Below are 56,169 nucleotides of genomic sequence, written 5' to 3' on the forward strand. Positions count from 1 at the left end.
TGGACCCGCTGGCCGGAAGCTACCCGCGGCTGCTGCGCGACGGCGTCGAGGCCGGCACCACCAAGCAGGCCGAGATCAACGGGCTCTTCGACCTCCGCCCGCTGAATGGCGTGGCCGGCGAAGGCCCTGCCGGCCAGGGCAGCAGCAAGATTTCAGCAGCCGGCCTCGGCCAGGACTGATCCAACCCACCAACTTAAGGACGGCACCATGCCAGTCGTACTGGAACACCTGGGCAAGCGCTTCGGCGACGGCGCCCCGGTACTGGACGACGTCAACGCCACCATCGGGAAGGGCGAGTTCGTTGCCCTCCTCGGTGCCTCTGGCTGCGGCAAATCCACCCTGCTGAACATCATCGCGGGACTGGAGCCGCCGTCGTCGGGCGCCCTGGAGGTGCCCAGCGACGGTGCCGCCTTCATGTTCCAGGACGCCGCGCTGTTCCCGTGGCTGACCGCCCGGGAAAACATCGAGCTGGCCCTGAAACTCCGCGGCGTGGGCAAGGCGGAGCGCAAGGCCAAGGCCCAGGAACTCCTTGAGCTGGTGCACTTGGGTTCGGCCGGGGACAAGCGCCCGCACGAGCTCTCCGGCGGCATGCGCCAGCGCGTGTCACTGGCGCGCTCGCTCGCCCAGGACCGGCAGCTGCTCCTGATGGACGAGCCCTTCGCCGCCCTCGACGCCATCACCCGCGACCTGCTGCACGATGAACTGGAGCGGATCTGGAAGGAAACCGGGCGGACCATCGTCTTCGTGACCCACAACGTCCGCGAGGCCGTCCGGCTGGGCCAGCGCGTGCTGCTGCTGTCCTCGCGGCCGGGCCGGGTGGTCCAGGAGTGGGACGTCACCGAGGAACACCGAACCGACGCCGGGCTCGCCGGCCAGCTGACCGGGGTCATCACTGCCCGGCTCCGGGAGGAGATCCGCCGCCATGCCAAGTAACCCAACGCCCCTGGCCGAAGCTTCCGCCGAACCGGCCGAGCCCCGCCACATCCACGCCGCGCTGACCCGGTCCTCCACCGGGCGCGAGGACCTGCGCGAACTCGAGTCCGGGCTGGACTCCCTGCAGTCCGACGCCGACCGGAAACGCCGGGTGGACTGGAGCCGCATCCTGCTGCCCATCGCCGCCCTGGTGGTGCTGGTGCTGATCTGGCAGTTTTACGTCTCGCTTGGGTTCAAGCGCCGCGATCAGGTCCCAGGCCCGATGGACGTGCTGGGCCAGATGGGAGTCCTCTGGAGCGAGGGCAAAGTGCAGGAATCCGTATGGACGTCACTGCAGCGAGGGCTGGTGGGCTTCGTCATTTCGGTCGCCATCGCCACGCCCGTGGGCCTCCTGCTCGCACAGGTCGCGCCGCTGCGCCGGGCCTTTGGTCCGCTGATTTCCGGCCTCCAGGTCCTCCCGTCGGTTGCCTGGGTCCCGGCAGCCATCATCTGGTTCGGCCTCACCGATGCCACTGTGTACTTCGTGGTGTTCATGGGCGCCATCCCGTCCATCATCAACGGCCTGATTTCCGGCGTGGACCAGATCCCGCCGCAGTACCGGCGTGTTGGCACGGTTCTGGGCGCCTCCCGGCTGGAGATGGCGCTGCAGATCATCCTCCCCGCCGCACTGCCCGGCTACCTGGGCGGCCTGAAGCAGGGCTGGGCCTTCTCCTGGCGGTCTCTCATGGCGGCGGAAATCATCGCCGTGGGCGGCACCATCGGCTTCGGCCTGGGTTCGTTGCTGGACCAGGGAAGGCAGCTGTCCGACATGGCCGTGGTGATGTCGGCGATCCTGCTGATCCTCGCCGTCGGCATCCTGATCGAACTTCTGGTCTTCGGGCCCATCGAGAAGCGGCTCCTCCGCAGCCGCGGGCTCCTGGCCGGCAGCACCCGCTAAGCACCCCCGCCTTCCGCACCCCGCAAAGCCCGACGGCGACCTCCCGCCGTCGGGCTTTGCCGCGTCCGCCGACCCAAATGCGTAACTTCTGACCGCCCGGGGCTGCTCCCGCCGCGCGGTATCGCGGGCACCATCCTGCATCAGGCCCAAAAGTTACGCATTTGCGGCCGGACCCGGGAGGTGCCGACCCAAAGGACCTGGATGGCAGACTGGCCCCATGACCGCCAATTTTGCGTGCCACACCGAGAGTTCCCTTCCACCGGAGAGGCTGTTCGACCTGGCCCGCAGCGTCGACGCCCACGTGGAATCCCAGAAAGGCTCGGGGGAGCGGGCGGTGGCCGGCGTGACGTCCGGGCTGATCGGTGAGGGCCAGGAAGTCTCCTGGCGGGCACGGCATTTCGGGCTTTCGCTCACGATGACCAGCCGCGTCACCCAGATGGACTACCCGCGGAGCTTCACGGACGAGCAAATCCGCGGCCCGTTCCGGTCCTTCCGCCACGTCCATGAATTCGAGGCCACCCCCGGCGGCTGCATCATGACAGACCGGGTGGAGTTCACGGCGCCGTTCGGGCTCCTTGGCCGTGCAGCCGAAAAGCTGGTCCTGCGGCCCTACCTGCACCGGCTCATCCGGGACCGCGGCCGGTTCCTCGCCGGCATCAGCAACTGAACCGGGCACATTGGCACGGACGCGCCGGGGACAACGGCGCAGACGGCCCTGAGCCCCGCCAATGTGCCCCATGAAGGCGCACGACGACGGCCTGGCAGCTTTGTGACGAAGCGTTACCTTGCGTGAACTGGTGTTGCTCGGCCTTTGTGGGCGATTGTGACGCGGCCCTACCGTTGATTCATGGCAATTCAGGATATCTACCCCACCGCGCTGCGCCTCCTCGGCCGCCCGGTGCTGGTGGTGGGCGGGGGCCCCGTTGCTGCCCGCCGCGCCAAGGGGTTGCTCGACGCCGGTGCAGTGGTCACCGTCGTGGCTCCCGTTGCCTCCGCCGCGCTCCAGGACATGGCCGACGCCGGCCTCCTCACCTGGGAGCAACGCACCTACCTTCCGTCCGACGTCGACGGCGCCTGGTTCGTCCAGACCGCCACCGGCGATACCGCCGTGGACGCCCAGGTCTCGAACGACGCCGAGGCGCAGCGCATCTGGTGCGTCAACGCCTCCGACCATGAAGCCTCCGCCGCCTGGACCCCGGCAGTCGCCGAGGTGGACGACGTCAAGATCGCCGTGAACGCCGGGGGAGACCCTCGCCGTGCCATGGCAGTGCGCGACGCCGTTGCTACCGCCCTCGAAACGGGCGACCTTCCGTTGCGCCGCCGCCGGGCCCACCGCGGTTCCGTTGCGCTGGTGGGTGGCGGCCCCGGCGATACCGGGCTCATCACCGTCCGCGGCCGCCGGCTCCTGGGCCAGGCCGACGTCGTGGTGGCCGACCGCCTGGGCCCCCGCGAACTCCTGAACGAACTTGCACCCGATGTCCGCGTGATCGAGGTTGGCAAGACGCCCGGCCACCACCCCGTGCCGCAGGCGGAGATCAACCGGATCCTCGTCGAGGAAGCCCTCAAAGGCCACCGGGTGGTCCGGCTCAAGGGCGGCGACCCGTACGTCCTGGGCCGCGGCGGGGAAGAGGCCGAACACTGCCGGCAGCACGGCGTCGAGGTTGAAGTGGTTTCCGGCGTCACGTCGGCGATCTCCGTTCCCGCCGCAGCCGGAATCCCGGTGACGCACCGCGGACTGGCGAAGGGCTTCAGCGTGGTGACCGGCCACGAGGAACTCTCTGAAATCCCCGCCCGCCCCGACCACACCATCGTCCTGCTGATGGGTGTGGGCCAGCTGCGCGAATCCGCGTCCGCCCTCGGCAAAGCCGGACTGCCTGACGGGACGCCAGTTGGTATCGTGGAAAACGGCTATTTGCCGGACCAGCGCGTGACGATCGGCACCCTTGGTTCCATTGCGGACCAGGCGGAAGCCGCCGGCGTCGCAAATCCCGCAGTCATTGTCATCGGCGACGTGGTGCGCGTGAGCCCCTTCGCGCCGTCGCACTTCAAATCCGCTGACTACAGCACCACCACCCCGAACAGCCCCCGCAAGCCCCGAGTCCTCACAACCTAGTAGCCCCCACCCAACTAAGTAGCGCCAAGTGTCGTTTTGAACCCTCATAACGACACTTAGCGCTACCTAGTTGGGACGGACCGAAGAAAAGGAACACAGCCGTGTCATCAAGCACCACCGTAGGTTCTGCCGAACGTCCGCTGCGCGTCGCCGTCGTGGGCTCCGGCCCGGCCGGCGTCTACGCCGCGGACATCCTCACCAAGAGCGAGGCCGTCAAGAGCGGCGAGCTGACCGTGAGCATCGACCTCTTTGACCGCTACCCGGCACCCTACGGCCTGATCCGCTACGGCGTTGCCCCGGACCACCCCCGCATCAAGGGCATCGTCAACGCCCTGCACAAGGTCCTGGACCGCGGCGACATCCGCTTCTTCGGCAACGTGGACTACGGCACCGACCTCACCATCGAGGACCTCCGCACCCACTACGACGCCGTCATCTTCGCTACCGGCGCCATCAAGGACGCGGACCTGAACATCCCCGGCATCGAGCTCGAAGGCTCCTTCGGCGGCGCAGACTTCGTCTCCTGGTACGACGGCCACCCGGACGTCCCCCGCGAATGGCCGCTCGAGGCCAAGGAGATCGCCGTGATCGGCAACGGCAACGTGGCCCTGGACGTGGCCCGCGTCCTCTCCAAGCACGCAGACGACCTGCTGGTCTCCGAAATCCCGGACAACGTCTACGCCGGCCTGAAGGCTTCCCCGGTCACGGACGTGCACGTCTTCGGCCGCCGCGGCCCCGCCCAGGTGAAGTTCACCCCGCTGGAGCTGCGCGAGCTGTCCCACTCCAAGGACGTGGACATCATCCTGTACCCGGAGGACTTCGAGTTCGACGAGGAATCGGACCGCCAGATCCAGACGAACAACCAGACCAAGACCATGGTGGGCACGCTCACCAACTGGATCGCCGAGCAGCCCGAGGACCTCTCCGAGCTCAAGGCTTCCCGCCGCCTGCACCTGCACTTCCTGCACAGCCCGGTGGAGATCTACGACGACGCCGAGACGCCGGGCAAGGTGGCCGGCATGCGGTTTGAGCGCACCGAGCTGGACGGCACGGGCAACGCCCGCGGCACCGGCGAGTTCGTGGAGTACCCGGTCCAGGCCGTGTACCGCGCCATCGGCTACTTCGGCTCCGCCCTGCCGGAGATCGAGTTCGACCACACCAAGGGCGTCATCCCGAACGACGGCGGCCGCGTCCTGGACGCCTCGGGCACCCACGTGCCGGGCATCTACGCCACCGGCTGGATCAAGCGCGGACCGGTGGGCCTGATCGGCCACACCAAGGGCGACGCCCTCGAGACCGTCACCTACCTGCTGGAGGACCGCGAAAACCTCCCGGTGGCCAGTGTTCCCGCAGAGGACGCCGTCGTGGAACTCCTTGACGCCCGGGGCGTGAAGTTCACCAGCTGGGAAGGCTGGCTGGCGCTGGACGCGCACGAGCTCGCCCTTGGCGCAGCCGCCACGGAGGCCGGCGGCTCCCACGGTGTCGAGGTCAAGCGTGAGCGCATCAAGGTGGTGCCGCGCGAGGACATGGTGGACATCTCCCGCGACGGCGTGGCCGCGCAGGTCTAGTTCGCAGGAACAACGCGGGGTCACTTTCCGCCCAATAATCCGAAATTATTGGGCGGAAAGTGACCCCGCGTTGCTTTAACCCGAGCGTGCTATCTCCCTGCCCCGCCTGCTGCCATGAGTTCGAGCCGCTTGAGGGTCTCGCGGTTGCGCACTGAGATTGCGGGGTCACGCAGTACCTTGGGCACCCGCTTGCCGGGTCCGCGGATGGCGTCCTCGGCGATGGTCACCAGGCACTGATCGCCCCGGTCCTCAAGGGTGATGGCCACCTTCGCTTCGCCCATGGGCCAGCCGCGGGCCACCAGTTCCAGGGATTTACCGGGTTCGACGCCGGTCACCTGCGTGCTGTCGTTGATCACCAGCGGCCACGCGCCCACGGAGTGGTGCAGGCGTGAGCCGGCCTGCGGCCACGTGTCATCCACGGCCCTGATCCGGGAAGCGCCCACCACCCAGCCGGAGTACAGCCAGCCGTCGGCGATGACTTTCCAGATATCGGCGGCGGGGGAGTTGAACAGCTGGGACACGGTGGACATGGTGTTCCTTCCTGTGGTGGTGGAGCGGGCAGGATTTCCCGCCGCAGCGGGAGCCGCAGCGGGGGAGCGTACGACGACGGCAGGAGCCGGCTGCTGTGCCGCCAGGTAGGAGCGCTCCCGGAGGCGGCGCGCCCAGGCATACGTTTGTGTTCCGGGCGGCTGGTTGGCGAGCGGGTCGAAGCGCAGGGGAGTGTCCCGCGGCTCGGGGGCGGCGCGCAGGCGCAGCTCGCCGCACTCATGCCACTGCCCGGCTGGCCTGGCCCAGTACAGTCCAAGAATCCATTCCCCGGAAGCCAGCGACGCGTCCGGAAGCTGCTCCGTCCGCAGGCCCAGCAGCACCGGACCTTTCCGGCCGCGGTACGGCATGAGGGTGGTCAGGGTGGCGCTTGCGACGTCGAGTTTGGGCTGGAGCAGGAACCGGCCGGGCAGCCGCCAGCCGGTGGACGCGAAGAGGACGTCGGCCGGGCCGGGGCCGGCAAAGCCGGCAGCAGGGCCGCCGGGAGCATGACCGCCGGGCGGGGTGACCCGAAGCGCAAGCCCCAGGATGTCCGGAAGGTTCTGCGGCAGGCCCGCCGAACGGGAAAACCTCGCCTCGACGGTGTCCGTGCCGGGTTGGTCCAGCCAGTCCAGCCCGCTCGGCTCACCGGGGCTGCCGGTCCTAGCCAGGTCACCGGCCAGCGCCACCCCGTCCGGATGGATGGGCCGGTCAGGCCGGGCCAGCTTGACGAGGCGGAACATGCCCGCGAAGGCGCCGCCCGCCGTCGCACTTAAGGCCCCGCCCGCCGTCGTACCTATGGGTCCGGCGCGGCCGGCCGCTGGTTGGTCACTCACAAGGTGGTCCGTCATGCTTCCTTCCTACCCCGAAAAGGCGGAACTACATGCGTCCGAACCGCGACCGGACAAGGGCGAAAATCCCATAGGCGATGAATCCGGCACCGATGGCCACCAGGAGGTACGGCCCGAAGGGATGGTCCTGGAGGGCCTTGAGGCTGCCGTCCAGCCCGGTGGATTCGTCCGGGCTGTGCTTGGCGGCGGCGATGACGAAGAGCAGTCCGGTGAGGACCAGGGCTACGCCTTTGGCGATGTGGCCGCCGACGCCCAGGACGTCGATCAGCCTGCCGCGCCGCCTGCCGTCGAAGTAGTACAGCTCCTCCTTGAACCCCCGGCGGACCCCCTTGGCCATGAAGTAGATTCCAATCCCAATGATCGTCAGGCCGAGGGCCACCAGCGTCCACAGCCCTGGCGGCGTAGCCATCAGCGAGGCGCTGAAATCCCGGGTGCTGTCACTGGAATCCCCACGCAGCCCGACGGCGAAACCGGCGAAGCTGAACCCCACGCTGCTGTAGGCGATGGCCAGGAAACCGGAGGAAATGAGCTTGGACACGCGCTCCTTGCGGGGGAGCCGGCGTGCCCGCAGGGTGGCCTCGCTTGCCTGCCACAGCCCCAGGCCGAGGCAAGCCAGTACGCAGGCCCACATCACGGCCGGGCCCCAGGCGTTGGCGGCGAGCTGCTCGATCGCCCCGGTGGGTTCGGCCTCGCCGGGCTGGCCGAACGCCACGGCGATGGCAATGGCGCCGATGATCACGTGCAGCAGGGCCATGACGGCGAATCCGGTGCGCGCCAGGACGTCCAGGGCCTTGTGGTTGGAGGCCTCCTCGACAGCGTCCGCGGCCTGGCGGATGGTGGATTCCCCGTCAGACATGGCTCAGCCGTTCATTGGTCCTTCGGCCCGCAGCTTCTCGGCGCCGGGCCCCTCGACGTGCACGGTGCAGCGGACCACGAGCCTTCCGGGGGCGTTGTCCAGTTCCACCAGGGAGTCGTCCGCACTCAGGACCGTGAACACCTGGGAGTCCGGCACCACGGCCACCCCCTTGGCTTTGGCCGTCTCCCGGGCGTTGCCCAGTGCCTCGTTCTGCAGGCCTTCTATGTATGCGTTCTCGTCTTCACGGGCCGGGTCCCCAAAAGCCCAGCCAAACAAAGTCCCTGTGTTTCCCATGGCGACGATGTTACGCGTTCTGCTCTGGGAAGACGGGCTTTCGTAACATTAGTAAGTGTGCTTACCATGGGCGGGCCAAGACCCTGACGGGACACGGCAAGCGAAGACCGCACGAGCGGCATCCCGCAACCACTTCGACGTTAGGAATGCACAACATGGCAGGAAATCTCATTGCCCGGTCAGTTCACGATTTGACGGCAGCGGCGTGGTTCGGCGGATCCCTCATGGGGGCCATCGGCCTCAACGGTGCAGCGGCGGCAGCCAAGGATCCGTCCGAACGCACCCGGCTCTCCAGTGCCGGCTGGATGAAGTGGGCGCCGTTCCAGACGGCGGCCTTCGCCTCCCACCTCGTGGCGGACCTGGCCATCGCCTGGGAGAACAAGGGACGCATTGCCAAGCAGGAGGGCGTGGCCCGGGACACCGTGATCAAGACGGCGGTGACGGTGGTAGGCGCGGCGGTAACGCTGTACTCCGGCATCCTTGGCAAGAAGGTGGAGAAGCTTGCGGACCAGGGCGCCGCGGGTGCCACGGAGCCCCGGCCGGAGGCATCCGACGAACTGAAGGCGGCCCAGCAGCAGCTGAAGGTGCTGCAGTGGGTCATCCCGGCGTTCGCCGGCCTGGTGGTTGTCCTGGGTGCGAAGCACGGCGAGATGCAGCGTCCCAAGAACGTCCTCGCGGGCCTGCGCTCCTAGCCATACGGGTGCCTGCCCCGGGGTAAGGCGGCAACGCACGACGACGGTCCGGCACCTGGGTGCCGGACCGTCGTCGTGCACGGGCCGGGAAGGTGTCCTTGCCGGCCGGCCTAGATCGGTTTGGTGCCCGCCGGCGGCAGGTTCGGGTTCATGTCCTCGAGGTTCGGGTCCTCGGCAGTCCATACCTGGATGATGGCCCAGGCAACGGCGGCCAGCGGCACGGACAGCACCGCACCCACGATGCCGGCGAGGATGGTTCCGGCCGTCAACGCCATCAGGATCACCAGGGCGTGGAGCTGCAGGGACTTGCCCATGACGATGGGCTGCAGCAGGTCGCCCTCGAGCTGGTTGACGGCGATGACCACGGCCACCACGATCAGGGCGACCACCGGCCCGTTCGCCACCAGCGCCACCAGGGCTGCAAGAATCCCGGCCACGGTGGCGCCAACCAGGGGGATGAAGGCGGTGATGAAGACGACGATGGCCAGCGGGATGGCCAGGGGCACCTGCATGATCAGCAGCGCGGCGCCGATGGCCACCGTGTCCACCAGGGCGACGATCGCGGTGCCGCGGACGTAGCCGCCGAGCACCTCAAGGGTGCGGCGGCCGACGCGGCGCAGCTTGGCTTCACGGGCTCCGGTGAACGGGCGGAGGAAGAAGTTCCAGATCTTGGCGCCGTCCTTCAGGAAGAAAAAGAGGATGACGATCATCAGGCCGGCCCCGGCGATGAACTCGGTGACCACGGACAACCCGGTGATCGCGCCGGAGCGGACCTGGCTGCTGGTGGCAAAGTCGATGATGCCCTGCCGGGCTTGGTCCAGCTGTTCCTGCTCGATGGGGACGGGCCCGGTCAGCAGGAACTTCTCCAGCTCATCCAGTCCGGAGGAGGCCTGCTGGGCGAGCTCGCTCCACTGGTTGCTCACCGAGAAGTAGATGACGGTGGACACGCCGCCCAGCACCAGCAAAAGGCCGATGAACGCGATCCCTGTTGCCAGTCCCCCGGGCAGCCCCCGGCGCCGGAGCATGTTCACGAACGGGCCGATGGCCGCGGCCAGGATCAGCGCTATCAGGATTGGAATGACCAAGAGCTTGATCTGCATCAGCGCGTAGACGGATACAACCGCCACGATGAGGATCAGCAGGACCTGGGCGGCGCGGATGCCCACCCTCCCCAGGCCGTCACCCCAGAGCTCGGAGGGGGACCTGGGTTCCTTGGGCTTCCGGGCAGCCGCCGGGCGGTGGCCTTCGCCGCCCGGCTCCCCGTGCGCGGCGGCAGCGGCAGCCGCAACAGCCGGTGATTGTGCCGTGGCCTCCTGCGGGGGTTCGTGGCTCACGTCGTGCTCGGTGAGGCGTGATGATCGCGCCATGGGAACTCCTCATCGTCGGCGGGTGCCTGCCGCGCCGGGATGCAGGACAGGCTTACTACCTTCTCAGGTAGTAAGCCTACTGACGGACTGGGCAAGGGTGAAACCCCGCAGGACTATCCGGCGAGCCATTCGGCGCAGGAGTTCAGGTTCCGGCTCACGGTGGCCACGGCGGCCTCCGCGTCACGGAGTTCAATGGCATCAACCAGCAGGCCGTGCCCCTCATGCGGGCGCCCGTCGAAACCCGGCCGGCCCTGCTGCTTCAGGAGGTCCTGGTGGAAGGCGGCGCCAAAGCTGGCATACAGCTCGTGCAGCAGGGGGTTGCCGGAGGCCTGGGCTACCCGTTCATGGAAACCCCAGTCAGCGCGCGCCCAGGCCTCGTAGTCGCCGGCGCCCCAGGCCTGGTCCCGGGCGGCGAGCAGGGCACGCAGCGCCGTGACGTCGTCGGCCGTGGCATTTCTCGCCGCCAGCCGGGCCGCCTGGGTGTCCAGGCCCAGCCTGACTTCCAGGATGTGCTCCTCGGTGTGGTCCTGGTACAGCCGGCGGGCCGCGCCGGAAATTTCACTGGTGGCCCGGACGTAGGTGCCGTCACCGCGCCGGACCTCCAGCATTCCGCTGTGGGCAAGGGCCTTGACGGCCTCGCGGAGGGTGCCGCGGGAGACGCCGAGGCGGGCTATCAGCTCGGTTTCGGACGGGATGCGCCGGTGCAGGGGCCATTCGCCGGAGTGGACCATGCTGCGCAGCTTGGCGGTGACCTCGTCCGCGAGCGGCGGGCGGGAGGATGGGCTTAGGGCCATGGCGTGCTACTTCCTTCCAACGGCGTTGGTCATGGCCCTGCCGGTGATCAGGTGGGCCACCACGATCTGGGCCAGCGCCAGGCCAAGCAGGAGCAGGAGGGGCAGGGTCCAGCCGCCGGTGGCGCTGTGCAGCAGTCCCATCCCGAACGGTCCGGCCGTGGCCAGGAGGTAGCCCGTGGACTGGGCAAGCGTGGACAGCGCGGTGGTTTCGGCGGTGCTCGCCCCGCTGCGGCTGATCATCACCATCACCAGCGGGAAGATGCCCAGGCCGAAGCCCAGCAGGGCGGCAGGGACGGCGGCCAGGCCCACCGGGAGCACCAGCAGCAGCACCAGGCCCGCCACCATGGTGACGCTGACCAGGTAGAACGCAGGCCGCAGCATCCGGGGCCGGGAGCCGATCGCGATCAGCACCATGCCTGCCGGCACGGAGACCAGCTGCATCAGCCCGAACATCAGTCCGCTGTCCGAGGCGCTCATGCCCATGGTGGTCAGCATGTAGGGGAACCAGCTCAGCAGGGCATAGGCGAGCAGGGCCTGCAGCGTGAAGATCACTGTAAGGAGCAGCCCTTTGCGGGTCCGCAGCAGCGGCCACGGCGAGACGCGGACCGCCGGCCTCCGGGGACTGTTGCGGTGGGCGTGCAGTGCCACGGGCAGGAAGCCAAGGAGGGCCGCGACGGCGGTGATGCCAATGGCACCGACGGCCGCCGACGGCGAACCGAGGGCGTGGGCCAGCGGAACCACGGCGACGGCGGTCACGGTGGCACCCGTGGTCATGGTCACCGTGTAGACGGCGGTCATGAGCGACGTGCGGTGCGCGAAGTGTTCCCGGATGAAGGAGGGCATGGCCACGTTGCAGACGGCCAGGCCGGACATGCCAAGGACGCTGCCGGCCACCAGCATGCCGGTGGCCGGAATGCCGCGCAGGAGGAGCCCGCCGGCCAGCATGGCCAGGGCCACCAGGATCGCCTTTTCCACGCCAAGGCGCCCGGTCAGCCAGGAGGTGCCGGCGCCCGCCAGCGCAAAGCACAGCGTGGGGATGGACGGGATGACGGCGGCCACCAGCGCCCCATACCCGAGGACTGCCTGGAGGTCATGCAGCAGGGCGGACGCTCCGGTGATGCCCGCGCGCAGGTTCAGTCCGATCAGCACCAGCGCAATCACGCCGAAAACGACGGCGGACCGGGGCTTGGTGCCCGTCCCGGACAAAGCGGCGGCCGGGACGGCCGGGGTTGCCGGGGCGGCAGCAGCGGGCGCGTTGGCGGCGGGAGGATACGACTCAGGCATCTCTCGAGTCTAAAGGTTAGACGTTTGACGTCTGCAGTTTTGTGGCGGACCTCTCTCCCGGCCGTTCATCTTCGGGCAATAGAATCCGGATACGGCACCGGGCCAGCCAGGTCCGGACCCGCCGCAACGACGCGGAAGGACGGCCTGTTTTGGTGAGCCAACAAACGGAGATTGAGAAGAAGTACGACGTCGACGAGGACGCCACAGTGCCTCCGCTGGAGGGGCTCCCAGGAGTCACCAGGGCGGGTCTTCCCCATACTGCTGTGCTTCAGGCCGTCTACTTCGACACGAAGCGCCATACACTGGCGTCCCACCGGATCACCCTCCGCCGCCGCACCGGCGGAACCGACGCCGGCTGGCACCTGAAGCTGCCGCCGCTGGATGACGCTGCTTCCGCGACGGAACCGCTGCAGCGGCGGGAACTGCACGCCCCGCTGGGGCAGCCCGATGTGGTGCCTGACAGCCTCTTGGCCTACCTCCAGGCATACCTCCGGGGGGCTGAAGTGGCTCCGGTGGTGCGGCTGGAAACCAGCCGCACCACCCACGCCCTGTACGGCGAGGACGGCGTTCACTTGGCGGACCTCGCCGATGACCGGGTGACGGCCGAGCTCCTGCACCGCGGACAAAAAGGCGGAGCCGGGGGCGGCGGGGAGAAGCAGCATTGGCGTGAGTGGGAACTGGAACTCGTCCATGGCGATCCCGGGTTCTTCGGCCCCGCCGAGGAGCTGCTGGCCAAGGCCGGAGCCCGTCCCGCCGGGCACGCCTCGAAGCTTGCCCGTGCGCTGGGCGGCGCCGCCGGCTCCCTCCCGGACGCCGGCCCGTCCCGGAACGGAAGTACCCCTGCCCTGGCTGCCGGCAGGAAGGCCCCCGCAGCCGCCGTCGTCACTGCCTACCTCAGTGGACAGATCGGGGAGATCCTGGCCCAGGACCCGGGAGTCCGGCTGGAGGAGCCCGAGTCGGTGCACGACATGCGGTCCGCGCTCCGCCGGGTCCGCTCCGTGCTTTCTGCCTACTCAAAACTTTATGCAGCCGCTCCGGTGCGCCGGCTGCGCGACGAACTGAAATGGCTGGGCCAGCTGCTCGGCGCGCCACGGGATGCCGAGGTCCTGCTGGCCAGGCTCCGCGGGCACCTCGACGACCTTCCGCCGGGGGAGGGCGTGGACGACGTCAGGGCCAAGGTGGAGCACAAAGTGGGCGGCGCCTATGACGACGGTTACCGGCAGCTCCAGGAGGCGCTGCGCTCGGAACGCTACTTCCGGCTCCTGGATGACCTGGAGGCGTTCCGGGACAAACCGCCGGTCCGTCCGGACCCGGTGGCGCCGGGGCGCCGCGTGGCTGCGAAAGCCGTGGCCAAGGCTGCCAGGCGGCTGCGGCGCTCGCACAAGGCCGCGGTGCGGTCGAAGCGCGGAACGGCCCACGAAACCGCCCTCCACCAGGTGCGCAAGGATGCCAAGAAGCTGCGGCACGTGGCGGAATCTGCCGCCCAGGTCTACGGCAAACGTGGGGACAAGGTGGCCAAGGCCGCGCACCGGCAGCAAAAGATCCTGGGCAATTTCCACGACGCCGTGATCGCCCGGGACCTGCTGGCCACGGTGGGCTCACGCCAGGAACCGACGCCGGCTGCGGCAGCCTATGCAGCATTGGAGACGCGGGAGGACGGGCTGATCAGCAGCTCCGAGGCCCAGTACCGGAAAGCCCGCAGGAAGTCCCGGAAACTGCTGCGCCGCGGGCTGGGGTAGCGGCATGTCAGGGCAACGCGGGGTCGGATAACGCCCGATAAATCGCTGATATCGGGCAGGAAGTGACCCCGCGTTGGCGTTATTTCCCCTGCCGCGCGGACAGCCGGGCCACGGCCAGCGCCAGCCAGAGCTGCACGCGGTCCGCAGTGACGGCGGGGTCGTAACCGGTCAGCTCGGTAATCTGCGCCAGCCGGTACCGGACGGTGTTCCGGTGCAGGGTGAGCTCCTCGGCGACGGCGGCCACCGAGCCGTTGTTGTTGAGGTAGCTCTCCAGCGTGGCCATCAGTTCCGAGCCGTGGGCGGCGTCAAAGGTCCGCAGCGGGTCCAGGGACTCGTTGGCCATGTCCGCCAGCGGTACGTCCTCGCTGGCCAGGAGCAGCGATGTCAGGCTGAGGCGCTCCGGCTCATTGACGGGCAGGCCGTGGCTTGCCGCGTCACGGGCCTCAAAGTAGCTCCACCGCAGGCCGTTCGGCTTGGTGTACGCGCCGCCGATCCCGATCGTGGCGTGGATGCCGGCTTCTGCCAGGTGGTCGCTCAGCTTCCGGGCAAGGGCAGGTGCGCCGCCGCCGTCGTCGTTAATGACCAGCACCAGGTCCTTGCCCACGACGGCGGCCACCGCCTTTTCCAGTTCGCGCGGCACCGAGGTACTCACCAGTGCCTTGTTGTGGGCGGCCGAAACGGCCAGCAGCACCACGTTCTTCCGGGTGCTGTTGACGCCCACGCCGGCCAGGCGCCGCTGGGCCTCGCTGGTCTCCAGCGCCCCGTGGATCACGTCTTCCAGGACCTGGCCGCAGAGGGCACGCTGGGCCTGGCGCTGCTTGACCATGTTGTTCAGCTCCACGCTGATCAGGCTTTGGGCGTACCCGATGATGCCCGAGTCCTCGAAGGGCTGCCGGACCCAGAGGGTGCAGGCATCCCGCCGGCCGGTGGGGACGGGATAGGAGGACCAGGAGTCCGCGGACGGGGAATCGCTGCTGCTGTTGTAGAGCTGGGCCGTGAACTGGGTGAGGGCCACGTCGGTGCGCAGCATGTTGCCCAGGTGCTTGAGGAGCTCGGCGAGCCCGCCACCGGTGAGCAGTGCCCGGGCCAGAATCTGGTGCCCGGCGATCAGCCGCTCGAGTTTGGCGTAGTGGTCCGCGGACTGGGCGTCGGCCACCAGCTTGCCGATGGCAATGAACGGCGTCTCGTAGGGAACCTCCACCACCGGCAGGCCCCACCGGTTCGCCTCCGCCAGCAGGGCAGGAGGGACCGTCTCGTGCGAGAGCCCCACGCCGAAGCCAATGCCCACGGCACCGGCCCGCTGCACCTGCCGGACAAAGCGCCGCTGCTCCGGCGCGGACCGCAGGCGCAGGCCGGTGGTGAGGATCAGTTCCCCGCCGTTGAGGAACCGGTGCGGATCCTCCAGTTCCGTGACTGCCACCCAGTTGATGTCCTGGTGCCAGGTGGTCTCGGCGACCCCGGCCTTGGACAGCTTCAGGGAGTTAACACCCAGCAGGGCGGCAAGGGAAATGGCCATGGATCAAGGATAAACGGGCGCTGGGCAACCGCACTAAACAGCTCCCGGAAGGGTGTGCAGGTGGCTATTCACTGCACAGGGGCGCTGGCATAGGCTCAAGGCAGTTCCATCCATCCGCCCCGAACTCCGCCCGGGCGCGGGTGGCTCCTACGAAAGAGGTTGCACACCGTGGTCCAAACCTTGCAGAACTTCATCAACGGGAAGTTCGTCACCCCTGCCGGCACCACCCTGCTGGACATCGTGAACCCGGCCAACGGGGAGGTCGTGGCGCACTCGCCCGTCTCGGTGCAGGCCGATGTGGACGCCGCCATGACCGCAGCCAAGGACGCCTTCAGGACCTGGAAGCACGTCACCCCGGGGCAGCGCCAGCTGATGCTCCTCAAGCTCGCCGACGCCGTCGAGGCCAACAGTGACGAACTCGTGGAGGCCCAGCACCGCAACACGGGCCAGGTCCGCTCCCTGATCGCCTCCGAGGAAGTGGCGGCCGGCGCCGACCAGCTCCGTTTCTTTGCCGGCGCAGCCCGCATCCTTGAAGGCAAGTCCGCCGGCGAATACTTCGAGGGGCACACCTCCTACGTCCGCCGCGAACCCATCGGCGTCGTGGCACAGGTTGCACCCTGGAACTATCCCTTCCTGATGGCCATCTGGAAGATCGGCCCGGCGCTCGCCGCCGGCAACACCGTGGTCCTCAAGCCCTCGGACACCACCCCGGAATCCACGCTGGTCCTGGCCCGCCTCGCAGGGGACATCCTGCCCGCCGGCGTCCTGAACGTGGTGCTGGGCACGGGCGAGACCGGTGCCCTGATGGTGGACCACAAGGTTCCCGGCCTGGTGTCCATCACCGGCTCCGTCCGTGCCGGCATCGCTGTGGCGTCCGGTGCGGCCAAGGGCCTCAAGCGTGCCCACCTGGAGCTTGGCGGCAAGGCGCCGGCCATCGTCTTCAAGGACGCCGATATCAAGAAGAGTGCCGCGGCCATCGCCGAGTTCGCGTTCTTCAACGCCGGCCAGGACTGCACCGCGATCACGCGCGTGCTGGTGGAAGACTCGGTGCACGACGACGTCGTCGCCGCTATGGTGGAGCACACCAAAACCCTCCGCACCGGCTCGCAGAACGATGAGGACAACTACTTCGGCCCGCTGAACAACGTCAACCACTTCAACGCCGTCAGCTCGGTGGTGGAGAACCTGCCTGCCAACTGCCGGATCGAAATTGGCGGCCACCGGGCGGGGGAGAAGGGCTACTTCTTCGAACCCACCATCGTCACCGGCGCCAGGCAAAGCGATGACATCGTCCAGAAGGAAACCTTTGGGCCCGTCATCACCGTGCAGAAGTTCAGCACCGAGGAAGAAGCTGTGGAACTGGCGAATGACGTGGACTATGCCCTCGCCTCCAGCGTGTGGACCACCGACCACGGCACGGCCATGCGCCTGAGCCGCGACCTGGACTTCGGCGCCGTCTGGATCAACACCCACATCCTCCTCACCGCCGAAATGCCCCACGGCGGCTTCAAGCAGTCCGGCTACGGCAAGGACCTCTCCATGTACGGCGTTGAGGACTACACGCGCATCAAGCACGTCATGAGTGCACTCGACGCATAACCCCGCCGCCAAACCTCCGCATCAAACCCCAGGCTTTCCAGAAAGGCTCCCCATGACCACCACCGCATCAGACATCACCTTCCGCCTGGAGCAGAAGCGCCGGGTCCAGGCCGACTTCCCCGGGCCCAAGTCGGTGGCACTGGCCGAGCGCCGCAAGGCAGTAGTTGCCGCCGGCGTCGCCTCCGCCGTTCCCGTCTACGTTGCAGACGCCGACGGCGGGATCATCCACGACGTCGACGGCAACTCCTTCATCGACCTCGGCTCAGGCATCGCGGTGACCAGCGTGGGCGCGTCCGATCCCGCCGTCGTCGGTGCCGTCAAGGAAGCCGTGGAGCACTTCACGCACACCTGCTTCATGGTCACCCCGTACGAGGGGTACGTGGCACTGGCCGAGCAGCTCAACCGCCTCACGCCCGGCGACCACGAGAAGCGCACGGTCCTCTTCAATTCAGGCGCTGAGGCGGTGGAGAACGCCGTCAAGGTGGCCCGCCTCGCCACCGGACGCGACGCCGTCGTGGCCTTCGACCACGCCTACCACGGCCGCACCAACCTGACCATGGCGCTCACCGCGAAGGCCATGCCGTACAAGACCAACTTCGGCCCCTTCGCGCCCGAGGTGTACCGCATGCCCATGAGCTACCCGTACCGCGAGGAAAACCCGGAGATCACCGGTGCCGAGGCCGCCAAGCGCGCCATCACCATGATCGAGAAGCAGATCGGCGGGGACCAGGTTGCCGCGATCATCATCGAACCCATCCAAGGCGAAGGCGGGTTCATTGTCCCCGCCGAGGGCTTCCTCCCCGCGCTGGCCGCCTGGGCCAAGGACAAGGGCATCGTGTTCATCGCCGACGAGGTCCAGTCCGGCTTCTGCCGCACCGGTGAATGGTTCGCCGTCAACCACGAGGGTGTTGTCCCGGACATCCTGACCCTGGCCAAGGGGATCGCCGGCGGCATGCCGCTCTCCGCCATCACCGGCCGGGCAGACCTGCTCGACGCCGTGCACCCCGGGGGCCTGGGCGGCACCTACGGCGGCAACCCGGTGGCATGCGCAGCCGCGCTGGCATCCATCGGCTCCATGGAGGAGTACGACCTGAACGGCCGGGCCCGCCACATTGAAGCCCTGGCCACTACCCGCCTCCGCGCGCTGCAGGCCGAGCTTGCCGGTGCCGGAACAGCCGTTATCGGCGATGTCCGCGGGCGCGGCGCCATGCTCGCCGTCGAACTGGTCCAGGCTGGCTCCAAGGAACCGAACCCGGAACTGACCAAGGCCGTGGCGGCCGCGTGCCTGAAGGAAGGTGTCATCATCCTCACCTGCGGCACCTACGGAAACGTGATCCGCCTGCTGCCGCCGCTGGTCATCACCGACGAACTGCTGACCGACGGCCTGGACGTCCTGGCCGCCGCCATCAAAGCCAACGCGTAGCAGTCCACAGAGTTAGCGTCCCCTCGCAACGGCGCGAACACAACCCGAGGCCCCGGAACTACTGTTCCGGGGCCTCGGGGGATTAAGGCGCCGCTACCTCTGGGCTTTGTCCGGTTCTCCGATGACCACCTGCGCGGGACTGTGCAGCACGTAGCCGTTGAGCCAGGAAAACAGGGCGCGGACTTTCTGCTGGAATCCGGACAGCAGGGCAAGGTGCACCAGGAGCCAGGACAGAAAAGCCAGCGGACCCTGGAGCTGGACGCGCCGGCGCCCCAGTTCAGCCACCGCCGCGCCCCGTCCGATCATCGCCATGTATCCCTTGTCCACGTAGCGGAAAGGCTGCCGGGTTCCGCCGTTGAGGTCGGCAAGGATGTTGCGCGCGGCCCACTTCCCGGCCTGCTGGGCCACCGAACCGAGCTGCGGCAGTTTCGCTCCGGTCGAATCGGTGATGTTGGCGGCGTCGCCGATGACATACACGCCTTCCGCACCAGGGGCCGTCAGGTCCGCCTGGACGTCGATCCGGCCGCCCTTTCCCTGCGGCAGCCCCGAGCCGGCGATGAGGTCACCGCCCTTCAGCCCGCCGGCCCAGACAACGATCCCGCCCGGGATGACCGTCCCGTCAGCCAGCGTCACGCCGTCGGCCCTGACTTCGGTGACGCCCACCCCCATATGCATCTGGACACCTATCTTCGCCAGGCGTTGCCGGGTGTATTCCTGGGACCTGGAAGAAAACATGGCGAGCACGCTCGGCACCATGTCCACCAGGTGCACGCGGCACCGGGCCGCCAGTTCCGGGGAGAAGAACTTTGCCACAACGAACTTGATGTTTTCCGCCAGGGCGCCGGCAGTCTCCACCCCTGTGGGACCGCCGCCCACCACCACCATGTCCACTTCGGTTCCAGGCTCGCGGTCGGCCCGGTCCAGCAGCCGGGTCACGCTGGTTCCAAGCCTGGTGGCGTCGGTCACGGAGTACAGCGGGAAGGCATGCTCCTCCGCCCCGGGCGTATTGAAGAAGTTGGGCACGGCGCCCACGGCGATCACCAAAACCTGGGCGCGGAACGTGTCACCCTCGTCGGTGGTGACGGTGCGGTTTCCAACATCAACCGAGGCAACTTCCGCGGTCAGGACCCGCACGTTGCGAATCCGCCGGAACATGGACCGGATGGGGCGGGCAATGGCGGACACGCCGATCTGCGAGGTGGCCACCTGGTACAGCAGCGGCTGGAACTGGTGGTAGTTGTTCGAATCGATAAGCAGGACGCGGACGCCCTTGCGGCCAAGTTCCCTGGCTGCAGCGGTGCCGGCGAATCCGGCCCCGATCACGATGACCTGATATGAGTCCTCCATCCGAGCAACCTACTCCACCGGGGTTCCCGGCAACAGGGGGCTAGGGGGATTTGAGGGCCGCCCGGTTCCGTCTCCGGGCCACGGACGCCTTGCGGGCCGTGCGCAGCATGTCCACGGTCAGGACCAGCAGCGCCACCCACACCACGCCGAAGCCGATCCAGCGGTCCAGGGTCATCGCTTCCCTGAACACCACCAGCGCCAGGATGAACTGCAGGACTGGCGCGAAGTACTGCAGCAGCCCGATGGTTGTCAGGGGAAGGCGGCGGGCCGAGGCTCCAAAGAACAGCAGCGGTACCGCCGTGATCACGCCGGAGGCCAGCAGGAGCCAGAAATGGCCCGGTCCCTGTGTGGTGAGCGTGGCTGTTCCGGCGGCTGCCAGGTAGACCATCGTGGCCGCCGCGAACGGGGCCAGCACCATGCTCTCCACGCTGAGGCTGGTGACGGCGTCCACCCTGGACCCCACCCGCTTCTTGACGAAACCGTAGAGGCCGAAGCTGAAGGCCAGGGTCAGTGCGATCCACGGCAGCTTGCCGTAGGAGTAGGTGAGGACGCCCACCGCCACAAAACCGATGCCGACGGCGGTCCACTGCAGCGGACGCAGCCTCTCCTTCAGGACGAACACGCCCAGCAGGACAGACACCAGCGGGTTGATGAAGTAGCCAAGGGAGGCCTCAACGGCCTGCCCGGTGGTCACCCCGTAGGTGTACGTCAGCCAGTTGACGGCGATCAGGAGGGCGGCCAGGGCCAGCGAACCAAACACGGCCCGGTCCCGCAGGGCCTGCGCCAGCGCGGACCAGGAACGGGTGGCCATGATGAGGAGGGCGCAGAACAGCAGGGACCACACCACCCGGTTGGCCACGATTTCGACGGCGCCCGCCGGCATGAGGACAAAGAAGTACAGCGGCAGCAGCCCCCACAGCCCGTAAGCCCCGATGCCAAAGAGGATTCCCGCCGTCGTCTCCTTATCTACGGCCCTGGGACCGGCGGCTTTGGGGCCGGCTGCCCGGGAAGGACGGGGCGCAGCGGCGGGAGCCGGGGCACTGGCGGGGGAGGATCCATCGGGAGTGGGCACGGAACCCATAACACCACCCCGGGGGCAGGTATTCCAGCAGGCAGGGCACGCAACCGGCAAATAATCAGTAGGCTTGCTTTTATGATCTTCGCCAAGCGGCCGGACACGGCCCCATGAGGCTCCGGCGCAGCAACGCTTCGGGCCGAGGCTACCGCCGTGTTGCTGCCGGTAAAGGCTTCAGCTACCGGGACCTGGACGGCTCCACCTTGCCGCCCGGTCCGGTTCGGGACCGGCTGGAAAGCATCGGCATTCCGCCGGCGTGGACAGATGTATGGATTGCCCCGTTCGAGAACGGGCACATCCAGGCAACCGGTGTGGATGCGGTGGGCCGGCGCCAGTACATCTACCACCCGGAATGGCGGGAACGGAAGGACCGGGTGAAATTCGACCGTTCCCTGCAACTGGCGGAGTCGCTGCCGTCGGCCCGCCGCAGGGTCACCATGGACCTGCGCAGTGAGGGCTTTTCGCGTGACCGGGTCCTCGCCGGGGCCTTCCGGATGCTGGACAGCGGATCGCTGCGGGTGGGGTCTGAGCGGTACACGAACGAGAACGGCAGCCACGGGCTCGCCACCCTGCTCTGCGCCCACGTGACGGTGCGCAAGGACCGTATCCTGCTGAAGTTTCCCGCCAAGAGCGGCAAGGACTGGGAGTCGGAATTCCGCGACGCAGACCTCGCCGTCCTGCTGCGGCTGCTCAAGCGGCGCGGCCCCAATGCCCGGCTCCTGGCGTACAAGGAGGGACGGCAGTGGAAGCCGGTCACCAGTGCCGACATCAACGCCTACGTGAAGGAGCGGACCGGATCCGACTTCACGGCCAAGGACTTCCGGACCCTGCGGGGCTCGGTTGCGGCTGCGGGCAGCCTGGCCCGCACAGGCGCCCGGCGGACGGCGGCCAAACGCAAGAGGGCCATCGCCCGGGCCATGATGGAAGCGTCGGAGGTGCTGGGGAACACGCCGTCGATCGCCCGCAAGAGCTACGTCGATCCCCGCATAGTGGATCACTACCACGAGGGCGAAACCATCGATCCCAAACGGCCCGACTCCGCCGAAGCCGAGCTCAGGGCCCTGCTGTACCGCGAAGGTGACGTGGTTCCGCTGGCGAAGAGCGGCTGAGGCCTAGAATAAGGGACTGTGCGCTACCTGTCCGGCGCATTCTCGTCAAGACAGCCAGTTCAGAAGGGCTTCCGGTGTCCAACCACAGCGAATCCGCCTCCTCCCGTCCCCTCCGCGTCGCCATTGTGGGCGCGGGGCCGGCCGGTGTCTACGCTGCGGACATCCTCACGAAGTCCAGCGGGGTCAAGGACGGCGATTTCGCGGTCAGCATCGACCTGTTCGAGGCCTACCCGGCGCCGTACGGCCTGATCCGGTACGGCGTGGCGCCGGACCATCCCCGGATCAAGGGCATTGTCAATGCGCTGCACAAGGTCCTGGACCGCGGCGACATCCGGTTCCTGGGAAACGTAACGTACGGCCGGGACCTCACCCTGCACGACTTCCGGGCCTTCTATGATGCGGTGATCTTTTCCACCGGCGCGGTCAAGGACGCTGACCTGGACATCCCCGGCATCGAGCTGCAGGGCTCCTTCGGCGGCGCTGACTTTGTGTCCTGGTACGACGGCCACCCGGACGTCCCCCGCGAGTGGCCCCTGGAGGCGAAGGAAATCGCGGTGATCGGGAACGGCAACGTGGCACTGGATGTGGCCCGCATGCTGGTCAAGCATCCTGAGGAGCTGTTGAGCACCGAGATTCCGGACAACGTTTACCAGGGGCTGAAGGCTTCGCCGGTCACGGACGTGCACGTCTTCGGCCGCCGGGGCCCGGCCCAGGTGAAGTTCACGCCGCTGGAACTGCGGGAACTGAGCCACATGAACGACGTGGACATTGTGCTCTACCCCGAGGACTTCGAGTTCGACGAAGCCTCCGATGACGCCATCCGCAGCAACAACCAGATCAAGACCATGGTGAACACGCTCACCAACTGGCTGGTGGAGGAGCACACCGAGTCCGAGAATCCGTCCTCCAGGCGGCTCCACCTGCACTTCCTGCACAGCCCCGTAGAGGTGCTCGACGACGGCACGGGCAAGGTGGGCGGGATCAAGTTCGAGCGCATGCAGCTCGACGGGACCGGGAATGCCAAGGGCACGGGGGAGTACATCGAGTACCCGGTCCAGGCCGTTTACCGGGCCATCGGCTACCACGGCTCCGCCCTGGACGAACTCGAGTACGACGCCAAGCGGGGCGTCATCCCCAACGAAGGCGGCCGGGTCCTGGACGCTGAAGGCAACCCCGTCCCCGGCATCTACGCCACCGGCTGGATCAAGCGCGGGCCGGTAGGCCTGATCGGCCACACCAAGGGCGACGCCCTGGAAACCATCGGTTTCCTCCTTGAGGACCGGCTGACCCTGCCCCCGGCCAAGAACCCTGACCCCCAGGCGATTATCGACCTGCTGGAAGAGCGCGGCATCGAATACACCACATGGGAGGGCTGGAACAGGCTCGACGCCCACGAAGCAGGCCTCGGTGCTGCCTGGACCGGGCCCGAAGGCCTGGACCACGTGGTCCGCGAACGCATCAAGGTGGTGCCGCGCGAGGAGATGATCCGCATCTCCCGCGGCTAACGGTTCCCGCCCCCCAACCTTGCGGCTGACGCGTCCCTGTTTGCGTAACTTTTGCAGGCAGCTGGTCCCCGCAACCGCGCCGTTCCGGGGACTCCCGCCTGCCACAGGGGCCAAAAGCAACGCATTTGCGGCCGCCGTTCAGCCGGCTGAGGGTTACAATTGCCGGGCTGGCAGAACGAATGCCGCGCACCATCATGGGAGTTCGATGACGAACCTGATCCAGCCGGCCGAGCCGCACCAGCGAGCCGCCCTCGCCGGGCATGAGTTCCTGGACGGTGCCGCTGCCGGCACCCCGGAAATACCAGGCCTGCGCAAGCTCATCAAAGAGTCCTGGCAGCGTTCGGCCAGTTTCAAGGCAAACCCGGACAGCCCGGCAGCCCCGCTCGCCATGGACCGGGACGTGCTGGAGGACTACCGCAGCCAGCACCCCCTGGCCGCCATCATGCCTGTCATTAACAAGCTCCTGGTCCAGCCCAGCCACGACAGCGGCCTGCTGGTGGCAGTGGGTGACGAGGTGGGCCGGCTCCTGTGGGTGGACGGGGACCCCGTATTGCAGCGCCGCGCCGAGGGCATGATGTTCGTCCCGGGTGCCGACTGGTCCGAGGCAACGGTGGGAACAAGTGCCCCCGGAACCGCCCTGGCCCTGGGCCGGGGAATCCAGATCGCCGGGGCCGAGCACTACCAGCGCACCGTCCACCCCTGGAGCTGCACCGCTGTTCCTTTCCACGATCCGGATTCCGGCGCCGTCCTGGGCGTGGTGGACATCACCGGTACGGCCACGGCGGTGGCACCCCACACGTTGTCGCTCGTCGAGGCGACCGTGGCCGCCGCGCAGGCGCAGCTGCGGGTTGAACGGCTGCAGCTGGCGGCGTCGCTGGCCAGCAGGCCTGCACGACGGCGGAGCCAGGGCAGCGCTTCCCGGTCACCGGTGCCGGGGGCGAAGGAGGGCAGCCTGTACCGCAACAGCCTCCAGCTGCTGGGCCGCGACCAGGCCCTGCTCAGCATCGAGGGCAAAACCGTGGTGCTGTCCGCCCGGCACAGCGAAATCCTCGCCCTGCTGGGCTCGCACCCGGACGGACTGAGCGCCGAGGAACTCAGCGTCCTCCTGTACCCGGGCGACGGGTCCACCATGACGCTGCGCGCCGAAATGGTCCGGCTGCGCAAGGTCCTGCAGCAGCTCAATCCGGCCGCCGTTCCCGGCTCGCGGCCGTACCGGCTGCCCCTGGACCTGGTGCCGGACAGCGGCCAGGTCCTTAACTGCCTGCAGCGCGGCGCCCACCGGATCGCGCTGGAGATCTACCGCGGGGCCGTGCTGCCCAAGTCCGAGGCCCCCGGCATCATCGACCTCCGGGACAGGGTCTCGTCCCTGATGCGGGAAGCCGTCCTCACGGACGGCAGCGCCGAAACGCTGCTCAAGTACGCTGAGCTGCCCGAGGCGAGGGACGACGTCGGGGTCCGGCGTGCCGCCCTGAAACTGCTGCCTGCCCGCTCGCCCAAGCGTGCCGCCGTCGTCGCCGACCTCGAGCGGCTGGAAGCCGAACTGCGCGCCTGACAATGAGCCCCTGTGATGTGGGCCACAGGGTTGCAACCTGACTGCAACCTTTGCCCTCCTACGCTGAGTGCAACGGCGGAGGCCATGACCCGGCCTCCGCCCCATGCACAGCAAAGGAGCTAGCAATGACTGTTTACGCCCAGCCCGGTACCGAGGGTTCGAAGGTCACTTTCAAGGACCGCTACGAGAACTGGATCGGCGGCGAATGGGTGGCCCCGGTGAAGGGCCAGTACTTCGAAAACGTCACCCCCGTCACGGGCAAGGTCTTCTGCGAGGTGGCCCGCGGCACGGCGGAGGATATTGAACTGGCGCTCGACGCCGCGCACAAGGTTGCGCCGTCCTGGGGCAAGACCTCCGTGGCCGAGCGCGCCGCGATCCTGAACAAGATCGCTGACCGGATCGACGAGAACCTGGAAATGCTGGCCGTCGCCGAGTCCTGGGACAACGGCAAGCCCGTCCGCGAAACCCTTAACGCCGACATGCCCCTGGCCGCGGACCACTTCCGCTACTTCGCTTCCGCCGTCCGCGCCCAGGAGGGCCGGCTGTCCCAGCTCGACGAGGACACCACCGCCTACCACTACCACGAGCCGCTCGGCGTCGTCGGCCAGATCATCCCGTGGAACTTCCCCATCCTGATGGCCGTCTGGAAGCTCGCGCCCGCCCTCGCCGCCGGCAACGCCGTGGTGCTCAAGCCCGCCGAGCAGACGCCGTCGTCCATCCTGGTCCTGATGGAGCTCATCGGCGACCTGCTCCCCGCCGGCGTCCTGAACGTGGTCAACGGCTTCGGCGTCGAGGCCGGAAAGCCGCTCGCGTCCAGCCCCCGGATACGCAAGATCGCCTTCACGGGCGAGACCACCACCGGCAGGCTGATTAGCCAGTACGCCAGCCAGAACCTGATTCCGGTCACCCTGGAGCTCGGCGGCAAGAGCCCGAACATCTTCTTCAACGACGTCGCCCAGGAGAACGACGCGTTCTACGACAAGGCACAGGAGGGCTTCGCGCTGTTCGCCTTCAACCAGGGCGAGGTGTGCACCTGCCCGTCCCGCGCCCTCGTCCAGGAAGACATCTACGAGTCCTTCATGGCCGACGCCGTTGCCCGGGTGGAAAAGATGGTCCAGGGCAACCCGCTGGACACCGAAACCCAGGTCGGGGCGCAGGCCTCCAACGACCAGCTCGAGAAGATCCTGTCCTACATCGACATCGGCAAGCAGGAAGGCGCCACGGTCCTGACCGGCGGCGCCCGCGCCGAGCTGCCCGGCGACCTTGCCGGCGGTTTCTACGTCCAGCCCACGGTCTTCGAGGGCCACAACAAGATGCGGATCTTCCAGGAGGAGATCTTCGGCCCGGTGGTCGCCGTGACGAAGTTCAGCGACTACAACGACGCCATGGGCATCGCCAACGACACCCTCTACGGCCTCGGCGCCGGCGTCTGGTCCCGCAACGGCAACGTGGCATACCGGGCGGGCCGGGAAATCCAGGCCGGCCGTGTCTGGGTGAACAACTACCACGCCTACCCGGCGGGCGCCGCGTTCGGCGGCTACAAGTCCTCAGGCATCGGGCGCGAGAACCACGCCATGATGCTGGACCACTACCAGCAGACCAAGAACCTGCTGGTCAGCTACAACGAAAACAAGCTCGGCTTCTTCTAGAAGTAGCCGCTGCACCCCAGTTCCAACCCCGCTACAACGACGCAAGGATTTCGCCAATGACGACGAGAATGCAAGCAGCAGTAGTAACCGAATTCGGCAAGGACCTCCAGGTCCAGGACCTCGAGATTCCCGCCCCCGGCCCGGGACAGGCACTGGTCAAGGTCCTGACCACCGGCGTCTGCCACACCGACCTCCACGCGGCGGAAGGTGACTGGCCAGTCAAGCCCTCACCGCCCTTCATCCCCGGCCACGAGGGCGTGGGGGAAGTGGTGGCCCTCGGCGAGGGCGTCACCGACCTGGCCGTCGGTGACCTGGTGGGCAATGCCTGGCTCTGGTCCGCCTGCGGCGACTGCCAGTACTGCCGCACCGGCTGGGAAACACTCTGCGAAGTGCAGAAGAACGCCGGCTACAGTGTTGACGGCTCGTTCGGCGAGTACATGCTGGTGGACTCGCGCTTCGCCGCCCGCATACCGGCGGGATCCGACCCCGTCGAGGTGGCGCCGGTGCTCTGCGCCGGCGTCACCGTCTACAAGGGCCTGAAAATGACCGAAGCAAGGCCGGGGCAGTGGGTCACCATTTCCGGCATCGGCGGCCTTGGTCACATCGCCGTCCAGTATGCCGTCGCCATGGGCCTCCGGGTGGCTGCCGTGGATATTGCCGACGACAAACTCGCCCTGGCGAAGGCGCACGGCGCCGAACTGACGGTCAACGCCCTGCATGAGGACCCGGTGGAAGTCATCCAGCGCGAAACCGGAGGATGCCATGGAGTACTGGTCACCGCGGTGCATCCCTCGGCCTTCGGGCAGGCGATCGGCATGGCACGCCGTGGCGGGACGATCGTGTTCAACGGCCTGCCGCCCGGCGACTTTCCCGCACCGATCTTCGAGATTGTGCTCAAGGGCCTGACAGTCCGCGGTTCAATCGTGGGCACCCGACAGGACCTGGAGGAGGCGCTGGACTTCTACGCCCAGGGCAAGATCCACCCCACGGTGTCCGTCCGGGAACTCTCGGAGGTCAACGCCGTCCTGGATGAAATGAAGCACGCCAAGATCGACGGCCGCGTAGTCCTGAGGTTCTGATGCCGCTGGACAGGCTTGAGGCCGGGGTGACGCTGCCCGGGGAGGACTTCTCCCGGGTGGCGCTCACCCCGGCGGCCGTGCAGCTGCTGCGGAAACTGTGGCTCCAGCACGGTCCGCTCATGTTCCACCAGTCCGGCGGCTGCTGTGACGGGTCCTCGCCCATGTGCTATCCGGCGGGCGACTTCATCACCGCGGAAGCAGACGTCCTGCTTGGCCTCTTCGACCTCTCCGAGGGACTGGAACCGCAGCCGCTGGAATTCTGGATGTCGCGGGAGCAGTTCAGCTACTGGAGCCACACGCACCTGACGGTGGACGTGGTGCCGGGCAGGGGGAGCGGCTTTTCGGTCGAGGCGCCGGAGGGAAAAAGGTTCCTGATCCGGTCCGCCCTGATGGACTGGCCCGCCTAGGCCGGTTCGACCAACTACCACTTGGGACCCTTCATCTGAAGGGTCCCAAGTGCTTTGCCGGAATAAAGTTCGGCAGAGTAACCGTCTCACCATTCGGGACAATTGGGCCCGTCCAGTGGATGGACACTACCGTTAATAGGTCTGTTTCCATCCGAAACCAGGATTGTGATCCCCCAATGAACCTTCTCCGGACCAAATCCATCGAGCAGTCGATCGCCGACGCCGATGAGCCCGGGCGCAAGCTGAAGCGCTCCCTCAGTACCTGGGACCTGATGATCATGGGCGTCGCGGTTGCTGTCGGCGCCGGCATCTTCTCCGTTGGCGCCAAGGCTGCGGCCAACTTCTCCGGTCCCGCCGTGACCCTGTCCTTCGCCATCGCCGCCGTAACCTGCGCGCTGGCCATCATGTGCTACGCCGAGTTCGCCACCGCCATCCCCGTGGCCGGTTCCGCGTACGTCTTCACCTACGCCACCATGGGCGAACTCCTGGCCTGGATCATCGGCTGGAACCTGATCCTGGAGCTTTTCACCGCCGCGGCCGTGATCGCCAAGTACTGGGGCATCTACCTCAGCAAGGTATTCGCCCTCATGGGCGCCGATATTCCGCCGGCGATCTCCCTGGGCGGGATTGACCTCTACTGGGGTGCCTTCCTGATCGTCGCCGTCTTCACCGTGCTGCTGGTCCTGGGCACCAAGCTCTCCGCCCGCGTAGGCAACATCTTCACCCTGATCAAGATCGGCGTCGTCCTCTTTGTCATCGTGGTGGGCTTCACTTACGTGAAGATCGAAAACTACGCCCCGTTCATCCCGGCCGCCCAGCCGACCGGCGGCGCCGGTGGCGCCGACGTCCTGAAGCAGTCGTTCTTCGGCTTCCTCACCGGAGCCGCCCCCGCCCAGTACGGCACCCTTGGCATCTTCGCCGGCGCCGCTCTGGTCTTCTTTGCCTTCATCGGCTTTGACGTGGTGGCCACCTCGGCGGAAGAAGTAAAGAACCCGCAGAAGACGCTGCCGCGCGGCATCTTCGGCGGCCTGGCCCTGGTAACCCTGCTCTACATCCTGGTGTCCCTGGCACTCACGGGCATGGTGTCCTACACGCAGCTGGCCGAGGCCGAGAACCCCACCCTCACCACGGCCTTCGAAGCAGTGGGGGACACCTCGGCGGCCAAGATCATTGCCTTCGGCTCCCTGGTGGGCCTGACCACCGTGATCATGGTGCTCCTCATGGGCCTGTCCCGCGTGGTGCTGGCCATGAGCCGCGACGGGCTACTTCCCCGTGCACTGTCCAAGACCAGCCAGAAGCGTTCGACGCCGGTACGCCTCCAGATCATCTGCGGGGCCGCCGTCGCCCTGGTCGCCGGGCTGACCAACGTGGACCTGCTGGAAGAAATGATCAACATCGGGACGCTGTCCGCCTTCGTGGTGGTAAGCCTGGGCATCCTGGTGCTCCGCAAGAAGCGCCCGGACCTGAAGCCGGCCTTCCGCGTACCGTTCGGCAAGGTCCTGCCCGTCGTGTCCGCCGTGCTGTGCTTCTACCTGATGACCAACCTCGCGGTGGAGACCTGGATCTTCTTTGCGGTCTGGCTGGTCATCGGCATGGCGATCTACTTCTCCTACGGCCAGCGCCACTCCCGCCTCAACGAGCGCTTCGGCGACGCGAGCGCGGCCGTCAACGGACCGGCTGCTGACAAAGTGCGCGACGGCGAGGACGAGCTCACCCGCGCCTGACACCCCGTGCGAATGCCCGCCCTGGCCTGGCCAGGGCGGGCATTCGCATGTCCGGCTTCTAGGATGGATCACATGGCCCGTCCCACACGATCCGAACGCAAGGCAGAACTCCTGGCCGCGATCCTGGATTACCTGATGGACAAAACGCTTGCCGAGCTCACCTTCCGGAGCCTCGCTGAGGGCCTGGGGATGAGCGCGTATGTGCTGGTGTACCACTTTGGAAGCCGGGACCAGCTGATCAACGACATTGTGGTTTCCATCGAGTCCCGGCTGGACCGGATGCGCAACACCGATGTGAACGACATCGACCGTGCCGCCTGGCGGGACTTCCTGCTCGACTCCTGGCAGTGGACCATGGCCCAGCGGAACCGGCACCTGACGCGCCTGGAATTCGAAGCGACGGCGCAGGACATCGTGGCCGCCGAACCGAGGGGAACGTCGCAGGAGCACTTCCGGATGCTCCACCATAAAACCCGCGACTGGCTCATGGTGCAGGGAATTCCGGAGGAGTTTGCCGACACCGACGCGCGGCTCTTCACGTCCACCTTCTACGGGCTGCAGTTCGACTTCGTGGTCATGAATGAGCCGGAAGCGGCCACCAAGGCCTTCGAGCTGATGCTGGCGGTCTTCTTCAACAACCTGGAAACGCGCCTGGCGCCCGGTGGAGGGCAGGGCTGAGCCGTCCTCGGCGCCGCAGGCCGGGCGTTGGCAGGAACTGCGGAAATCCAGGCCTGGCCACTGGAAACTGTCCCTTACGGTGCCGTCTCAGAGCTGTAACAATGAGCCGTACACGGATGTGCTGGCAGTCGTACCATGATTGAATCGGATAGTCGAACTTCTGTTCGAATGTCGAACACTGGGCTTGGGGGCGGGTCAGCCCCCGGTCATGGGCACGAAGGAGTGATCATGAAACGTCGTCTTATTTCCATCCTGGCAGTTGCCTCTGTCCTGGGGCTGGCGGCCTGCGGAAGCGGCTCGCCCAGTTCCACCGGCGGCGGAAGCGCACCGGCCACCGGGGGCGGCGGCGCGGGCTTGACCAAGGTCAGCGTCGGCGTCATCCCCATTGTGGACTGTGCCCCCATCTACCTTGGCGACAAGCAGGGATTCTTCAAGGACGAAGGCCTTCAGCTGGACATCCAGACGGCCACGGGCGGCGCGGCGATTGTCCCCGGCGTGGTCAGCGGCAGCTTCGACTTCGCGTTCTCCAACCTGATTTCGGTGATGGTCGCCAAGGACAAAGGGCTGGACCTGAAGTTCGTGGCCAACGGCGCCTCCACCACCGGCGAGAAGGGAAAGGACATCGGCGGCGTCGTGGCCCCGGCCGGCTCGGACATCAAGTCCGCGAAGGACCTGGCCGGCAAAACGGTGTCCGTGAACAACCTCTCCAATATCGGCGACACCACCATCAAGTCGGTGATCGAGAAGGACGGCGGTGATCCCAGTGGGGTGAAGTTCGTGGAGGTAGCCTTCCCGGACGCCCCGGCGGCCCTGGCCAACAAGCAGGTGGACGCCGCGTGGATCCTGGAGCCCTTCCTGTCGAAGGCCGTTGCTGAAGGCGGAACCGTAGTGTCGTCCAACTTTGTGGAAATGAGCCCGGAACTGGATATCGCCGGCTACTTCACCAAGGGCGACACCATCAAAGGCAAAGCGGAGCTGACCGGGAAGTTCACCCGGGCCATGAACAAGTCCCTTGAGTACGCCCAGGAGCATCCGCAGGAAGTCCGCGACATCGTGGGCACCTACACGAAGATCGATGAGGCCACCCGGGCCAGGATGATCCTGCCGCGCTACCGCACTGACTTCGACAAGGATGCCTTCAAGACGCTCGGCGATGCCGCGGCCAAGTACGGCACCCTGAGCAAAGCGCCGAGTGCGGACGACCTCCTCCCGTGAGTTCAGGAACCCTGGCCACCGGCGGGGCCGCTCCACGGGCGGAGCGGCCCCGAAGGAAGGGCGGCAAGGGAGCGGCGAAACAACTGCTCGGAGTCGCGGGGATCATCGGATTCCTGGCCACCTGGGAGCTCATTCCCCGCCTCGGCCTGATTAATGAACGGTTCCTCCCGCCCGCCAGTGAAGTGGTTGCCGCCCTGGTTGTTGACTTCGGCCTCACGGCCTTCTGGGTTGCGGTGGGAGAGACCATGAAAGCGTGGTTCCTCGGCCTCCTGATCGCCGTGGCCGCAGCCGTCCTGCTCGGTTTCATCATCGGCTCCAGCGGCTTCCTCCGGAAGGCCACCAACTCCACCATCGAGTTCCTGCGCCCCATCCCGTCGGTGGCCCTTATCCCCTTGGCCGTGCTGCTCTTCGGGGTAAAGATCGAGTCGTCCCTGCTGCTCATCGTGTACGCCTCCTTCTGGCAGGTCCTCATTCAGGTGCTCTACGGCGTGGCCGACGTCGACATGGTCGCCAACAACACTGCCAAGACCTACGGACTGGGCCGGATGGCCCGCATCCGGTACGTCGTGTTTCCGACGGCCCTTCCCTACCTGATGACGGGTGTTCGGCTTGCCGCTGCGGTGGCGCTGGTCCTGGCCATCACGGCGGAACTGGTGATCGGTTCCCCGGGCCTGGGCCGGGAGATTGCCCTCGCCCAGTCCGGCGGCGCCATCTCCGGCATGTACGCCCTGGTGCTGGCCACCGGCCTGATCGGTGTCCTGATCAACATGGTGATGCGCCAGATCGAGAAGCGGATCCTGGCATGGCACTCGTCTGTGCGCTCGGAGGTGATCGTATGAGGTCGTTGAAAAACCTCGGTTATATCGTGGGCCTGCCGGTCCTGCTGGTCCTGGTCTGGTGGTCCTCCACCCTGGGAGCGGTCAACTTTTTTGTCCCCCGGCCCGCCGACCTTGTGGGGACCTTCGGCAAAGTCTGGTTCGGTGACAGGTTCTTTTCCGATGTCCTGCCCAGCCTGGGCAGGCTGGTGGTGGGCGTGGCGGTGGCCATTGCCATCGGAGTTGTGGGCGGGGTCCTGATCGGGTCCATCCGGTGGCTGCGGGCACTGCTGGAACCGACGCTGGAATTCTTCCGTGCCATCCCGCCGCCGGTCCTGGTGCCGGTGCTGATGCTGCTGATGGGCATCACCGACTCCATGAAGGTCATGGTGATCATTTCCGGTTGCGTCTGGCCCGTGCTGCTCAACACAATTGAGGGTGTGCGGGCTGTGGACCCGGTGCTCTCCGACTCGGCACACACGTACGGCATCAGCGGCTGGGCGCGCGTGCGGCACCTGGTGCTTCCTTCCGCCAGCCCGCAGATCATGGCCGGGGTGCGCCAGTCGCTGTCCCTCGGGCTGATCCTCATGGTGATTTCCGAAATGTTTGCCTCGTCCTCCGGGCTGGGCTTCACCATTGTCCAGTTCCAGCGGTCCTTCGCCATCCCGGAAATGTGGTCCGGCATTGTGGTCCTGGGCCTGCTGGGCGTGGCCATGTCTTTCATCTTCCAGTGGGCGGAGCGGAACATCCTGCGCTGGTACCACGGCCAGAAAGAGGTAGAAAATGCAGCCTGAACCCACCCAAGCGACCACGGAGGCCACCCTCTCCGTCCGCGGGCTGAAGAAGGTCTACCAGACCGACGGCGGTGACGTGGAGGCGGTCCGGAACCTCACCTTTGACCTGCGCGCGGGGGAGTTGGCCTGCCTGGTGGGGCCCTCAGGCTCCGGCAAGACCACGCTGCTCAAGTGCATCTCCGGGCTCATGGCGCCGACCGAAGGCGAAGTGCTCCTGGACGGCAAGCGGGTGACCGGTCCACCCAAGAAGATGGCCGTGGTGTTCCAGGAATACGGACGTTCGCTGTTCCCGTGGATGCGGGTCCGCGACAACGTGGAACTGCCGCTGAAAAACCAGGGGATGCCCAAGGCCGAACGGGACCGGCTGGTGGATGACGCCCTCGAGGCCGTGGGGCTCTCGCATGTGCCACGGTCCTACCCCTGGCAGCTTTCCGGCGGCATGCAGCAGCGCGTGGCTATTGCCCGGGCCATCGCGTACCAGCCCGAGGTCCTGCTGATGGACGAACCGTTCGCGGCCGTGGATGCGCAGACCCGGGCCGATCTTGAGGACCTGATCCGGGTGGTCTGGAGAAAGCTGGGCGTCACGGTGCTCTTCGTGACCCACGACATTGACGAATCCGTCTACCTCGGCGAGCGGGTAATCATCCTTTCCAGCTCGCCGACCGTGATCCAGGAGGATATTACGATCGACCTTCCGGACGAGCGCGACCAACTGAATACCCGTTCCCTGCCGCGCTTCACGGAGCTGCGCCACCACGTGTACGAACAGATCCAGCTGGCGAAGAAGGGGCACCGCCCGGCCGCGGCCTCATCCGGGAAGGAGACCCCGGTCAAGGGGCAGCATGCCGGCTGACCCAGTCAACTAATGGCCGCAGGTCCTCCCACAGCCCGGCGATGTCCTGGACCGCGGCAGGGGTTGCCAGCCAGTCCGGCCGGCCAAGGTTGACGCTGGCGGAGAGGGATTTGTGCTTTAGGAGTTCGGCCCGCGGGTGCTCCCGCGCATACCCGCGCGGCACCGTCTTCAGCTTCTCTCCCTCAACGGCAAAGCCGGCCGCGGCAACAGCCTCCAGGATCCGCCGGAGCGACTCGCCGGTGCCGGACGCGTCCACGGAATTGCGGTACCGGGCCAGCTGCGCAGGCGTATGCGAGTGGTAGCCGCCGCCCACCAGCAGGCCGTCAGCGCTTATCTGCAGGTAGTAGCCAACCCCTTCCTGGACGGATGCCACCGCACCCTGGGCCGTCTTGTAGGGGGACTTGTCCTCGGAAAACCGGATGTCCCTGTTGGGCCGGAAGAGCTTCGCCGGCCCAAACCTGGGTTCCAGCTCCGCAAGCAGTAACGAAAGCGGTTCCCTGATCAGGGACAGGTAACTGTCCTTGTGTTCCTGCCACCACTCCCGGTTGTTGTTGTCCTGAAGCTCCTCATAGAACCCGAAGGCGCCGGCAGGTATGCCCTGGAAAGTTGTCATGCAGCGATCCTAGGGACGGCGGGCGGCGGCGGCCATGCGCGGAGCCGGGTATGTGGAAAAAAGAAGACCACCCCGCCACACGAACAGCGGCGGGGTGGTCTTCAGCAAGTCAAGACGGAGCTGGATCAGCCGATCTTGTTGGCAGCCTCAGCGTCGGAGGACGGAGCTGACGGAGCAGCCGCGGTACCGAGGTTGGCGCGCAGCTTGGCGCCGAGTTCGGCGTCAACGTTGGTCCAGTACTGGATGGCGCGTTCCTTGATGCCGGGGCTCTTGACGCCGCCCACTGCACCGGTGATGGTCTCGAGGAAGCGGGCCTTCGCAGCTTCGTCGTAGACCTCGCGGTAGAGCGTGCCCGCCTGGACGAAGTCACCGTCCTCTGCGTGGAGGGAGTGCGCGGCGAGGGTCAGCTCGCCGTCGTTCTCCCAGCCGCCGGCCGGGTTCTGCGGCTCGACTGCGGCCGGGCCGCCAACGGAGTTGGGGGCGTAGACCGGCACGGACGGGGCGTTGAAGTGGTAGCGCCCGGCACCGTCCTGGCTGTAGTTGTTGACCTGGTTCTTGGGCTGGTTCACCGGGATCTGGGCGTGGTTGGTGCCTACGCGGTAGCGGTGGGCGTCCGCGTAGGAGAAGATGCGCGCCTGCAGCATCTTGTCCGGGGAAGCGGCGATGCCCGGCACGAAGTTCGACGGCGCGAAGGTGGCCTGCTCGATCTGCGCGAAGTAGTTCTCCGGGTTCCGGTTCAGCTCCATGGTGCCCACCTTGATCAGCGGGTAGTCGCCGTGCGGCCACACCTTGGTCAGGTCGAACGGGTTGAAGCGGTAGGTCTTGGCGTCCTCGTACGGCATGACCTGGACGTGCAGGTCCCAGGACGGGAAGTTGCCGGCCTCGATGTTCTCGGAGAGGTCGCGGATGTAGAAGTCGGCGTCGGAGCCTGCCAGCTGCTCGGCCTGCTCGCTGCCCATGGAGTTCACGCCCTGGTTGGACTTGAAGTGGTACTTGACCCAGAACCGCTCGCCCTCGGCGTTGATCCACTGGTAGGTGTGCGAGCCGTAGCCCTGCATTTCGCGCCAGGAGGCGGGCAGGCCGCGGTCGCCCATGAGCCAGGTGACCTGGTGTGCGGACTCGGGGGACAGGGTCCAGAAGTCCCACTGCATGTCGGCGTCGCGCAGGTGCGTGCCCGGCAGGCGCTTCTGGGAGTGGATGAAGTCCGGGAACTTGATGCCGTCACGGATGAAGAACACCGGGGTGTTGTTGCCCACGAGGTCGTAGTTGCCCTCGGTGGTGTAGAACTTCACGGCGAAGCCGCGGGGATCGCGCCAGGTGTCCGGGGAGCCGCTTTCGCCGGCCACGGAGGAGAAGCGGATCAGCATTTCGGTTTCGACGCCGGGCTGGAGGAAGGCTGCCTTGGTGTACCTGGACACGTCCTCGGTGGCCTTGAACGTACCGAATGCGCCGCCGCCCTTGGCGTGCACTACGCGCTCCGGCACCCGCTCGCGGTTGAACTGGGCGAGCTTTTCCACCAGGTAGTGGTCAGTCAGGATGATGGCACCGTCGGCACCGACTGACTTCGAGTGCGCGTCCGACGTAACGGGGGCACCTGACTGGGTTGTTGAAATGGCAGTCATTGTTCTCCTATTTCTCTATTTCTTGCGGGGGACGATTGGAAGGAAGTTGTTGGGACTGCTGGCAGTCCTGGCAGATGCCCTGGTACATGACATCGGCGATCTGGATGGTCATCGGCTTGGCGTTTTCATCCCAGTGGGGGGTGAGGCAGGGTGCGTGGCCCACTGCGCAGTCGACGTCCTCCACCCGGCCGCAGCTGATGCAGATGGCGTGGTGGTGGTTGTCGCCCACCCGCGTCTCGTACAGGGCGGGGGAGTGCGGGGGCTCAAACCTGCGGAGCATGTGCAGGTCCGTCAGGTCGCCGAGCACCACATATACGGACTGTGCCGTCAGCTCAGGCAGTTCGGCGCGGGCGGCGGCCAGGATGCTCTCCGCAGGGGAGTGGGGGTGGCGTTCGACGGCGGCCAGGACCGCCAACCGCTGTTTGGTCACCCTGCGGCCGTGGGCACGCAGGGCGGCAGCCCATGCCTCGTGGCCGTCAAAGTGTTCCGTCATGCCACCATTCAAGCACTTATTATGAGCATCTCACAATAAGGCTCGGCTAACACGTTGTGAACGGGAAGAAACCGCCGCCGCTAGGGTTGTTGGGTGGGGAAACTGCTCGCTGACGCGGCCCAACCTCCGGATGACCTTCGTGATCGACCTGGCGGCCATGGTCCTGGCCCGGCCGCGGGCGCTGATGCCGGCCATCGGTGCCGTCGTGATCGGCGGCGGCGAAGCGACCGTAGGCGTCCTGCTGGCGTCCACCGCCGTCGGCGCTTTCCTGGCGGGCCTGTTTTCCGGACCCCTCGGCGGCGTCCGCTGGCAGGGGAGCGCCGTGGTCATCTCGGTGACGGGGTGGGGTGCGTCCATGGCGGCCTTCGGCCTGGTGGTGCTGCTCGCCGGGCGTTCACCGGACGGGGACGCGCGGAACCCTGCCCCCTAGACAGCCGTTTCCATAGTGAGTAAGGAGGAGACGTGCACAAACACTACAACGGGCTCAAGACCGCGGCGCTCTTCGGGGTGCTGTGGGCGGTGCTGCTGGGCCTCGGGGCGCTGATCGGCACCAGTACCCGCAGCTCCGCGCCGATCTGGATCATGGCCCTCGTGGGCGTGGCCACGACGGCATACGGCTACTGGAACAGCGACAAGATCGCCATCCGCGCCATGGCGGCCTACCCCGTCACGGAACCGCAGGCGCCGCAGCTGTACCAGATGGTCCGGGAACTGTCCGTCCGCGCCAACCAGCCCATGCCGCGCATCTACCTCTCGCCCACCATGAACCCGAACGCCTTCGCCACCGGCCGCAATCCCCGGAACGCCGCCGTGTGCGTGACCGAGGGAATGCTGCAGTTGCTGGACGCCCGGGAGCTCCGCGGAGTCCTGGGCCACGAGCTCATGCACGTCTACAACCGGGACATCCTCACCTCGTCCGTGGCCGCCGCCGTCGCAGGCGTGATCACGTCGGTGGGCCAGATGCTCCTGTTCTTCGGCGGCGGTGACCGGCGCAATTCCAATCCGCTGGCGATGCTGGCCATGGCGCTCCTCGCCCCCTTCGCGGCGTCGCTGATCCAGATGGCCATTTCCCGGACCCGGGAGTACGACGCCGACGAGGACGGTTCGCAGCTGACCGGCGATCCGCTGGCGCTCGCCTCAGCGCTGGCCAAGATCGAGCGGGGCGTCACCATCGCACCGCTGCCGCAGGACCAGCGGCTGGTGAATGCCTCGCACCTGATGATCGCCAACCCCTTCCGCGGCGGTGCGATGACCAAGCTGTTTGCCACGCATCCGCCCATGCGGGACCGGATTTCCCGGCTGGAGCGGATGGCAGGCCGGCCGCTGGGCTGACGTCCGGCGTCTCCGGGACACGCAAGAGGCCGGCGCAGCCCTATTCCGGGTGCGCCGGCCTCTTGCGTGTCGGCCGAAATTATGCGCGTCGAGAACGACGGCGGCGGACGGCTAGCTGCGGAAGTTCACGAACTGCAGGTCGGCTTCCTCGAAGTCCTTCAGCAGGGCCATGGTGGCCTGCAGGTCGTCGCGGGACTTGGACGTCACGCGGAGCTCGTCGCCCTGGATCTGGGACTTGACCGACTTGGGGGCTTCGTCCCGGATGAGCTTGTTGATCTTCTTGGCAAGGTCCTGCGCGATGCCCTCCTTGATGGAGGCCTCCAGCCGGTACTCCTTGCCGGACGCATAGGGCTCGCCGGCGTCCAGCGACTTCAGCGAGATGCCGCGGCGGATCAGCTTGGACTGGAGCACGTCCAGCACTGCCAGGACGCGTTCCTCGGAGTTCGCCTTCATCAGGATCTTTTCGCCGCTGAAATCCACCTCGGCGCCGACGCCCTTGAAGTCGTAGCGCTGGGCCAGCTCCTTCTGCGCCTGGTTCAGCGCGTTGGCCACTTCCTGCTTGTCTACCTTGCTTACGACGTCGAACGTTGACTCGCCTGCCATGACTCTCCTTTTGCCGGTGGAAGCCCTGTGCGCGGACAGGGGGTGATCACTGCATTCCAGCCTAATACGGATGGCCGCGTTGAGGGGCTCAGGGATTCACAGTTCCCTCCCAGCGGACGCTCTGCAGGAACGAAGGAGGGCGGAGAACAGTTGAACGTGTTGGGAAGTTGTTCGAAGGGAACACCATGCACCGCAAGGCCGTCCGTTACGCCACCCGCACCACCTCGGCAGCAGCGGGGGCGGTGGCAGCAGCGGCGTCGTCGGTGGCCGCAGCAGCGGTGGCTGCGTCCATCATCCTCGCTCCGGTGGCCGATGCTTCATCCCGGATGGAGGGAGTCAGCGAGGACCTGCTGCGTGCAGTCCAGCTGAACCAGATCACTGAGGAGCAGGCCGTGAAGTTCGAGGCCCGGCTTGCCGGAAGGATTCTGGGAGAGGCCTGATTCCGTTCCTTTCCCCGTTGTTTCAAGGGATTTCCGGGCCTCCGCGGCCCGATTCGATTCTTCGGCGGAAGTTCTGTAAAGTTGTCTTGCCCGCGGTTACTGGAAGCGGAACGGCCCGGAAACGGACGTTCTGCAGACTGCATCGGCGGGTACTTCTTTTGAAGTTCGGCAGATTACCCGAGCGGCCAAAGGGGGCTGACTGTAAATCAGCTGGCAACGCCTACGGGGGTTCGAATCCCTCATCTGCCACCCAAGCGAAGGCCCGTAGTTTCCTGGAAACTACGGGCCTTTGTCATGCCCGGCCGCTGCGGGCCGTCGCCCTGGATCGGCTTCGAATCACGCCAGGCGGGCAGGCTGCCCGATCTTTTTCCAATCCTGTGACAAATCTGGGCGGATCTTGATGATGCCGCAGATAGTGTTCTCACATATTCGCAATTTTTATGGGGGGAAATTGTCGGTGGCCGGCATGTCTGACGATGTTGGGGGAGCCTGGCTCGATATCGCCGAGGAGGTCCGCTGGTATCCCTCGCCGCATAATTCCCAGCCGATAAAGCTGAGGCCGATCAGCGAGACCGTGGCAGTCGTCTATTATGACCTTGACCTTGGGCTGCCTGCCGAATCTTTCGGAATCCCTTTCGGCCACGTGTGCGCGGGGGTCTTCCTAGAGTCACTGTCCGTGGTGGCCGCGGCCCGGGGCTACCGCACCGTGGAAAGCCTTGAGCTTTCAGAAATGGATTTCGCTGCCGAGGACCGGCTGCATCTTATTGGCACAGTCCGATTGGAACCTGCTGCAGCTGGCTCCCATTCCCAGCCCTTGGCCGAAAGTGCTTTGGCCGCATTCCGGGCCAGGCGGACGTCGCGCCGGCCGTACGACAAGCGGGTGGTCGATGAGGCGATTTTGACGGCAGCTTCTTCCATTGCGGCCCGCCAAGGATACGCATTTCATTCAACCGCTGACAGCCGCACTGTTTCATCGCTTGTGCGGATCAATCAAAAAACTCTCTTTTCCGACTTGCGCAATAATGCGGTCTACGCCGAAATCATGGAGTGGCTGCGGTTTTCGAAGGACGAGGCTGCAGCCCGGGCAGACGGTCTCAGCGCGGAGACCATGATCATTCCCGGCCAGGTGCTTCGATTCGCGATGAAGCACCGTAATCTTTGGTCCTTCCCAGCCATCGGCGGTTTCATAAAGGCCGTCTATCTACGCACAATGCGTGGCGTGCGGCAGCTTGGATGGTTGGAGGGCCCGTTCGCGGAGCCGGGCCATTTCCTGGAAGCCGGGCGCACGTTCATGCAGGTATGGCTCTTTTTTTCGGAAAAGGGCGTATCCCTCCACCCCTTTGGCACTGTGATCACCAACCCGTCTTCTCACGCAGAATTCGTCGAGGAGGCTGGAATCAACGAGACAGCGAACAGGATGGCGTGGATGCTGTTCAGGTTCGGTTACAGCGACACCCCGCCAAAGTCTCACCGCCGCCCGGCGGCCTCGATGCTGCTCACCGATGACATGTCCGTACAGGAGCCACACCTTGAATAAGAAGCTCATATTTGCGTTCGTCTTTCTTATGGACAGATTCGTCGGGGTCTTTACGCCAAGGGTTTCAACTCACCGGATACTGCTGATGCCGGGCATCGAACCTTTCCGTTGGACTGCCGGACGCTGGAGGGCCTGGCGGACCTTTGAGATGGCGGCTAAACGGGTCCCTGCTTATCGTGAGTTCCTCTCCGAGCATGGCGTCAGTGGAAGGCTTTCCCTTAAACGCAGGACGGTGGCGGAGGCCTTCGCCGCGCTGCCGGAGATGGACAAGGACAGCTACATCAAACGCTGGACCATTCCTGCCCGCAGCGTGGACGGCGTGCTTCCCCGCCACGGAGTGGTTGTCGATGAATCTTCCGGAAGCTCGGGTGTTCCAACCAGCTGGGTGCGTGGCCGCGACGAACGTCTTGCCACAAGGCAGCTGCTCCAAGTTGGCTTTTCGCGCACCGCCGAGACACTGAGGAAGCAGCCGTTCGTGCTCAACTGCTTCTCACTCGGAGCATGGGCAACAGGGATGAACGTCACGACTTCCCTGACAGACGTGACAATGATCAAATCAATCGGCCCGGACCGCGACAAGGTAATCGCCACGATGCTGGAGTTCGGCCCGGATTACACCTACATCATCCTTAGCTATCCGCCCTTCCTGAAAGCCCTGTTCGACGACGAGCGGATCATCTGGGAGGACTACGATATCGTGGCGGCATTCGGCGGCGAGGGCATCAGCGAGAACATGCGGGCCCACATCACGAAGTACGCCCACAGTGCCTTCGGCTCCTACGGTGCGTCCGACCTTGAGATCAACATAGCCATCGAAACGGATTACACCGTGGAGCTTCGCCAGGCGATCGCGGCCAACCCGGAACTGTCGTCACGGCTCACCCGGCAGGACGAATACGGCGTGCTCCCGATGATCTTCCAGTTCAACCCGTACGACTACCTCATCGAAACGAACGGGGACGGAGAACTCGTCGTCACGATCGTGCGCAAGGAGAACGTCAACCCGCGGATCCGTTACAACATTCATGACCGCGGACACGTGTTGCGCGTGCGTGAACTCAACGCTGTGCTTCGGGAATTCGGGCTCGAACACGTCATCCGCCAGCAGTTCCTCGATCTGCCCGTGCTCTTCCATTACGGCAGGAGCGACCTGTCCGTAGACTTCAACGGAGCGGTTGTGGCACCGGATGCATTGCGCGACGTCCTTAGCAGTGACCAGAGCCTTCTGTCAGCAGTCGAAAACCATCGGCTTGTCAGTTTTGAGGATGCCTCGGGAAACCGGCAGCTTCACATCGCGCTTCAGCTCACCTCGAAAGCCACCACCGAGGGCACCTTCGAGGCAGCCTCCTACCGGACATACATCCTTGAACGACTAAGAAGCATGAACGGTGACTTCAACAACGCAATCCTTACATCACCTGATGCAAGCCTCCCGACGATTGCTTTTTATCCGCTGCGCACCGGCCCCTTCACATCGGACGGTTCAAAGCTAAAGAACGAGTACGTCTGGCAACTTGGCCCTACGGCTCCCCAGGACTGGGAGCTGGACCTCACGTTCCGGGCCCAAAAGAGCCGGGCATCGGCTGACTGACGTGGGCCGTCCAGGGGCCGAAGCTGCCCCGGAACGGTGGCCAAACCGCCGTCGACATCGGCACGGCCCGGGCGTAGTCTGGCAGCATCGGCGCATGTGCCCGATGCCCTGCGTCGATACCAATCGATGAAGGAGGACCAATGAGTGCCGTACGTGAATTCATGACTACGGACGCACAGTGTATTAAGGAAAACCAGTCCCTGGCAGATGCCGCCCGGATGATGAAGGACCTGGACTGCGGATCGTTGCCCATCTGCGGCGACGACGGCAAGCTGCATGGCATGATCACCGACCGTGACATCGTGATCAGGTGCGTGGCCGCCGGACGTGATCCGCGCGAAATGATGGCCAGCGAACTCGCCTCAGGCAAGCCGTACTGGATCGATGCCGACGCGAACGTTGACGCCGCCATTGAAATGATGGAAACACACCAGGTCCGCCGGCTCCCCGTGATCGCCGACCACAAGCTGGTTGGCATCATCAGCCAGGGGGACATCGCCCGCAACTACTCGGAACAGCGCGTGGGCGAACTGGTGGAGCATATCTCGGAGCGCAAGCGGATGAACGCATAGCCGGGATCTTCCTGGCGCAGTTCATGCCCTTGTCCGCGGCTCCCTGCCTTGAAGGCCAGGGACCGCGGACAAGCTATGCCAAGGCAACCTTGGCAGTCAGTTCAGCGCGATCAGGAGCATCTGGCTGGTGCCGGGGATGCAGGTCTGCAGGATGGCCCGGGGGAAGCCGCCGAAGACCGCAATCACGTCGTTGGTGGTTCCCGGGTTGGGCACCTGTCCCCGTGCCGAAACCGTGTACGTTCCATAGCCCGGGATGCTGACCGTCTCGCCCACCCCAATGCCGGAGAAACGTGCCCAGCCGCCGCAGAAATCGTGCTCCGTGATGAAGAGCGAATAGCCGTCATTGGGGGTGTAGTGGATGGGACCGATGCAGGCGTCCACCATGGCCTGGCCGCCGGCGCCCGCCACATAAATGGTGCGGACCGCGGGTGCGGCAAAGACAGGTGCCGGAGCGGCGGCTGCGGGTGCCGGGGCGGGAACGGACGCTGCAACGGGGGCGGAAGCGGGGGAAGCGGCCGCCGGCGCCGCAACAGGCGGGCCGGTCAGGACCAGCGTCTGGCCAGGGTAAATGATGCTGAACGGGCCGAGGCCGTTGGCGGCGAGCATCGCGTTCATGTCCACGCCGTGACTGGCCGCGATGGCCCCGACAGTATCTCCGGGCACCACGGTGTAGACGTTCGGATCACCCGCAGGCGCGGGTTCAGGGGCGGGCGCCGGAGCAGGGGCAGGTGCCGGTTCAGCCGGTGGCGCCGTTTCGGGAACCGCGGGCGCCGGAGCTTCCGCTTCCGGGGCTGGCGCTTCTGCCGCCGAAACAGCTTCCGCTGCGGCGGCCGGCACTTCAGGTGCCGCGGCTCCGGCAACCTGGCCGATCGCCGTCGTGCTTTGGGTCAGCGACGCGGGAGGCGCCGCCAGGGCACCGACGCCGACGGCGGCCACCACAGCGGCAGTGGCCATGCCGGCCCACAGCTTGTTGCTGATGGCCGGCCGCACGCCGGTGAGGTCGGTGCGGGGTTCATCGGTGGCAAAGCTCCTGCTGGGGCCTTCGGGAGTGGAGAGGTATGGCTGGTTCATGGGTAGCCCATCCGGGTTCGGTCCAGGCAGGCTGGCGCTGTGCGCTTCAGCAGGCAGGACGGATTTAGGAAATATGCGCCCGGCCGCCCCCAGCTGTTGCCGGGCTGCACAAAAAGGCGCGTGATGGAGCGTCCGCATACCCAGAAAATACGGAGGCCCCGTGAGGAGGCAGGACCCCCGGGAAGCCAGCCCGGGGGACCCGCCCGCACGTGTCAGGTCCTAGGAATCCCGAGTCTAGGAAGGGAGCACGGCGGGCGGCACCAGTAGGAAATACCCGAATATTTGCGCGGGATACCCGATAACGCGGCACCGACTACTCAACCGCCGGCAACCCGATACTTGCCCGCAGGCGGGCGGACTACGGCGTGCGCCGCTCCTGCAGCTCGGCGATCTCGGCCCGGAGCGCGGCAATTTCCGCCACGAGCCCCGCCATTTCGGCTCGGACCGGCTCCTCCGCCTCGGACACAGCCTCGGCGGTATCCTCAACCCGCTGGACCAGCCACGACGCAATGGACGCCGTCACCACACCCAGGACGGCAATGCCGCTCATCATCAACGCAGCCGCCACCATGCGGCCGATCGGCGTCACCGGGTACATGTCGCCGTAACCCACGGTGGTGATGGTGGTCATGGCCCACCAAAGGGCATCGCCGAAGGTAATGATCTTCGCGTCCGGCGCGGACTGCTCCGCATCCAGGACTGCGAGGGCTCCAACGAACACCAGCATCGTGGCCGAGCCCACCACGTAGGTGACCACGCGTCCCCTGAGCGTGTCGCCCAGCGTCCGGTGCAGCACGGACAGCAGCGTCACCAGGCGGAGGAGGCGCAGCGGCCGGAAGAACGGCAGGGCCACAATCACCAGTTCATGCAGGTTCCGGATGAACCAGGTGCTGCGGTCGCGCGCGAGCCACAGGTTTGCCAGGTAGTCCACCACGAAGATGGCCCATGTCGCCCACATGACTGCCTCGAGCCAGATGGCCGCACTGCCCTCCAGCCTGCCAATCACCTGCCATGCGTACGCTCCCAGGAAGACGAGCGCAGTCACCGTCAGCGGCCAGTCCGCCAGGTCCCGGTAGCGTTGTTGGGTCATGCAGGAAATCCTACTAACAGCTCCACCGCCGGCTGCGGCCATGCATGTTACTGACGGGTAGCATAAGGGGATGCACCTGCTCCTGAGAACCCTCCTGATGCTCTTCCGATCCTCGCGCCGCCCGCCGGTGACGGTCTGGGACAGTGCCGCGCTCCCGCTGCGGGTGCTGCCCACGGACATCGATATCGCCCTGCACGTCAACAACGGCATGTACCTGTCCCTCATGGACCTGGGCCGGTTCGACCTCATGGTGCGCAGCGGAGTCTGGAAGCGGATGCGCCGGCGCGGATGGGGCCCCGTGGTGGCCGCGGAGACCATCGCCTTCCGGAAGTCCCTCCAGCTGTGGCAGCACTACACCATCGAGACCCGGATCATCGGGCTGGATGCCAAGGCGATCTTCTTCGAGCAGCGCATGGTGGCCGACGGCGAGGTCTACGCCCGCGCGTACATCGCCACCCGGCTGGTGGCCAAGGGCCGGCCGGTCAGCCAGGAGGAGATCCTGCGCGAGTTCGGCGAGCCGCCTGCGCACCTGGTCCTCCCCGACTGGATCCACGAGTGGCGGGCGTCCAGTGCGCTGCCTGGCAGCAGGACGCCGGCGCCGCATGACTGGGAAGCGTAGCGCCTAAGCGCCCACGTCCCGCCGTTCCAGTGCGACGGCGGCCACCGCAACGAGTGCCGCCGAAATGCCCCACAGCCACGCTGCCGCCGCCCAGTCCGCCCCGTTGGCCACCGGCGAATTGCCGTACGCCCAGTGGTAGGGGCTCAGCTCCAGCAGCCACTCCACCTCCTTGCTCTGGCGCCCCACGGCGTTGAACACGTAACCGAGCACGGCCACGGTGGCGCCCGCGGCCAGTCCATAGGTCCGCCGGCCCGTGACAGTGCCGACGCACAGGGCAGCCGTTCCGCTGAGGAGCGCCAGCCCGGCAAACAGGACGGTGGCACCCAGCAGATTGTCCAGCTTGATATCCAGCTGCGCGGGCCCGTTCAGCAGCCAGACGAGCGCACAGACCAGGGCAGCAAGCAGGACCACGCGCAGGAACAGTGCCAGCGCCCGCTCCAGTACCACCTGGCCGCGGGTCACACCGTGGGCCAGGGTCAGTTCCAGCTGACCCGATTCCTCGTCCCCGCCCACGGCCGCGGCGCCCCAGGCGACAGAGGCTATGGTCATCAGCATGAAGCCAAGGAGTCCGTACAGGGTGGCCTGTGCGTAGCCGGGTCCAGTGGCGATCTGGTCATAGTTCAGCGCCTTTGTCATCTCCGGGGGGAGAGCGTTGACCATGTCCTGCATTTCCGCGCTGCCGCCGAGGGACGGGTACAGCGGGAGGTAGAGGAAACAGGCTGCGGCCAGTCCGGCCGCCCAGCCCAGGGTGGAGCGCCACGTGTCGAGGAAGGCGCGGCGGAACAAGGGAAGTGTTGTCACCGCGCGTCCTCCGGCTGGCCTGAGTACATCTTGAGCACGGCTTCCTCCAGGTCAGGCTCATCGAGCACCAGGTCCGTCAGCTCAAGGGAACCCAGCATCCTGACCAGCGGCTGGATGGCGCCCTCCAGTACAGCGGACAGCGTCACGCTGCCGTCCGCCTCAAGCACCTCCACCTGTCCGATGCCGGGCACCCCCGACAGCAGCGCCACGGCGTCGGACGCCGGGATGCCGTGCGTGGTGAAGCGGACGTGGCGCACGGCCCCTTCGCGCAGCCCTTCGACCGACTCGACGGTGATGATCCGGCCATCGCGGAGGATGGCCACCGTGTCCGCCGTCTGCTGCACCTCGCTCAGGACGTGGGAGCTGAGGAAGATGGTCTGTCCGCGGTGTTTCGCCTCCCGCACCATCGCGTGGAACTCCTGCTGGACCAGCGGATCCAGGCCGCTCGTGGGTTCATCGAGGACCAGCAGTTCCGGCTGGTGCATAAACGCCTGGACCAGCCCGAGCTTCTGTTTGTTGCCCTTCGACAGCTGGCGCGTGTGGCGGTCGAGGTCCAGCCCCAGCCGCTCGGCGAGCCAGTCAATGCGCCCCGGCGGAACGGGCCCGCTGATGGCCTGGTAGTGCGCCAGCAGCTTGCGGCCCGTCACCCGGCCTTCGAGGAACAACTCTCCGGGCAGGTAGCCGATGCGGCGGCGAAGCCCGGGTCCGCCCAGCCGCGGATCAATGCCGAGGACGCGGATCTCGCCCCCGCTGGGCCGGATGATGTCCAGCAGGCAGCGCATGGTGGTGGTCTTGCCGGCGCCGTTGGGTCCGATCACGCCGAACACCGTTCCGGTCTCCACCTCGAAATCAATGCCGTGCAGCACTTCCCTGCGGCCGAACCTCTTGGTCAGGGACCGGGCGGAAACAGCGGTGGCCATGAGCCCTCCTGGACGCGAACACAGCGGCTGGTGACCCCCAGACTAGGCTCCGCGGGCGGCCGTGTACATGGAGGGCGCCCGGTTATTCCCGATCACGCGCGGAGCGAACAAGGGCTCCCTGAACAGGACAGGTCCGGGCATCACGCGTACCGTTGACACATGGCTACCCTTGACATCACAGGTGAACAGTTCGCATCCACCATCGAAGGCAACGATATTGTCCTGGTGGATTTCTGGGCGGAATGGTGCGGCCCCTGCAAGCAGTTTGGGCCCACGTACTCAGCGGTCTCAGAGAAGCACCCGGATGTCCTCTTCACCAAGGTGGACACGGAGGCGGAGCAGCAGCTGGCCGCCGAGGCAGGCATCTCGTCCATCCCCACGCTGATGGCCTTCCGCGAAAAGGTGCTGGTGTTCTCGCAGCCCGGTGCGCTGAACGCCCAGCAGCTCGAACAGGTGGTGGATGCCGTGAAGGCGCTGGACATGGAGGAAGTCCATGCCCATGTGGCACGCCAGCGGGAAGAAGCCGCTGCAACGGCCGGCAGGCAGGCCGGCCCCCAGGACGGAACCCAGATCCCGGACGCCTGATCCCCCCTTAACTTCGAATGCGGGACCTCCCACTGGGAGGTCCCGCATTCGTTTTAAAGCAGCTGATTCGGACAGGCTAGATCCGTTCCACCTTGACCGGTTCCGCCAGCAGCGCGCTCAGCGATTCGTTGAGGTCCTGCACCGCGATGCCCTTGGAATGCTTGGCCAGATCCTCCTCCGACGCCCACTGCTCGGTCAGGACCAGCTTCTCTTCGGTGGCTTCGGTCAGCTCGTAACGGATGCAGCCCGGTTCGTTCACCACCTCGTCGATGGCTATTTCGAGCGCCAGCTTTACACGGTGGAACTCGCCGTCGTTGGGGATGAACGTTGCCTGCAGGTCAATGGGTGAACTCATGGATTTCACAATACCGGCAGCAGGGGAGGGCTTTGCCTCTGTTGCGCCGGACACCCGGGTGTTGTGGTTCCGCGGTGCTTTTATTGCCGGGGGCCACTTGGTAGCGTGCCACCATGCGCGCTTACACAGCCGGGGACACTGACGTCCCGCTGCTCGAAGAGACCATCGGCACGAACTTTGAGCGGGTGGTGGAGCGGTTCCCCTTCCACGACGCGCTGATTGAGGCAGCGCCTGTTCCCGGGGCGGATGCGCGCCGCTGGAGCTACACAAAAATGAATGACGACGTCGACAGGCTGGCGCGTGCGCTCCTCGCCATGGGCGTCGCCAAAGGGGACCGGGTGGGGATCTGGAGCCCGAACTGCGCCGAGTGGACGCTGCTGCAGTACGCCGCGGCCAAGGCCGGCGCCATCCTGGTGAACGTCAACCCTGCCTACCGCAGCCACGAGCTGGAATTCGTGGTGAAGCAGAACGGCATGCGGATGCTGGTCACGGCGCCGTCGGACCGGAACAGCGACTACGTGGGGATGGCCCGCCGGGCGCTCGCAGGGTGCCCCGACCTGCGCCAGCTGGTCTTCCTTCCCTCGCCTGGCGGGGAAGGGCCTGGCGGGGAAGGGCTCGACGCCGGCGTCCCCCTCAGTGACGCGGAACTGACCTACGCCGAGCTGCTTCGGCGGGCGGACGACGTCGGACATTCCGGCCTGAAGGCCCGCATGGCTGAACTCGGCCCGCACGATCCCATCAACCTGCAATACACGTCCGGGACCACGGGATTCCCCAAAGGAGCCACCCTGACGCACCACAACATCCTGAACAACGGGTTTTCCATTGGCGAGCTGCTCGGCTACACCGAACACGACAGGGTAGTGATACCCGTGCCCTTCTACCATTGCTTCGGCATGGTGATCGGCAACCTGAACGCGCTGAGTCACGGTGCGGCCACCATCATCCCCGGCCGCGGTTTCAGCGCGGCTGCCGCCCTGGAAGCTGTCCAGGATTTCGGCGGCACGTCGCTGTACGGCGTGCCCACCATGTTCATCGCCGAACTCGCGCTGCCCGACTTTGCGTCCTACGACCTCTCAACCTTGCGCACCGGCGTTATGGCCGGCTCCCTGTGCCCCATCGAGGTGATGAACCGGGTGATCTCGGAGATGAACATGCATGATGTTGCCATCTGCTACGGGATGACGGAGACATCCCCGGTGTCCACCATGACCCGGCAGGGCGATACCCTGCAGCACCGCACCGAAACCGTGGGACGGACCATGCCGCAGCTGGAGAGCAAGATCGTGGACCCGGGCTCCGGAGATGTCCTGGAACGCGGGCAAATCGGCGAGTTGTGCACCCGGGGCTACGCGGTGATGGAAGGGTACTGGAACCAGCCGGACAAGACGGCCGAGGCCATCGACGCCGAGGGATGGATGCACACCGGCGACCTCGCCCGCATGGACGGGGACGGCTACATGGTGATCGAGGGCCGGATCAAGGACATGGTGATCAGGGGCGGAGAGAACATCTATCCCCGGGAAATCGAAGAGTTCCTCTACACCCACCCGTCCATCCGGGACGTGCAGGTCATCGGTGTCCCGGATGCGCAGTACGGCGAGGAACTGATGGCCTGCATCATCCTGGAACCGGGGGCGGAACCACTGGATGCTTCTGCCCTCGCCGACTTCTGCCGCGGCCGTTTGGCCCACTACAAGATCCCGCGCTACGTGGACATCCGGGCCAGCTTCCCCATGACGGTCTCCGGGAAAGTCCGCAAAGTGGAGATGCGCGAGGAAGCAGTGGCCCGGCTGGGTCTCTGACTCGCCCTCCACTGCAACCTACGGCAACGCGGGGTCACTTTCCGCCCGATAATCCGGGTTTGTCTGGCAGGGAGTGACCCCGCGTTGCCCAGGGAAGGGCGCCCTGTGGATAACGTGAGACGCTGTTCTGCCCGAACGCGCACACTGGGTGGCATGGTTACTGCGAAGCCACTCCCCGAGGAGCTCTCAAAACTGCCATTCACGGTCTATCAGGCGCGGGCCCTTGGTGTTGCGCCGAACCGTTTGCGGGCCAAGGACCTGATGGGCGCAGGACGCCTAATCCGGGTGCACGCCGGCCGCGAGCCTTCCATGGTCGAGCGGGCACGCGTTCTCTGTGCTGCTACGCCGGACGCTTGGGTGTCGCACGAGACTGCCGGTATCTTCTTCGATTTGGGTCTCCCTCCATGGCTTGGCCAGGAGCCGCTCATCCACCTCAGCAAGCCTCACGGATTACCAAGGGTCCGTCGGGCCGGGGTCATCGGTCACCGCGTGCATGTAATTCCCGGTGAAGTCATTGAGATTGACGGGATCAGGGTCAGCGGTCCCGCTCGAACGTGGCTTGACCTGGCCCATAAGCTTCCCTTGCGGTATCTCGTGGCCATGGGGGACCAACTGATCCGCACTCCCCGGCCGGAGTTGGAGTTCCGCAGCCTGCCGTTTGCCTACAAGGAAGGTCTGCGCCTTTTGATACGGCAGCATCCCAACATGAAAGGTGTCGAAAAAGCGCGACTGGCGTTGGAGGAGATGCGGGTAGGGTCGGATTCCCTCCCGGAAACGTTCCTGCGGCTGGCGCTCTTGGACGCGCGCCTCCCGGAACCCGAATTGCAGCTCCGTCTCGACCCCGGCGACCCAAGGTCGCCTGCAGCCGACCTTGGGTATCGAAAGCACCGGATCGCGGTGCAGTACGACGGCGCCCATCACCGGTCGAGGGAACAACAGTCGCGCGACAACCGTCGGGACGAATTCTTCATCAACGCGGGTTGGTCCTATTTCAAGCCGAACGCAGATGACCTCGCTAACGGTTTCCAGGACCTCATAGCCAGAATCAAACTGGCCTATTCCCGCCATAACGCGGGGTCACTTTTGGGCCGATGACTGGGGTTTATCGGGCTGTATGTGACCCCGCGTTGCACCGATGAGTCAGTGCCGGCGGTGGTCCTGGATGGTCATCCGGGGGCCGAACGTCGGTTTGCGGAAGCCGCTGGCCTGGATCATCCGCACCACGCGCTGGCGGTGCCCCCGCCATGGTTCCAGCAGCCGGAGCATGCCGGCGTCGTCCGTCCGGCTGCCGGTCAACGCCGCGCCCACGTAGGCAGCCAGGTGGTAGTCACCCACCGAGACCGAGTCCGGGCAGCCGTGGGTGCGCTGCACCACCTCGGCCGCTGTCCACACGCCGATCCCCGGGATTGCCTGCAGCTCTTCGGCGGCCTCCAGCGCCGGAAGCGCGGCCAGCCGTTCAATTGCGACGGCGGAACGCAGCGCCCGCATCACGGTGGCCGAACGTTGCGGCCCCACGCCCGCCCGATGCCACTCCCAGCTGGGGACCTGCAGCCATTGGCCGGCGGTGGGAGCCAGCACCAGGCCGGCCGGAGCCAGCGCGCCGGCCTGGGGAGCGGGGGAGCCGTAGCGATGCAGAAGGTAGCGGTAGGCCCGGCGGGCCTCGATCACCGTCACTTTCTGTTCAAGGATGATCGGGACGAGCTGGTCCACCATGCGGCCGCTGGCGGGAAGCCGGACGTCGCGGCTTCGCCGCCGCGCCTCACGGACCATGCCGGGGAGGGTGGCATGGAAGGAGGGCTCGTCAAACGCCGACCAGTCGTCATCCCCGCCCAGGAGCCGCGGCACTGCCCGCACGGCCGCCGCGGCGCCCGTGCCCCAGGCCTGGACGTCCACGCAGTGCTCCAGGCCCGGGCCGCCGGCGGAGCTGAACCTCACGGCGGCCGGGCCGTCCGTCGTCGTAAACGCATTCCAGATGACGTTTCCCTGGACACTGAAGGACGGATCGCTGTTGCCGCGCAGGAGCGGACTGAGGGTCCGGGCAAGGTGGTAAGGGCCGCCCGGATACCACCGGACAGAGGCGTCCGCCGCGGCTGCCAGCCGGGCGGGAACCTCTGCAATCGTCATACAGCCATCGTCCCACGGCCCAGCGACAACAGGCGGTCGCCACCATCTTTGGCAACCGGACGCACCTGCCAAAGGCCCCTTATCCAGCCGGCATTCCGGGTCTAGAATCCCAGGTGTGGCGCGGGGCATCCGCGCCTTACCTTCGAGATTCCAGGTGAGCGCAATGGGTGGAGTGGTGCATTTCGAGATCCCCGCTGACGATCAGGAGCGGGCCAGGAAGTTCTACCGGGAGGCCCTCGGTTGGCGAATCGACGCCGTCCCGGGAATGGACTACAACATGGTCATCACCACGCCGATGGACGAGGCGACCGGCCAGCCCACGGAAGCGGGCGCCATCAACGGCGGCATGATGGCCCGGGAGGGTGAAATCACCAGTCCCGTCATCACGGTGGACGTTCCGGACATTGACGCCACCCTCAAGACCGTGGAGCGGCTGGGCGGATCGGTCGTGATGCCCAAGAACGAGATCCCCGGAATGGGCTACTTCGCCTACTTCAAGGACTCCGAGAACAACATCATGGGCCTCTGGGAGAACCTGCCACCGGACCAGCAGGCCGAGGCTGCCGGGTAACGGCATGCATGCGGGGGAAGCGGTAGCTTTGTACACATGAAGTACGCCCAGTCCATCCTGGACCTCATCGGCAATACCCCGCTCATCAAGCTCAACCACGTGACAGAAGGCATCAAGGCCACTGTCCTGGTCAAACTCGAGTACCTGAACCCTGGCGGTTCCATCAAGGACCGCATCGCGGCGAAGATGATCGAGGACGCCGAGCGGGAAGGCAAGCTGCAGCCCGGCGGCACCATCGTGGAGCCAACCTCCGGAAATACCGGAGTAGGCCTGGCCCTCGTGGCCCAGCAGAAGGGCTACAAGTGCATCTTTGTGGTCCCGGACAAGGTGGGCGAGGACAAGCGTGCCGTCCTGCAGGCCTACGGCGCCGAGGTTGTGGTGACGCCAACTGCCGTCCCGCCGGACAGCCCGCAGAGCTACTACGGTGTTTCGGACCGGATCGTCCGGGAGACCCCCGGTGCATACAAGCCGGACCAGTTCTCCAACCCCGCCGCTCCCGGCAGCCACTACCAGACCACCGGGCCGGAGATCTGGCGGGATACGGACGGCAAGGTCACCCACTGCGTGATCGGCGCCGGCACCGGCGGCACCATCACCGGCACGGGCCGCTACCTCAAGGAGGTCTCGGCTGACAGGCCGGAGTCCGACGGCGGCGTGGTCCGGATCATCGGCGCGGACCCGGAAGGTTCGGTCTACTCCGGCGGCACCGGGCGTCCGTACTTCGTGGAGGGCGTGGGGGAGGACATGTGGCCCGCGAACTACGACAAGTCCGTGCCCGACCAGGTGATCGCCGTCAGCGACGCCGACTCCTTCGCCATGACCCGGCGGCTGGCCCGCGAGGAGGGCCTGCTGGTGGGCGGGTCCTCGGGCATGGCCGTCGTGGCCGCCCTGCAGGTGGCCCGGGACCTGCCCGAGTCCGCCGTCGTCGTCGTCATCCTTCCCGACTCCGGCCGCGGCTACCTCGCCAAGATCTTCAACGACCAGTGGATGCGCTCCTACGGCTTCCTGTCCGGCGGCGAGGAGACCTCCGTGGGTGAAGTCATCAGCTCCAAGAACGGCGAGCTGCCGGACCTGGTCCACATCCACCCGAACGAGTCCGTCCGCGATGTCATCAACATCATGAACGAGTTCGGCGTCAGCCATATCCCGGTCCTGTCCCAGGAGCCCCCGGTGGTCATGGGCGAGGTGCTGGGTGCCGTGGATGAGCGCACCCTCACGGCCAAGCTGTTCCGCGGCGAAGCCAAGCTCACGGACAAGATCTCCGAGCACATGGGCCCCAAGCTGCCCGTCATCGGCTCCCTGGAAACCATCTCCGCGGCGAGGGAACTGCTCTCGGACGTGGACACCGTCATGGTCACGTTCGTGGGTGCACCCGTGGGCATCCTCACCCGGCACGACCTCCTGGCCTACCTCAGCAACTGAACTGCTTCACCTGACCTGCGCCACCCGTAAAGGAGCACCATGTCCACCCCGCAAAACCAAGGTTTCAACACCCGCGCCGTGCACGCCGGCCAGGCTTTCGAGCCCCGCACCGGCGCGGTGGTGCCGCCGCTGCACTTCAGTTCCACCTACGCCCAGGACGGCATTGGCGGGCTGCGCGGGGGCTATGAGTACGGCCGCGGCGGCAACCCCACCCGCGACGCCCTGCAGGAACAGCTGGCGGCGCTGGAGGGGGGCACGCACGCCTACAGCTTCAGTTCCGGGCTGGCAGCGGAGGACTCGCTGATCCGTGCCCTGGCCCGGCCCGGGGACCACATCGTGCTCGGCAACGACGCCTACGGAGGCACCTACCGCCTGATCAGCCGGGTCCTGGGCGGCTGGGGAATCGGCAATACACCGGTGGACATGGCCAACCTGGACACCGTGCGCGGGGCGGTTACTGCGAACAAAGCCCGGATCCTCTGGGTGGAAACCCCCTCCAATCCGCTGATGAAGATTACCGACATCGCGGCGCTCGCAGAGATAGCGCACGACGCCGGTGCCCTCCTGGTGGTGGACAACACCTTCGCGTCGCCCTACCTGCAGACCCCGCTCGCCCTGGGTGCCGACGTCGTGGTCCACTCCACCACCAAGTACATCGGCGGCCACTCCGACGTCGTGGGTGGCGCCGTGGTGGTCAAGGACGCGGAACTGGCGGAGAAGATCGGCTTTGTGCAGTTCGCCGTGGGCGCCGTCTCCGGCCCCATGGACGCTTTCCTCACCACCCGGGGCCTGAAGACGCTCGGCGTGCGGATGGACCGCCACAGCCTTAACGGCCAGGCCGTGGCCGAGTGGCTGCTGGAACGTCCCGAGGTGGAGGCCGTCCTCTACCCGGGCCTGCCGTCCCACCCGGGCCACGAGCTCGCCAGGAAGCAGATGCGGAGCTTCGGCGGCATGGTCTCGGTGCAGTTCAAGGGCGGTGAAGCAGCGGCCCGCAAGGTGGCGGAGTCCACGTCCGTGTTCACCCTCGCGGAATCCCTGGGCGGGATCGAGTCGCTCATGAACTACCCCTCCGAGATGACCCACGCTTCGGTCAAGGGCACCGAGCTCGCCGTTCCGGTGAACCTGCTCCGGCTGTCCTGCGGAATCGAGGATGTCGAGGACCTGGTGGCGGACCTGGAGCAGGCGTTCTCGGCCATCCCGTAAACCACGAAGGTGGCTGGCTTTCTTGAAGAAAGCCAGCTAGGGTTTTCCCTATGCCTCTTCGATCCGACTGGTCCCAACGCAGCTGCAGCATGGCCCGCGGCCTTGACGTCCTGGGCGACCCCTGGAGCATCCTGGTGCTGCGCGAAGTCTTCTTCGGGAACGGCCGCTTCGACGCCATGAAAAGCCGGCTGGAAGTGGCGGACTCCGTGCTCACCAAGCGCCTGGCGGGCCTGGTTGAGTCCGGGCTGCTGGCCAGGAAGGTCTACGACGACGGCGGCCGCACACGCCAGGAGTACGTGCTCACCCCCAAGGGTGAGGACGCCCTCCCGGTCTTGAACGCCGTCACCATCTGGGCAGAAAAGCACCTGCCGGCGCCCTCAGACCAGGCGCATCTTTACGTGATCCACACCGGCTGCGGGAAACCCACCACCTCGGCGGACACCTGCACCGAATGCGGCGAACGGCTGACGGCGGCCAACACCAGCTGGCACAGCAGGGCCCGTTCAG

53 protein-coding genes, 1 tRNA gene and 2 pseudogenes (2 of these 56 cut by a window edge) are annotated in these 56,169 nt (G+C 66.4%); 37 read left to right on the forward strand and 19 right to left on the reverse strand.

Going from position 1 to position 56,169, the window contains the following annotated elements:
- From PV768_RS04925 to PV768_RS04950, 6 genes are all read left to right on the forward strand, one after another.
- Window positions 1-179: the end of an ABC transporter substrate-binding protein gene (locus tag PV768_RS04925; protein WP_421092473.1), read on the forward strand. It extends 970 nt beyond the left edge of the window; 179 of the gene's 1,149 nt are visible here — the last part of the coding sequence; its start codon lies beyond the left edge, outside the window; it ends in the stop codon at window positions 177-179.
- Window positions 180-207: 28 nt separating this feature from the next.
- A complete protein-coding gene (locus PV768_RS04930; protein WP_157241525.1) occupies window positions 208-933 on the forward strand; it encodes an ABC transporter ATP-binding protein in 726 nt (241 codons plus the stop codon).
- Window positions 923-1,870, forward strand: a complete 948-nt coding sequence (locus tag PV768_RS04935; protein WP_157241526.1) for an ABC transporter permease — start codon at window positions 923-925, stop codon at window positions 1,868-1,870. Before PV768_RS04930 ends, PV768_RS04935 begins: the two co-directional genes overlap by 11 nt.
- A 217-nt stretch (window positions 1,871-2,087) precedes the next feature.
- A complete protein-coding gene (locus PV768_RS04940; protein ID WP_321214159.1) occupies window positions 2,088-2,537 on the forward strand; it encodes an SRPBCC family protein in 450 nt (149 codons plus the stop codon).
- A gap of 180 nt (window positions 2,538-2,717) precedes the next feature.
- Entirely contained in the window at window positions 2,718-3,983 is a 1,266-nt protein-coding gene (cobA, locus tag PV768_RS04945; protein ID WP_421092426.1) for a uroporphyrinogen-III C-methyltransferase, read from the forward strand.
- 101 nt (window positions 3,984-4,084) lie between these two features.
- Window positions 4,085-5,551 carry an FAD-dependent oxidoreductase gene (locus tag PV768_RS04950; RefSeq protein WP_321214157.1) on the forward strand — a complete coding sequence of 489 codons (1,467 nt, stop codon included), beginning with the start codon at window positions 4,085-4,087 and terminating at the stop codon, window positions 5,549-5,551.
- 89 nt (window positions 5,552-5,640) lie between these two features.
- Here PV768_RS04950 and PV768_RS04955 read toward each other — a convergent pair whose 3' ends face one another.
- Genes PV768_RS04955 through PV768_RS04965 form a run of 3 tightly spaced genes read right to left on the reverse strand, consistent with a single transcriptional unit; the run spans window position 5,641 to window position 8,077 of the window.
- Window positions 5,641-6,927, reverse strand: a complete 1,287-nt coding sequence (locus PV768_RS04955; RefSeq protein WP_421092427.1) for an SRPBCC family protein — start codon at window positions 6,925-6,927, stop codon at window positions 5,641-5,643.
- Between the two features lie 28 nt (window positions 6,928-6,955).
- Window positions 6,956-7,783 (reverse strand): DUF1206 domain-containing protein, encoded by an 828-nt coding sequence (locus tag PV768_RS04960; protein ID WP_421092428.1) that lies wholly within the window; start codon window positions 7,781-7,783, stop codon window positions 6,956-6,958.
- Between the two features lie 3 nt (window positions 7,784-7,786).
- Window positions 7,787-8,077, reverse strand: coding sequence for a hypothetical protein (locus tag PV768_RS04965; protein ID WP_157241530.1), 291 nt, complete (start codon window positions 8,075-8,077; stop codon window positions 7,787-7,789).
- 155 nt (window positions 8,078-8,232) lie between these two features.
- Between PV768_RS04965 and PV768_RS04970 the strand changes: the two genes are divergently transcribed.
- Complete coding sequence (locus PV768_RS04970; RefSeq protein ID WP_157241531.1) at window positions 8,233-8,769, forward strand: hypothetical protein; 537 nt, start codon at window positions 8,233-8,235, stop codon at window positions 8,767-8,769.
- A 110-nt stretch (window positions 8,770-8,879) separates the two neighbouring features.
- Here the strand turns inward: PV768_RS04970 and PV768_RS04975 are convergent, their stop codons facing one another.
- The 3 genes from PV768_RS04975 to PV768_RS04985 form a co-directional block, all read right to left on the reverse strand.
- On the reverse strand, window positions 8,880-10,136 hold the full coding sequence (locus PV768_RS04975) for an AI-2E family transporter (RefSeq protein WP_421092429.1): 1,257 nt from the start codon (window positions 10,134-10,136) through the stop codon (window positions 8,880-8,882).
- Window positions 10,137-10,249: 113 nt separating this feature from the next.
- Complete coding sequence (locus tag PV768_RS04980) at window positions 10,250-10,930, reverse strand: FadR/GntR family transcriptional regulator (RefSeq protein ID WP_421092430.1); 681 nt, start codon at window positions 10,928-10,930, stop codon at window positions 10,250-10,252.
- Between the two features lie 6 nt (window positions 10,931-10,936).
- A complete protein-coding gene (locus PV768_RS04985; RefSeq protein ID WP_323056944.1) occupies window positions 10,937-12,214 on the reverse strand; it encodes a CynX/NimT family MFS transporter in 1,278 nt (425 codons plus the stop codon).
- A 152-nt stretch (window positions 12,215-12,366) separates the two neighbouring features.
- Between PV768_RS04985 and PV768_RS04990 the strand changes: the two genes are divergently transcribed.
- The gene (locus PV768_RS04990) at window positions 12,367-13,953 is read left to right on the forward strand and encodes a CHAD domain-containing protein (RefSeq protein ID WP_421092431.1); all 1,587 of its coding nucleotides are present in this window, start codon (window positions 12,367-12,369) and stop codon (window positions 13,951-13,953) included.
- 79 nt (window positions 13,954-14,032) lie between these two features.
- Here the strand turns inward: PV768_RS04990 and PV768_RS04995 are convergent, their stop codons facing one another.
- Window positions 14,033-15,469, reverse strand: a complete 1,437-nt coding sequence (locus tag PV768_RS04995; protein ID WP_157241534.1) for a PucR family transcriptional regulator — start codon at window positions 15,467-15,469, stop codon at window positions 14,033-14,035.
- A gap of 168 nt (window positions 15,470-15,637) precedes the next feature.
- On the opposite strand from PV768_RS04995, the gene PV768_RS05000 reads away from it, so the two are divergent.
- The gene (locus PV768_RS05000) at window positions 15,638-17,068 is read left to right on the forward strand and encodes a gamma-aminobutyraldehyde dehydrogenase (RefSeq protein ID WP_421092432.1); all 1,431 of its coding nucleotides are present in this window, start codon (window positions 15,638-15,640) and stop codon (window positions 17,066-17,068) included.
- A 52-nt stretch (window positions 17,069-17,120) separates the two neighbouring features.
- Window positions 17,121-18,491 (forward strand): 4-aminobutyrate--2-oxoglutarate transaminase, encoded by a 1,371-nt coding sequence (gene gabT / locus PV768_RS05005; protein ID WP_157241536.1) that lies wholly within the window; start codon window positions 17,121-17,123, stop codon window positions 18,489-18,491.
- Window positions 18,492-18,584: 93 nt separating this feature from the next.
- Here the strand turns inward: gabT and PV768_RS05010 are convergent, their stop codons facing one another.
- A complete protein-coding gene (locus PV768_RS05010; RefSeq protein WP_157241537.1) occupies window positions 18,585-19,838 on the reverse strand; it encodes an NAD(P)/FAD-dependent oxidoreductase in 1,254 nt (417 codons plus the stop codon).
- Between the two features lie 40 nt (window positions 19,839-19,878).
- Window positions 19,879-20,919 (reverse strand): EamA family transporter RarD, encoded by a 1,041-nt coding sequence (gene rarD / locus PV768_RS05015; protein WP_157241538.1) that lies wholly within the window; start codon window positions 20,917-20,919, stop codon window positions 19,879-19,881.
- Window positions 20,920-21,023: 104 nt separating this feature from the next.
- Here rarD and PV768_RS05020 point away from each other — a divergent pair, with 104 nt between their 5' ends.
- The 12 genes and pseudogenes from PV768_RS05020 to PV768_RS05075 all read left to right on the forward strand — a co-directional run.
- Entirely contained in the window at window positions 21,024-22,022 is a 999-nt protein-coding gene (locus tag PV768_RS05020) for a DNA topoisomerase IB (RefSeq protein WP_321214147.1), read from the forward strand.
- Between the two features lie 74 nt (window positions 22,023-22,096).
- The gene (locus tag PV768_RS05025; protein WP_321214146.1) at window positions 22,097-23,527 is read left to right on the forward strand and encodes an FAD-dependent oxidoreductase; all 1,431 of its coding nucleotides are present in this window, start codon (window positions 22,097-22,099) and stop codon (window positions 23,525-23,527) included.
- Between the two features lie 205 nt (window positions 23,528-23,732).
- Window positions 23,733-25,079: a GAF domain-containing protein gene (locus PV768_RS05030; RefSeq protein ID WP_421092433.1), complete on the forward strand. Its 1,347-nt coding sequence runs from the start codon at window positions 23,733-23,735 to the stop codon at window positions 25,077-25,079.
- Between the two features lie 125 nt (window positions 25,080-25,204).
- Window positions 25,205-26,728: an aldehyde dehydrogenase family protein gene (locus PV768_RS05035; protein ID WP_421092434.1), complete on the forward strand. Its 1,524-nt coding sequence runs from the start codon at window positions 25,205-25,207 to the stop codon at window positions 26,726-26,728.
- Window positions 26,729-26,784: 56 nt separating this feature from the next.
- Window positions 26,785-27,807, forward strand: coding sequence for an alcohol dehydrogenase AdhP (adhP, locus tag PV768_RS05040; protein ID WP_197432478.1), 1,023 nt, complete (start codon window positions 26,785-26,787; stop codon window positions 27,805-27,807).
- Complete coding sequence (locus PV768_RS05045; protein WP_157241545.1) at window positions 27,807-28,214, forward strand: DUF779 domain-containing protein; 408 nt, start codon at window positions 27,807-27,809, stop codon at window positions 28,212-28,214. The genes adhP and PV768_RS05045 overlap by 1 nt, the downstream gene beginning before the upstream one ends.
- A 176-nt stretch (window positions 28,215-28,390) precedes the next feature.
- Window positions 28,391-29,938, forward strand: a complete 1,548-nt coding sequence (locus tag PV768_RS05050; RefSeq protein WP_323056956.1) for an amino acid permease — start codon at window positions 28,391-28,393, stop codon at window positions 29,936-29,938.
- Between the two features lie 72 nt (window positions 29,939-30,010).
- Window positions 30,011-30,616, forward strand: a complete 606-nt coding sequence (locus PV768_RS05055; protein WP_421092435.1) for a TetR/AcrR family transcriptional regulator — start codon at window positions 30,011-30,013, stop codon at window positions 30,614-30,616.
- A 228-nt stretch (window positions 30,617-30,844) separates the two neighbouring features.
- Window positions 30,845-31,831, forward strand: coding sequence for an ABC transporter substrate-binding protein (locus PV768_RS05060; protein ID WP_157241548.1), 987 nt, complete (start codon window positions 30,845-30,847; stop codon window positions 31,829-31,831).
- Entirely contained in the window at window positions 31,828-32,670 is an 843-nt protein-coding gene (locus tag PV768_RS05065; protein WP_421092436.1) for an ABC transporter permease, read from the forward strand. Before PV768_RS05060 ends, PV768_RS05065 begins: the two co-directional genes overlap by 4 nt.
- Window positions 32,667-33,440, forward strand: a complete 774-nt coding sequence (locus PV768_RS05070; RefSeq protein WP_157241549.1) for an ABC transporter permease — start codon at window positions 32,667-32,669, stop codon at window positions 33,438-33,440. The genes PV768_RS05065 and PV768_RS05070 overlap by 4 nt, the downstream gene beginning before the upstream one ends.
- A 130-nt stretch (window positions 33,441-33,570) precedes the next feature.
- Window positions 33,571-34,293, forward strand: a pseudogene (locus PV768_RS05075) (ABC transporter ATP-binding protein); the annotation flags it as partial.
- Here PV768_RS05075 and PV768_RS05080 read toward each other — a convergent pair.
- The 3 genes from PV768_RS05080 to PV768_RS05090 all read right to left on the reverse strand — a co-directional run bounded on the left by PV768_RS05080 (window position 34,271) and on the right by PV768_RS05090 (window position 37,021).
- On the reverse strand, window positions 34,271-34,906 hold the full coding sequence (locus PV768_RS05080; protein WP_421092437.1) for a DUF2461 domain-containing protein: 636 nt from the start codon (window positions 34,904-34,906) through the stop codon (window positions 34,271-34,273). The pseudogene PV768_RS05075 and the gene PV768_RS05080 overlap by 23 nt on opposite strands.
- A 125-nt stretch (window positions 34,907-35,031) precedes the next feature.
- Entirely contained in the window at window positions 35,032-36,528 is a 1,497-nt protein-coding gene (locus PV768_RS05085) for a catalase (RefSeq protein WP_157241552.1), read from the reverse strand.
- Window positions 36,529-36,535: 7 nt separating this feature from the next.
- Window positions 36,536-37,021, reverse strand: a complete 486-nt coding sequence (locus tag PV768_RS05090) for a Fur family transcriptional regulator (protein WP_157241553.1) — start codon at window positions 37,019-37,021, stop codon at window positions 36,536-36,538.
- A 112-nt stretch (window positions 37,022-37,133) separates the two neighbouring features.
- Here PV768_RS05090 and PV768_RS05095 point away from each other — a divergent pair.
- Both PV768_RS05095 and htpX read left to right on the forward strand, forming a co-directional pair.
- Window positions 37,134-37,418: pseudogene (locus tag PV768_RS05095) on the forward strand (MFS transporter); the annotation flags it as partial.
- A gap of 65 nt (window positions 37,419-37,483) precedes the next feature.
- Complete coding sequence (htpX, locus tag PV768_RS05100) at window positions 37,484-38,353, forward strand: zinc metalloprotease HtpX (RefSeq protein WP_321214133.1); 870 nt, start codon at window positions 37,484-37,486, stop codon at window positions 38,351-38,353.
- A gap of 111 nt (window positions 38,354-38,464) precedes the next feature.
- Here the strand turns inward: htpX and PV768_RS05105 are convergent, their stop codons facing one another.
- Window positions 38,465-38,956: a YajQ family cyclic di-GMP-binding protein gene (locus tag PV768_RS05105; protein WP_104998705.1), complete on the reverse strand. Its 492-nt coding sequence runs from the start codon at window positions 38,954-38,956 to the stop codon at window positions 38,465-38,467.
- A gap of 185 nt (window positions 38,957-39,141) precedes the next feature.
- Here PV768_RS05105 and PV768_RS05110 point away from each other — a divergent pair, with 185 nt between their 5' ends.
- From PV768_RS05110 to PV768_RS05130, 5 genes are all read left to right on the forward strand, one after another.
- Window positions 39,142-39,396 carry a hypothetical protein gene (locus PV768_RS05110; RefSeq protein WP_157241554.1) on the forward strand — a complete coding sequence of 85 codons (255 nt, stop codon included), beginning with the start codon at window positions 39,142-39,144 and terminating at the stop codon, window positions 39,394-39,396.
- A gap of 167 nt (window positions 39,397-39,563) precedes the next feature.
- Window positions 39,564-39,645, forward strand: a tRNA-Tyr gene (locus PV768_RS05115).
- Window positions 39,646-39,796: 151 nt separating this feature from the next.
- Window positions 39,797-40,933, forward strand: a complete 1,137-nt coding sequence (locus PV768_RS05120; RefSeq protein WP_421092438.1) for a hypothetical protein — start codon at window positions 39,797-39,799, stop codon at window positions 40,931-40,933.
- A gap of 232 nt (window positions 40,934-41,165) precedes the next feature.
- Window positions 41,166-42,524 carry a CoF synthetase gene (locus PV768_RS05125; protein WP_421092439.1) on the forward strand — a complete coding sequence of 453 codons (1,359 nt, stop codon included), beginning with the start codon at window positions 41,166-41,168 and terminating at the stop codon, window positions 42,522-42,524.
- 140 nt (window positions 42,525-42,664) lie between these two features.
- Entirely contained in the window at window positions 42,665-43,096 is a 432-nt protein-coding gene (locus PV768_RS05130; RefSeq protein ID WP_157241555.1) for a CBS domain-containing protein, read from the forward strand.
- 96 nt (window positions 43,097-43,192) lie between these two features.
- Here PV768_RS05130 and PV768_RS05135 read toward each other — a convergent pair whose 3' ends face one another.
- Both PV768_RS05135 and PV768_RS05140 read right to left on the reverse strand, forming a co-directional pair.
- The gene (locus PV768_RS05135) at window positions 43,193-44,167 is read right to left on the reverse strand and encodes a LysM peptidoglycan-binding domain-containing protein (protein WP_421092440.1); all 975 of its coding nucleotides are present in this window, start codon (window positions 44,165-44,167) and stop codon (window positions 43,193-43,195) included.
- A gap of 358 nt (window positions 44,168-44,525) precedes the next feature.
- The gene (locus tag PV768_RS05140; protein ID WP_421092441.1) at window positions 44,526-45,257 is read right to left on the reverse strand and encodes a potassium channel family protein; all 732 of its coding nucleotides are present in this window, start codon (window positions 45,255-45,257) and stop codon (window positions 44,526-44,528) included.
- Window positions 45,258-45,327: 70 nt separating this feature from the next.
- Here PV768_RS05140 and PV768_RS05145 point away from each other — a divergent pair, with 70 nt between their 5' ends.
- The gene (locus PV768_RS05145) at window positions 45,328-45,876 is read left to right on the forward strand and encodes an acyl-CoA thioesterase (RefSeq protein ID WP_421092442.1); all 549 of its coding nucleotides are present in this window, start codon (window positions 45,328-45,330) and stop codon (window positions 45,874-45,876) included.
- A gap of 3 nt (window positions 45,877-45,879) precedes the next feature.
- On the opposite strand, the gene PV768_RS05150 is transcribed toward PV768_RS05145, so the two are convergent.
- On the reverse strand, window positions 45,880-46,677 hold the full coding sequence (locus PV768_RS05150; protein ID WP_321214128.1) for an ABC transporter permease subunit: 798 nt from the start codon (window positions 46,675-46,677) through the stop codon (window positions 45,880-45,882).
- Window positions 46,674-47,597 carry an ABC transporter ATP-binding protein gene (locus tag PV768_RS05155; RefSeq protein WP_157241559.1) on the reverse strand — a complete coding sequence of 308 codons (924 nt, stop codon included), beginning with the start codon at window positions 47,595-47,597 and terminating at the stop codon, window positions 46,674-46,676. The genes PV768_RS05150 and PV768_RS05155 overlap by 4 nt, the downstream gene beginning before the upstream one ends.
- Before the next feature lie 159 nt (window positions 47,598-47,756).
- Here PV768_RS05155 and PV768_RS05160 point away from each other — a divergent pair, with 159 nt between their 5' ends.
- Complete coding sequence (locus tag PV768_RS05160; RefSeq protein WP_157241560.1) at window positions 47,757-48,182, forward strand: thioredoxin family protein; 426 nt, start codon at window positions 47,757-47,759, stop codon at window positions 48,180-48,182.
- Window positions 48,183-48,258: 76 nt separating this feature from the next.
- On the opposite strand, the gene PV768_RS05165 is transcribed toward PV768_RS05160, so the two are convergent.
- Complete coding sequence (locus PV768_RS05165; protein ID WP_104999812.1) at window positions 48,259-48,537, reverse strand: putative quinol monooxygenase; 279 nt, start codon at window positions 48,535-48,537, stop codon at window positions 48,259-48,261.
- A gap of 113 nt (window positions 48,538-48,650) precedes the next feature.
- Between PV768_RS05165 and PV768_RS05170 the strand changes: the two genes are divergently transcribed.
- Entirely contained in the window at window positions 48,651-50,342 is a 1,692-nt protein-coding gene (locus PV768_RS05170) for an AMP-binding protein (RefSeq protein ID WP_421092443.1), read from the forward strand.
- Window positions 50,343-50,495: 153 nt separating this feature from the next.
- Entirely contained in the window at window positions 50,496-51,437 is a 942-nt protein-coding gene (locus tag PV768_RS05175; protein WP_421092444.1) for a hypothetical protein, read from the forward strand.
- A 45-nt stretch (window positions 51,438-51,482) separates the two neighbouring features.
- Here PV768_RS05175 and PV768_RS05180 read toward each other — a convergent pair whose 3' ends face one another.
- Window positions 51,483-52,466 (reverse strand): DNA-3-methyladenine glycosylase family protein, encoded by a 984-nt coding sequence (locus PV768_RS05180; RefSeq protein ID WP_421092445.1) that lies wholly within the window; start codon window positions 52,464-52,466, stop codon window positions 51,483-51,485.
- A 163-nt stretch (window positions 52,467-52,629) separates the two neighbouring features.
- Between PV768_RS05180 and PV768_RS05185 the strand changes: the two genes are divergently transcribed.
- The 4 genes in view from PV768_RS05185 to PV768_RS05200 are tightly spaced (at most 50 nt apart) and all read left to right on the forward strand, a layout consistent with a single transcriptional unit that may run on beyond the window.
- Window positions 52,630-53,037: a VOC family protein gene (locus PV768_RS05185; RefSeq protein ID WP_157243009.1), complete on the forward strand. Its 408-nt coding sequence runs from the start codon at window positions 52,630-52,632 to the stop codon at window positions 53,035-53,037.
- Window positions 53,038-53,073: 36 nt separating this feature from the next.
- Window positions 53,074-54,459 carry a cystathionine beta-synthase gene (locus PV768_RS05190; protein WP_421092446.1) on the forward strand — a complete coding sequence of 462 codons (1,386 nt, stop codon included), beginning with the start codon at window positions 53,074-53,076 and terminating at the stop codon, window positions 54,457-54,459.
- Window positions 54,460-54,498: 39 nt separating this feature from the next.
- Window positions 54,499-55,662: a cystathionine gamma-synthase gene (locus PV768_RS05195; RefSeq protein WP_157241565.1), complete on the forward strand. Its 1,164-nt coding sequence runs from the start codon at window positions 54,499-54,501 to the stop codon at window positions 55,660-55,662.
- A 50-nt stretch (window positions 55,663-55,712) separates the two neighbouring features.
- Window positions 55,713-56,169: the 5' portion of a winged helix-turn-helix transcriptional regulator gene (locus tag PV768_RS05200; protein WP_421092447.1), read on the forward strand. It continues 35 nt past the right edge of the window; only the first 457 of its 492 coding nucleotides appear in the window; the start codon lies at window positions 55,713-55,715; the stop codon falls past the right edge of the window.

It is taken from the genome of Pseudarthrobacter sp. CC4 (assembly GCF_048957775.1).
In the GTDB taxonomy this organism is placed as follows: domain Bacteria; phylum Actinomycetota; class Actinomycetes; order Actinomycetales; family Micrococcaceae; genus Arthrobacter.

Excerpts from the sequence above, each read along its gene's own strand:
- PV768_RS04930 (WP_157241525.1), top strand. The coding sequence starts at position 208 with ATGCCAGTCGTACTGGAACACCTGGGCAAGCGCTTCGGCGACGGCGCC.
- PV768_RS04935 (WP_157241526.1), top strand. The coding sequence starts at position 923 with ATGCCAAGTAACCCAACGCCCCTGGCCGAAGCTTCCGCCGAACCGGCC.
- PV768_RS04940 (WP_321214159.1), top strand. The coding sequence starts at position 2,088 with ATGACCGCCAATTTTGCGTGCCACACCGAGAGTTCCCTTCCACCGGAG.
- cobA (WP_421092426.1), top strand. The coding sequence starts at position 2,718 with ATGGCAATTCAGGATATCTACCCCACCGCGCTGCGCCTCCTCGGCCGC.
- PV768_RS04955 (WP_421092427.1), bottom strand. The coding sequence starts at position 6,927 with ATGACGGACCACCTTGTGAGTGACCAACCAGCGGCCGGCCGCGCCGGA.
- PV768_RS04960 (WP_421092428.1), bottom strand. The coding sequence starts at position 7,783 with ATGTCTGACGGGGAATCCACCATCCGCCAGGCCGCGGACGCTGTCGAG.
- PV768_RS04965 (WP_157241530.1), bottom strand. The coding sequence starts at position 8,077 with ATGGGAAACACAGGGACTTTGTTTGGCTGGGCTTTTGGGGACCCGGCC.
- PV768_RS04970 (WP_157241531.1), top strand. The coding sequence starts at position 8,233 with ATGGCAGGAAATCTCATTGCCCGGTCAGTTCACGATTTGACGGCAGCG.
- PV768_RS04975 (WP_421092429.1), bottom strand. The coding sequence starts at position 10,136 with ATGGCGCGATCATCACGCCTCACCGAGCACGACGTGAGCCACGAACCC.
- PV768_RS04980 (WP_421092430.1), bottom strand. The coding sequence starts at position 10,930 with ATGGCCCTAAGCCCATCCTCCCGCCCGCCGCTCGCGGACGAGGTCACC.
- PV768_RS04985 (WP_323056944.1), bottom strand. The coding sequence starts at position 12,214 with ATGCCTGAGTCGTATCCTCCCGCCGCCAACGCGCCCGCTGCTGCCGCC.
- PV768_RS04995 (WP_157241534.1), bottom strand. The coding sequence starts at position 15,469 with ATGGCCATTTCCCTTGCCGCCCTGCTGGGTGTTAACTCCCTGAAGCTG.
- gabT (WP_157241536.1), top strand. The coding sequence starts at position 17,121 with ATGACCACCACCGCATCAGACATCACCTTCCGCCTGGAGCAGAAGCGC.
- PV768_RS05010 (WP_157241537.1), bottom strand. The coding sequence starts at position 19,838 with ATGGAGGACTCATATCAGGTCATCGTGATCGGGGCCGGATTCGCCGGC.
- rarD (WP_157241538.1), bottom strand. The coding sequence starts at position 20,919 with ATGGGTTCCGTGCCCACTCCCGATGGATCCTCCCCCGCCAGTGCCCCG.
- PV768_RS05020 (WP_321214147.1), top strand. The coding sequence starts at position 21,024 with ATGAGGCTCCGGCGCAGCAACGCTTCGGGCCGAGGCTACCGCCGTGTT.
- PV768_RS05030 (WP_421092433.1), top strand. The coding sequence starts at position 23,733 with ATGACGAACCTGATCCAGCCGGCCGAGCCGCACCAGCGAGCCGCCCTC.
- PV768_RS05035 (WP_421092434.1), top strand. The coding sequence starts at position 25,205 with ATGACTGTTTACGCCCAGCCCGGTACCGAGGGTTCGAAGGTCACTTTC.
- adhP (WP_197432478.1), top strand. The coding sequence starts at position 26,785 with ATGACGACGAGAATGCAAGCAGCAGTAGTAACCGAATTCGGCAAGGAC.
- PV768_RS05045 (WP_157241545.1), top strand. The coding sequence starts at position 27,807 with ATGCCGCTGGACAGGCTTGAGGCCGGGGTGACGCTGCCCGGGGAGGAC.
- PV768_RS05050 (WP_323056956.1), top strand. The coding sequence starts at position 28,391 with ATGAACCTTCTCCGGACCAAATCCATCGAGCAGTCGATCGCCGACGCC.
- PV768_RS05055 (WP_421092435.1), top strand. The coding sequence starts at position 30,011 with ATGGCCCGTCCCACACGATCCGAACGCAAGGCAGAACTCCTGGCCGCG.
- PV768_RS05060 (WP_157241548.1), top strand. The coding sequence starts at position 30,845 with ATGAAACGTCGTCTTATTTCCATCCTGGCAGTTGCCTCTGTCCTGGGG.
- PV768_RS05070 (WP_157241549.1), top strand. The coding sequence starts at position 32,667 with ATGAGGTCGTTGAAAAACCTCGGTTATATCGTGGGCCTGCCGGTCCTG.
- PV768_RS05080 (WP_421092437.1), bottom strand. The coding sequence starts at position 34,906 with ATGACAACTTTCCAGGGCATACCTGCCGGCGCCTTCGGGTTCTATGAG.
- PV768_RS05085 (WP_157241552.1), bottom strand. The coding sequence starts at position 36,528 with ATGACTGCCATTTCAACAACCCAGTCAGGTGCCCCCGTTACGTCGGAC.
- PV768_RS05090 (WP_157241553.1), bottom strand. The coding sequence starts at position 37,021 with ATGACGGAACACTTTGACGGCCACGAGGCATGGGCTGCCGCCCTGCGT.
- PV768_RS05105 (WP_104998705.1), bottom strand. The coding sequence starts at position 38,956 with ATGGCAGGCGAGTCAACGTTCGACGTCGTAAGCAAGGTAGACAAGCAG.
- PV768_RS05110 (WP_157241554.1), top strand. The coding sequence starts at position 39,142 with ATGCACCGCAAGGCCGTCCGTTACGCCACCCGCACCACCTCGGCAGCA.
- PV768_RS05120 (WP_421092438.1), top strand. The coding sequence starts at position 39,797 with ATGATGCCGCAGATAGTGTTCTCACATATTCGCAATTTTTATGGGGGG.
- PV768_RS05130 (WP_157241555.1), top strand. The coding sequence starts at position 42,665 with ATGAGTGCCGTACGTGAATTCATGACTACGGACGCACAGTGTATTAAG.
- PV768_RS05135 (WP_421092440.1), bottom strand. The coding sequence starts at position 44,167 with ATGAACCAGCCATACCTCTCCACTCCCGAAGGCCCCAGCAGGAGCTTT.
- PV768_RS05140 (WP_421092441.1), bottom strand. The coding sequence starts at position 45,257 with ATGACCCAACAACGCTACCGGGACCTGGCGGACTGGCCGCTGACGGTG.
- PV768_RS05145 (WP_421092442.1), top strand. The coding sequence starts at position 45,328 with ATGCACCTGCTCCTGAGAACCCTCCTGATGCTCTTCCGATCCTCGCGC.
- PV768_RS05155 (WP_157241559.1), bottom strand. The coding sequence starts at position 47,597 with ATGGCCACCGCTGTTTCCGCCCGGTCCCTGACCAAGAGGTTCGGCCGC.
- PV768_RS05160 (WP_157241560.1), top strand. The coding sequence starts at position 47,757 with ATGGCTACCCTTGACATCACAGGTGAACAGTTCGCATCCACCATCGAA.
- PV768_RS05165 (WP_104999812.1), bottom strand. The coding sequence starts at position 48,537 with ATGAGTTCACCCATTGACCTGCAGGCAACGTTCATCCCCAACGACGGC.
- PV768_RS05170 (WP_421092443.1), top strand. The coding sequence starts at position 48,651 with ATGCGCGCTTACACAGCCGGGGACACTGACGTCCCGCTGCTCGAAGAG.
- PV768_RS05175 (WP_421092444.1), top strand. The coding sequence starts at position 50,496 with ATGGTTACTGCGAAGCCACTCCCCGAGGAGCTCTCAAAACTGCCATTC.
- PV768_RS05180 (WP_421092445.1), bottom strand. The coding sequence starts at position 52,466 with ATGACGATTGCAGAGGTTCCCGCCCGGCTGGCAGCCGCGGCGGACGCC.
- PV768_RS05185 (WP_157243009.1), top strand. The coding sequence starts at position 52,630 with ATGGGTGGAGTGGTGCATTTCGAGATCCCCGCTGACGATCAGGAGCGG.
- PV768_RS05190 (WP_421092446.1), top strand. The coding sequence starts at position 53,074 with ATGAAGTACGCCCAGTCCATCCTGGACCTCATCGGCAATACCCCGCTC.
- PV768_RS05195 (WP_157241565.1), top strand. The coding sequence starts at position 54,499 with ATGTCCACCCCGCAAAACCAAGGTTTCAACACCCGCGCCGTGCACGCC.